At 72.0% G+C, this 46,667-nt stretch carries 38 protein-coding genes, 1 tRNA gene and 1 pseudogene; 11 read left to right on the top strand and 29 right to left on the bottom strand.

Annotation, left to right across the window (positions count from 1 at the left end; translation table 11 throughout):
* On the bottom strand, positions 1-847 hold an 847-nt coding region (locus ACSNOG_RS11975), incomplete at its 3' end, for a DUF2510 domain-containing protein (protein ID WP_436752586.1).
* A 340-nt stretch (positions 848-1,187) separates the two neighbouring features.
* Between ACSNOG_RS11975 and ACSNOG_RS11980 the strand changes: the two genes are divergently transcribed.
* Positions 1,188-1,598, top strand: a complete 411-nt coding sequence (locus tag ACSNOG_RS11980) for an SsgA family sporulation/cell division regulator (protein WP_436752587.1) — start codon at positions 1,188-1,190, stop codon at positions 1,596-1,598.
* Positions 1,599-1,689: 91 nt separating this feature from the next.
* Here ACSNOG_RS11980 and ACSNOG_RS11985 read toward each other — a convergent pair whose 3' ends face one another.
* Both ACSNOG_RS11985 and hppD read right to left on the bottom strand, forming a co-directional pair.
* Positions 1,690-3,063 (bottom strand): FAD-binding oxidoreductase, encoded by a 1,374-nt coding sequence (locus tag ACSNOG_RS11985; RefSeq protein ID WP_436752588.1) that lies wholly within the window; start codon positions 3,061-3,063, stop codon positions 1,690-1,692.
* Between the two features lie 54 nt (positions 3,064-3,117).
* Positions 3,118-4,260, bottom strand: a complete 1,143-nt coding sequence (gene hppD, locus ACSNOG_RS11990) for a 4-hydroxyphenylpyruvate dioxygenase (protein ID WP_436752589.1) — start codon at positions 4,258-4,260, stop codon at positions 3,118-3,120.
* A 121-nt stretch (positions 4,261-4,381) separates the two neighbouring features.
* Here hppD and ACSNOG_RS11995 point away from each other — a divergent pair, with 121 nt between their 5' ends.
* From ACSNOG_RS11995 to ACSNOG_RS12015, 5 genes are all read left to right on the top strand, one after another.
* Positions 4,382-4,864, top strand: a complete 483-nt coding sequence (locus ACSNOG_RS11995; RefSeq protein WP_436752590.1) for an Lrp/AsnC family transcriptional regulator — start codon at positions 4,382-4,384, stop codon at positions 4,862-4,864.
* 46 nt (positions 4,865-4,910) lie between these two features.
* Positions 4,911-5,558: an ABC transporter permease gene (locus tag ACSNOG_RS12000; RefSeq protein WP_436752591.1), complete on the top strand. Its 648-nt coding sequence runs from the start codon at positions 4,911-4,913 to the stop codon at positions 5,556-5,558.
* A complete protein-coding gene (locus ACSNOG_RS12005) occupies positions 5,551-6,819 on the top strand; it encodes a betaine/proline/choline family ABC transporter ATP-binding protein (protein WP_436752592.1) in 1,269 nt (422 codons plus the stop codon). Before ACSNOG_RS12000 ends, ACSNOG_RS12005 begins: the two co-directional genes overlap by 8 nt.
* Before the next feature lie 98 nt (positions 6,820-6,917).
* Positions 6,918-7,673 (top strand): ABC transporter permease, encoded by a 756-nt coding sequence (locus ACSNOG_RS12010; RefSeq protein ID WP_436752618.1) that lies wholly within the window; start codon positions 6,918-6,920, stop codon positions 7,671-7,673.
* Position 7,674: 1 nt separating this feature from the next.
* Entirely contained in the window at positions 7,675-8,649 is a 975-nt protein-coding gene (locus ACSNOG_RS12015; protein WP_436752593.1) for a glycine betaine ABC transporter substrate-binding protein, read from the top strand.
* Positions 8,650-8,661: 12 nt separating this feature from the next.
* Here ACSNOG_RS12015 and ACSNOG_RS12020 read toward each other — a convergent pair whose 3' ends face one another.
* The 7 genes from ACSNOG_RS12020 to ACSNOG_RS12050 all read right to left on the bottom strand — a co-directional run bounded on the left by ACSNOG_RS12020 (position 8,662) and on the right by ACSNOG_RS12050 (position 17,059).
* On the bottom strand, positions 8,662-9,471 hold the full coding sequence (locus ACSNOG_RS12020) for a YlbL family protein (protein ID WP_436752594.1): 810 nt from the start codon (positions 9,469-9,471) through the stop codon (positions 8,662-8,664).
* A gap of 92 nt (positions 9,472-9,563) precedes the next feature.
* On the bottom strand, positions 9,564-10,205 hold the full coding sequence (locus tag ACSNOG_RS12025) for an IclR family transcriptional regulator (RefSeq protein ID WP_436752595.1): 642 nt from the start codon (positions 10,203-10,205) through the stop codon (positions 9,564-9,566).
* A gap of 343 nt (positions 10,206-10,548) precedes the next feature.
* Positions 10,549-12,336 carry a DEAD/DEAH box helicase gene (locus ACSNOG_RS12030; protein WP_436752596.1) on the bottom strand — a complete coding sequence of 596 codons (1,788 nt, stop codon included), beginning with the start codon at positions 12,334-12,336 and terminating at the stop codon, positions 10,549-10,551.
* Between the two features lie 69 nt (positions 12,337-12,405).
* Complete coding sequence (locus ACSNOG_RS12035) at positions 12,406-13,872, bottom strand: MFS transporter (RefSeq protein WP_436752597.1); 1,467 nt, start codon at positions 13,870-13,872, stop codon at positions 12,406-12,408.
* Between the two features lie 544 nt (positions 13,873-14,416).
* On the bottom strand, positions 14,417-15,472 hold the full coding sequence (locus ACSNOG_RS12040; protein ID WP_436752598.1) for a YeiH family protein: 1,056 nt from the start codon (positions 15,470-15,472) through the stop codon (positions 14,417-14,419).
* On the bottom strand, positions 15,472-16,041 hold the full coding sequence (locus ACSNOG_RS12045; RefSeq protein ID WP_436752599.1) for a cysteine dioxygenase: 570 nt from the start codon (positions 16,039-16,041) through the stop codon (positions 15,472-15,474). The genes ACSNOG_RS12040 and ACSNOG_RS12045 overlap by 1 nt, the downstream gene beginning before the upstream one ends.
* 112 nt (positions 16,042-16,153) lie before the next feature.
* A complete protein-coding gene (locus ACSNOG_RS12050; RefSeq protein WP_436752600.1) occupies positions 16,154-17,059 on the bottom strand; it encodes a LysR family transcriptional regulator in 906 nt (301 codons plus the stop codon).
* 97 nt (positions 17,060-17,156) lie between these two features.
* On the opposite strand from ACSNOG_RS12050, the gene ACSNOG_RS12055 reads away from it, so the two are divergent.
* Both ACSNOG_RS12055 and ACSNOG_RS12060 read left to right on the top strand, forming a co-directional pair.
* Positions 17,157-18,056 (top strand): alpha/beta fold hydrolase, encoded by a 900-nt coding sequence (locus tag ACSNOG_RS12055; RefSeq protein ID WP_436752601.1) that lies wholly within the window; start codon positions 17,157-17,159, stop codon positions 18,054-18,056.
* Between the two features lie 89 nt (positions 18,057-18,145).
* Positions 18,146-18,217: transfer RNA gene (locus ACSNOG_RS12060), tRNA-Cys, on the top strand.
* 30 nt (positions 18,218-18,247) lie between these two features.
* Here the strand turns inward: ACSNOG_RS12060 and ACSNOG_RS12065 are convergent.
* Positions 18,248-18,709, bottom strand: a complete 462-nt coding sequence (locus ACSNOG_RS12065) for a hypothetical protein (RefSeq protein ID WP_436752602.1) — start codon at positions 18,707-18,709, stop codon at positions 18,248-18,250.
* 106 nt (positions 18,710-18,815) lie between these two features.
* Between ACSNOG_RS12065 and ACSNOG_RS12070 the strand changes: the two genes are divergently transcribed.
* Complete coding sequence (locus ACSNOG_RS12070) at positions 18,816-19,232, top strand: hypothetical protein (protein ID WP_436752603.1); 417 nt, start codon at positions 18,816-18,818, stop codon at positions 19,230-19,232.
* Positions 19,233-19,250: 18 nt separating this feature from the next.
* On the opposite strand, the pseudogene ACSNOG_RS12075 reads toward ACSNOG_RS12070, so the two are convergent.
* Positions 19,251-19,502 (bottom strand): annotated as a pseudogene (locus ACSNOG_RS12075) (UTRA domain-containing protein); the annotation flags it as partial.
* A 404-nt stretch (positions 19,503-19,906) separates the two neighbouring features.
* On the opposite strand from ACSNOG_RS12075, the gene ACSNOG_RS12080 reads away from it, so the two are divergent.
* Positions 19,907-20,248 carry a hypothetical protein gene (locus tag ACSNOG_RS12080; protein ID WP_436752604.1) on the top strand — a complete coding sequence of 114 codons (342 nt, stop codon included), beginning with the start codon at positions 19,907-19,909 and terminating at the stop codon, positions 20,246-20,248.
* A 57-nt stretch (positions 20,249-20,305) separates the two neighbouring features.
* Here ACSNOG_RS12080 and ACSNOG_RS12085 read toward each other — a convergent pair whose 3' ends face one another.
* The 14 genes from ACSNOG_RS12085 to ACSNOG_RS12150 form a co-directional block, all read right to left on the bottom strand.
* Complete coding sequence (locus ACSNOG_RS12085) at positions 20,306-20,776, bottom strand: hypothetical protein (protein WP_436752605.1); 471 nt, start codon at positions 20,774-20,776, stop codon at positions 20,306-20,308.
* Between the two features lie 7 nt (positions 20,777-20,783).
* Positions 20,784-25,088 carry a DUF6531 domain-containing protein gene (locus tag ACSNOG_RS12090; protein ID WP_436752619.1) on the bottom strand — a complete coding sequence of 1,435 codons (4,305 nt, stop codon included), beginning with the start codon at positions 25,086-25,088 and terminating at the stop codon, positions 20,784-20,786.
* A gap of 38 nt (positions 25,089-25,126) precedes the next feature.
* On the bottom strand, positions 25,127-25,504 hold the full coding sequence (locus tag ACSNOG_RS12095) for a WXG100 family type VII secretion target (RefSeq protein WP_436752606.1): 378 nt from the start codon (positions 25,502-25,504) through the stop codon (positions 25,127-25,129).
* Positions 25,505-25,681: 177 nt separating this feature from the next.
* A complete protein-coding gene (gene mycP / locus ACSNOG_RS12100; protein ID WP_436752607.1) occupies positions 25,682-26,860 on the bottom strand; it encodes a type VII secretion-associated serine protease mycosin in 1,179 nt (392 codons plus the stop codon).
* 1,692 nt (positions 26,861-28,552) lie between these two features.
* Positions 28,553-29,050, bottom strand: a complete 498-nt coding sequence (locus ACSNOG_RS12105; RefSeq protein WP_436752608.1) for a hypothetical protein — start codon at positions 29,048-29,050, stop codon at positions 28,553-28,555.
* Between the two features lie 117 nt (positions 29,051-29,167).
* A complete protein-coding gene (locus ACSNOG_RS12110) occupies positions 29,168-31,489 on the bottom strand; it encodes a xanthine dehydrogenase family protein molybdopterin-binding subunit (protein WP_436752620.1) in 2,322 nt (773 codons plus the stop codon).
* Positions 31,490-31,530: 41 nt separating this feature from the next.
* Positions 31,531-33,789 carry a 2Fe-2S iron-sulfur cluster-binding protein gene (locus ACSNOG_RS12115; RefSeq protein WP_436752609.1) on the bottom strand — a complete coding sequence of 753 codons (2,259 nt, stop codon included), beginning with the start codon at positions 33,787-33,789 and terminating at the stop codon, positions 31,531-31,533.
* The gene (locus ACSNOG_RS12120) at positions 33,786-34,682 is read right to left on the bottom strand and encodes an FAD binding domain-containing protein (protein WP_436752610.1); all 897 of its coding nucleotides are present in this window, start codon (positions 34,680-34,682) and stop codon (positions 33,786-33,788) included. The genes ACSNOG_RS12115 and ACSNOG_RS12120 overlap by 4 nt, the downstream gene beginning before the upstream one ends.
* A gap of 297 nt (positions 34,683-34,979) precedes the next feature.
* Complete coding sequence (locus tag ACSNOG_RS12125) at positions 34,980-36,746, bottom strand: beta-N-acetylhexosaminidase (RefSeq protein ID WP_436752611.1); 1,767 nt, start codon at positions 36,744-36,746, stop codon at positions 34,980-34,982.
* 4 nt (positions 36,747-36,750) lie between these two features.
* A complete protein-coding gene (locus tag ACSNOG_RS12130; RefSeq protein ID WP_436752612.1) occupies positions 36,751-37,536 on the bottom strand; it encodes a carbohydrate ABC transporter permease in 786 nt (261 codons plus the stop codon).
* Between the two features lie 197 nt (positions 37,537-37,733).
* On the bottom strand, positions 37,734-38,633 hold the full coding sequence (locus ACSNOG_RS12135; RefSeq protein ID WP_436752613.1) for a carbohydrate ABC transporter permease: 900 nt from the start codon (positions 38,631-38,633) through the stop codon (positions 37,734-37,736).
* A gap of 3 nt (positions 38,634-38,636) precedes the next feature.
* Positions 38,637-39,944 (bottom strand): extracellular solute-binding protein, encoded by a 1,308-nt coding sequence (locus ACSNOG_RS12140; protein ID WP_436752614.1) that lies wholly within the window; start codon positions 39,942-39,944, stop codon positions 38,637-38,639.
* A gap of 297 nt (positions 39,945-40,241) precedes the next feature.
* Positions 40,242-40,538 carry a DUF3039 domain-containing protein gene (locus tag ACSNOG_RS12145; protein ID WP_190020519.1) on the bottom strand — a complete coding sequence of 99 codons (297 nt, stop codon included), beginning with the start codon at positions 40,536-40,538 and terminating at the stop codon, positions 40,242-40,244.
* A 187-nt stretch (positions 40,539-40,725) separates the two neighbouring features.
* Entirely contained in the window at positions 40,726-41,322 is a 597-nt protein-coding gene (locus ACSNOG_RS12150) for a YqgE/AlgH family protein (protein ID WP_436752615.1), read from the bottom strand.
* A 229-nt stretch (positions 41,323-41,551) separates the two neighbouring features.
* Here ACSNOG_RS12150 and murA point away from each other — a divergent pair, with 229 nt between their 5' ends.
* Positions 41,552-42,895: a UDP-N-acetylglucosamine 1-carboxyvinyltransferase gene (murA, locus tag ACSNOG_RS12155; protein WP_436752616.1), complete on the top strand. Its 1,344-nt coding sequence runs from the start codon at positions 41,552-41,554 to the stop codon at positions 42,893-42,895.
* A gap of 241 nt (positions 42,896-43,136) precedes the next feature.
* Here murA and ACSNOG_RS12160 read toward each other — a convergent pair whose 3' ends face one another.
* The 3 genes from ACSNOG_RS12160 to aspA all read right to left on the bottom strand — a co-directional run bounded on the left by ACSNOG_RS12160 (position 43,137) and on the right by aspA (position 46,649).
* On the bottom strand, positions 43,137-43,418 hold the full coding sequence (locus ACSNOG_RS12160) for an HU family DNA-binding protein (protein ID WP_071961969.1): 282 nt from the start codon (positions 43,416-43,418) through the stop codon (positions 43,137-43,139).
* 273 nt (positions 43,419-43,691) lie between these two features.
* Positions 43,692-45,125 carry an NAD-dependent malic enzyme gene (locus ACSNOG_RS12165; protein ID WP_436752617.1) on the bottom strand — a complete coding sequence of 478 codons (1,434 nt, stop codon included), beginning with the start codon at positions 45,123-45,125 and terminating at the stop codon, positions 43,692-43,694.
* Positions 45,126-45,212: 87 nt separating this feature from the next.
* On the bottom strand, positions 45,213-46,649 hold the full coding sequence (gene aspA, locus ACSNOG_RS12170; RefSeq protein ID WP_436752621.1) for an aspartate ammonia-lyase: 1,437 nt from the start codon (positions 46,647-46,649) through the stop codon (positions 45,213-45,215).
* Positions 46,650-46,667: the final 18 nt, after the last annotated feature.

Raw genomic sequence — 46,667 nt, forward strand, 5'->3', positions numbered from 1 at the left:
CACCGGAGCGCGCGGGGGCGGGCAGCGCGGGCGACGGGGCGACGGCCGGCAGCGCCTGGCGCTCCGGTGAGGACTGCGCCGGCTTCGGCGCCGACCGCTGCGCCGCGGGCCGGGACTGCGGACCCGAGGGCGCCTGCTGCGGTTCGGCCCGGGGCCCCGCCTCATCGGCGCGGGCGTCCGGCCAGCCCGGCGAGGCCGGCGCCGGGACGGGCTTGTTCGGCGCGCGCAGCTGCATGGTGCCGCCCGGGCGGACGGCGGGGGCGCTCTCCTCGGGGACGGGGGTCTCCTCGGCGCGGGAGGACTCGGCGCGACGCGATTCCGTGCGGGACGATTCCGCCCGAGGGGATTCCGCGCGGGACGGCTCGGCGCGGGACGGCTCGGCAGGCGTGCGGGACGCGGCGACGCGCGGGTCACGGGCCGCGGGGAGGGCGGCGCCGGATCCGGCCCCGTCCCCCCAGGAGACGCGCCGGTCCTGCTCCCCGCCGAAGCCCTCCTGCCGGGCCGGCTCCGCCCGCCAGGCGGAGGCCGGCTCCCCGGCGCGGGCGTCGCGCAGGGCGGGCTCCTCGTCGAGGAACATGGGGCCCGTCTCGTCCGGCCGCGGCTCCTGGCGGGCGGGATCGGGGCGGCGCGGGGTCGGCGGCACGGGCGCGGCGAGCGCGGGCGCCGCGGGCTGGGCGTAGGCGGCGGGCGGTGCGGGCATCGGCTCGCCCTCGGCAGGCGCGGGCCGGCTCGTGCCGGGCACCCAGGCGGTGCCGCTCCAGTAGCGGATGTAGCCAGGAATGGACGGGTCCGGGTAGAAGCCCTGGACGGGGCTGCTGTCGGCGGATCCTGAGGAAGGGGCGCTCATGGTCTCCGATGTCCCGTATCTGCTCGGCCGTACTGCGGTGTCGGTGCTCGGTGGGGCGGCGACGACAAGCAGTCTGCCGCACACGAGCGACGTGGGGCGCGCTGCTCCCGTACCTCATGACCTCTATGCACAAAAGGCAACCGGGGGCGCAGAACACAGGTCTACCAGACGGCTCTCCACTCTGCGGCCGTCCCGCGGGCGGGACCACTCACACGTGCGACCGGCGCACCGGTTCAGCGAAGTCGCGTAATGGTGTGGGGGTCGATGCGCTCTCAGTCGGTGCGGGTCCGTTCGCGAGGGGCCACGGACCGACAGGAGCACAGCAGAGAGGGCGCACTTCATGCACACCGTGGTGGAAAGAGAGCTGGAGATCGACCTGGTGCTGTCGCCCGAGCGCAGCATCCCCGTGCCGTCGCGGCTGAGCTACCGCACGGCCGACCCGTACGCGGTGCACATCGCCTTCCACGTCACCTCGGAGGCCCCGGTGCACTGGACGTTCGCGCGGGAGCTGCTGGTGGAGGGGGTGTTCCGGCCGTGCGGCAGCGGGGACGTACGGGTGTGGCCGACGCGGACGGACGGGCGCAACGTGGTGTGCATGGCGCTGTCCTCGCCGGACGGGGCGGCGCTGCTGGAGGCCCCGGAGCCGGCGGTGTCGGCGTGGCTGGAGCGGACGCTGCGGGTGGTGGCGCCGGGGTCGGAGCGGGAGCGGCTGGGGCTGGACGCGGCGTTGCGGGACATTCTGGACGCGTGATGCCGGTGCGGCGGTCGCGCTCCGGCGCGCGCCGCGCCGTGCCGTGCCGACGGTCCCGCTGAAGGCCCGGCGCCCTGCCCGGGCGGTCCCGCTAAAGGTCCAGCACCTTGCCCGGGTTGAGGAGGCCGTGGGGGTCGAGGACCGCTTTGATGCCGCGCTGGATCTCCAGGCCCACCGGGCCCAGCTCCCTCGCCAGCCACTCCTTCTTCAGGACGCCCACGCCGTGCTCGCCCGTGATCGTGCCGCCCAGCTCCAGGCCGAGGGCCATGATCGCGTCGAAGGACTCGCGGGCGCGGCGCGCCTCGTCGGCGTCGGCGGGGTCGAAGCAGACGACGGGGTGGGTGTTGCCGTCGCCCGCGTGGGCGCAGACGCCGATGGTCAGCCCGTACTTGCGGGCGATCGCGGCGGTTCCTTCGAGCATGTCGGCGAGGCGGGAGCGCGGCACGCACACGTCGTCGATCATGGTGGCGGGGCGCAGGGTCTCCAGGGCGGTGAGGGCGATCCGGCGGGCCTGCAGGAGCAGCTCGGACTCGGCGGCGTCCTCGGCGGGGACGACCTGGGAGGCTCCGGCGGCCGTGCACAGCTCGGCGACGGCGGCGAGGTCCGCGGCGGGGTCGGGGGTGTCGAAGGCGGCGAGCAGGAGGGCCTCGGTGCTCTCGGGGAGGCCCATGCGCGCCATGGCGTTGACGGCGCGGATCGTGGTGCCGTCCATGAGCTCCAGCAGCGAGGGGGCGTGGCCGCGGGCCATGATCTGCCGGACGGCCTCCCCGGCCGCGGCGACGCCGGGGAACTCGGCGGCCAGCGCGAGCTGTTGGGGCGGGGCCGGGCGCAGGGCCAGGACGGCCCGCACGACGACGCCGAGGCTGCCCTCGGAGCCGACGAACAGGCGGGTGAGGTCGTAGCCCGCGACGCCCTTGGCGGTGCGGCGGCCCGTCGTCAGCAGCCGCCCGTCGGCCAGGACGACGTCGAGGCCGAGGACGTATTCGGCGGTGACGCCGTACTTCACGCAGCACAGGCCGCCGGAGGCGGTGCCGATGTTGCCTCCGATGGTGCACTGCTCCCAGCTGGAGGGGTCGGGCGGGTAGAACAGGCCCGCTTCGGCGACGGCGCGCGAGAGGGCGGCGTTGACGACGCCCGGTTCGACGACGGCGACGCGGTCGACGGGGTCGATCTCCAGGATGCGGTCCATCTTGACGAGGGACAGCACGATGCAGCCGTCGCTCGCGTTGGCCGCGCCGGACAGGCCGGTGCGGGCGCCTTGCGGGACGACGGGGACCCGCAAGGCGGTCGCGGTGCGCATGACGTGCCGGACCTGCTCGACGGTGCGGGGCAGCACGACGACCGCCGGCCGGCCCGCGGCGCAGAAGCTCGCCATGTCGTGGGCGTAGGAGGCGGTGACGTCGGGGTCGGTGAGGATCGCTTCGGCGGGGAGTCCTTCGCGCAGGTGCTCGATCAGATCGGCCATACGATCTCTCTCCCCGCCGCCACGGAATTCAAGCCCGCCCGGCGGCCGGGGCCGTCAGAGGTTGCCCCGCTTCTCCTGCTCCCGCTCGATGGCCTCGAAGAGCGCCTTGAAGTTGCCCTTGCCGAAGCCCATCGAGCCGTGCCGCTCGATCATCTCGAAGAAGACCGTCGGGCGGTCCTGCACCGGCTTGGTGAAGATCTGCAGCAGGTAGCCGTCCTCGTCGCGGTCCGCGAGGATCTTCAGCTCGCGCAGGGTGTCGACCGGCACACGGGTCTCGCCGACCCACTCGCCGAGGGTGTCGTAGTACGAGTCGGGGGTGTCGAGGAACTGCACGCCCGCGGCCCGCATGGCGCGCACGGTGGCGACGATGTCGTTCGTGGCGAGGGCGATGTGCTGGACGCCGGGGCCGTTGTAGAACTCGAGGTACTCGTCGATCTGCGACTTCTTCTTGGCGATGGCCGGCTCGTTGAGCGGGAACTTCACCTTGCGGGTGCCGTCCGCGACGACCTTCGACATGAGCGCGGAGTACTCGGTGGCGATGTCGTCGCCCACGAACTCCTTCATGTTCGTGAAGTGCATGACGTTGTTGTAGAACGCCACCCACTCGTCCATCTTGCCGAGCTCGACGTTGCCGACGCAGTGGTCGATGGCCTGGAAACGGCGGTCGCCGGGCTCGACGAGGGGCTTGGCCGCGACGTAGCCGGGCAGGTACGGGCCGGTGTAGCCGGAGCGCTCGACGAGGGTGTGGCGGGTCTCGCCGTAGGTGGCGATGGCGGCGAGGACGACCTTGCCGTGCTCGTCCTCGACCTCGTACGGGGCCTCCAGGCCGGTGGCGCCGTGCTCGACGGCGTAGGCGTAGGCGGCGCGCGCGTCCGGCACCTCGATGGCGAGGTCGACGACGCCGTCGCCGTGCTCGGCGACGTGGGCGGCCAGCGCGCGGCCGCGGTCGGTCGCGGCCTTGATGACCGTGGTGAGGACGAAGCGGGCGCCGCCCGACTCCAGTACGTAGGAGGCGCTCTCGCGGCTGCCGTTCTCGGGCCCGCGGTAGGCGACGAGCTTCATGCCGAAGGCGGTGGAGTAGTAGTGGGCGGCCTGCTTGGCGTTGCCGACGGCGAAGACCACCGCGTCCATCCCCTTGACCGGGAACGGGTCGGCCTGCCGTGCGGTGTGCGGGGTGTGATCCGTGGTCTGAGTCATGGCCGCAGGGTCCCGCCGATCCACAAGGTGCGCAATAGTTTGCGTATTCACTGGGCATATTGCAGAGCAGATCGTGGGTAACACCGGGCGTTCTGTACATGCTGACCACTGGGAGGACCGCATGGCGATCGATCGTTTGGACGGCCGGCTGATCGAGCTGCTCGCCGAGGAGCCGCGGATCGGCGTGCTGGAGGCCTCGCGCCGGCTGGGCGTGGCGCGCGGCACCGTCCAGGCGCGGCTGGACCGGCTGCAGGCGCAGGGCGTCATCCGCGGCTTCGGCCCGGACGTGGACCCGGCGGCGCTGGGCTATCCGGTGACGGCCTTCGCGACGCTGGAGATCAAGCAGGGGCAGGGCGGCGACGTCCGGGCGCACCTCGCGACCGTCCCCGAGGTGCTGGAGCTGCACACCACGACCGGGCGCGGCGACATGCTCTGCCGCCTGGTCGCACGCTCGAACGCCGACCTCCAGCGTGTGATCGACCGGGTTGTGGGTTTTGATGGCATCGTGCGGGCCTCCACGGCGATCGTCATGGAGAACGCCGTGCCGCTGCGGATCATCCCGCTGGTGCAGCAGGCGTCGCAGGGGGCCCCGCACCTGCCCTGAGGTGAGGAACCTGAGGTGAGGAGCCTGAGGTGAGGAAGGCGAGCGGGTGAGCTTCTGGGAGTACCTGTCCGGCCGCCGCGCCCAGCTGCTGGCGGACGGCTGCCAGCACGCCGGCGCCGTCTTCCAGTGCATGGTCGTCGCCACCGTCGCCGGCGTGCTCATCGGCGTGCTCACCTACCGCAGCGCGTGGGCGGGCGACCTCGCGGTGACCACGACGGCGACCCTGCTCACCATCCCCTCGCTGGCCCTGCTCGGCCTGCTCATCCCGCTCACCGGCCTGGGCGTGGCGCCGACGGTCACGGCGCTCGTCCTCTACGGGCTGCTGCCGATCGTCCGCAACGCGGTGGTGGGGCTGCGGGGCGTGGACCCCTCGCTCGTGGACGCCGCGAAGGGCATCGGGATGTCCCGCGCGGCCCGGCTCCTGCGCATCGAGCTGCCGCTCGCGTGGCCGCCCATCCTCACCGGGATCCGGGTGGCCACGCAGATGCTGATGGGCATCGCCGCGGTCGCCGCGTACGCCTCCGGGCCCGGGCTGGGCAACGAGATCTTCCGCGGCGTCTCCTCGCTGGGCAGCGCCAACGCCCTCAACCAGGTGCTCGCCGGGACGCTCGGGATCATCGTGCTCGCCCTGCTCTTCGACGCGGCGTACGTGCTGCTCGGACTGCTGACGATCCCCCGGGGGATCCGTGCCTGAGGCGGGCGGCGCGGCCGCGCCCGCGGCGCGGACCTCCGGTGCCACCATCCGGCTGGAGAACGTCACCAAGCGCTACCCCGGCAACCCCGCCCCCGCCGTGGACTGCGTGAACATGGACATCAAGGCCGGGGAGCTGGTGGTCTTCGTGGGCCCCTCCGGCTGCGGCAAGACCACCACCATGAAGATGATCAACCGGCTGATCGAGCCGACGTCGGGGCGGATCCGCATCGACGGCGAGGACGTCACCGGCATCGACCCGGTGCGCCTGCGCCGCAAGATCGGTTACGCCATCCAGGCCTCCGGGCTGTTCCCCCACATGACCGTCGCGCAGAACATCGCGCTCGTCCCGCGCATGACCGGCTGGCCGAAGCGGCGGATCGCCGAGCGGGTGGAGGAGATGCTCGACCTGGTGGGGCTCGACCCCGGCGAGTTCCAGGGCCGCTATCCGCGCCAGCTCTCCGGCGGGCAGCAGCAGCGCGTCGGCGTGGCCCGCGCCCTGGCCGCCGATCCGCCGGTGCTGCTGATGGACGAACCCTTCGGCGCGGTCGACCCGATCACCCGCGACCACCTGCAGGACGAGCTGATCCGGCTGCAGCACGAGCTGCACAAGACGATCGTCTTCGTCACCCACGACTTCGACGAGGCCATCAAGCTCGGCGACCGGATCGCGGTGCTCCGCGAGCGCTCGCACATCGCCCAGTTCGACACCCCCGAGGCCATCCTCACCCACCCCGCCGACGACTTCGTCTCCGGCTTCGTGGGGGCGGGCGCGGCGCTCAAACGGCTCAACCTCACGCGCGTGCGGGACGTGGGCGTCGTCGACTTCCCCACCGCCACCGTCGACGACCCCCTCCCGACGATCTTCGAGCGGCTGCGCCGCGGCGCCGCCGGCGAGGTGCTGCTGCTGGACCGGCACCACCGCCCGTACAAATGGCTGCGCCGCGGCGACCTGATGCGCGCCCAGGGCTCCCTCGCCCGCGCCGGCACCCTCGTCCAGGACACCGTCACCCGCGACGCGACGCTGCGGGACGCCCTGGAGGCCGTCCTCATCGACAACGCGGGCCGGGTGGCCGTCACCGGGCGGCGCGGCCGCTACGAGGGCGTCGTCGACATGGAGACCCTCATGAACTCCGTGCACGACATGCTGGAGGAGGACCGGCTCGACGCCGTCGAACACCAGCACCTGCTGGAGGAGCAGCGCGCCCAGCAGGTGCTGGAGGAACAGGAGGGCACGACGGACGCGCCGGAGGAGCTGGCGTGAGGGCGCGGCCCGAGGTCGCGGAGGCGGTCGGCGTACGGCCGGACGCCGCGGACACCGGCGCCCTTACGGGCGGGGACGGCCCGCCGGAGCCTCCCCCGGTGCGAACCGCGCGCCCCGCCCGGCGCGTCACCCGGCGGAAGCTGCTCCTGCGGCCCTGCTTCCTGGTCGTCCTGCTGCTGGCCACCTGGCTGTGGCTGCGCGGGGCCGGGCTGGACTCCGTCGCCCGCAACTCCCTCGCCGACGGCAACGTCTGGCTGCGCCTGCGCCAGCACGTCGCCCTCACCGTCGTCTCCACCTTCTTCGTCCTCGTCATCGCCATTCCGCTGGGCATCCTGCTCACCCGGCGGCGGCTGCGCCCCGCCGCGCCCCCGGTCATCGCCGTCGCCAACGTCGGCCAGGCCACCCCGGCGATCGGGCTGCTGGCCCTGCTGGTGATCTGGCTGGGCATCGGCATGCAGGCCGCGCTCGTCGGCATGGTCGTCTACGCGGTGCTGCCCGTCCTGGCCAACACCATTGCCGGGCTGCGCGCCATCGACCCGACCCTGGTGGAGGCCGCGCGCGGCATCGGCATGTCCGCCACCGGGGTGCTGCGCCGCGTCGAACTGCCGCTGGCCGTACCGCTGATCCTCGCGGGCGTGCGGACCGCGCTCGTCCTCAACGTGGGCACGGCGACGCTCGCCTACTTCGGCGGGGGCGGCGGGCTCGGCGACCTGATCGCCTCGGGCATCACCAACCAGCGGATGCCGGTGCTCGTCCTGGGGTCGGTGCTGACCGTGGCGCTCGCGCTGCTCGTGGACTGGCTGGCGTCCCTGGCCGAGCTGCTGCTGCGGCCGCGCGGCCTGGAGGCGTCCTGAGATGGCGGTCCGTACCGCCGTGCCGGCGCTCGCCCTCGTCCTCCTCGCCGTCCTCACCGGCGGCTGCGGGCTGACCAGCGGCTCCCCCATGGCCGACGGCGTCCGCCCCGGTTCGGTCGGCCGGGGGCTGCCGCTCAAGGGCGCCGACCTGACGGTGACGTCCAAGAGCTTCAGCGAGAACATCGTGCTCGGGCACATCATGGGACTGGCCTTCAAGGCCGCCGGCGCGAACGTGCTGGACCGCACCAACATCCAGGGCTCGATCGGGGCCCGCGAGGCGGTCCGCTCCGGGGGCGCGGACGCGATGTACGAGTACACGGGCACCGCCTGGATCACCTACCTCGGCCACGACCGGCCGGTCCCCGACCCGGCGCGGCAGTGGCGGGCCGTCCGCGACGCCGACGCCCGCAACGGCCTCACCTGGCTCGCCCCCGCGGCCCTGGACAACACCTACGCGCTCGCGATGAACCGGGCCGACGCGCGCAAGTACGGCACCCGCACCCTCTCGGACGTGGCCGCGCTCTCGCGGCGGAACCCGCGGGCGGTGACGCTGTGCGTGGAGAGCGAGTTCGCCGCGCGCGACGACGGGCTGCAGGGCATGGCGAAGGCCTACGGGATGAACGTGCCCGCCTCCCGCGTCCAGAAGATGGACGGCGGCATCATCTACACCCAGGTCGCCGGGGGCGGCTCCTGCACCTTCGGCGAGGTCTTCACCACCGACGGCCGCATCGCGGCGATGGACCTCGTCGTCATGGACGACGACGAGGACTTCTTCCCCAGCTACAACGCCGCGCCGGAGATCAACAGCGCCACGCTGCGCGAACATCCGGCGATCAAGGACGTGCTGGACCCGATCACGGCCAGGCTCGGCGACGACGTGGCGCGGGAGCTCAACGCCCGCGTGGACGTGGAGGGGCAGGACCCGCACGAGGTCGCGAAGGAGTGGCTGCTGAAGGAGGGCTTCATCAGCAGGTAGGGACGGGCTTCATCAGCAGGCAGGGACGTCGTCCTCGTCGCCCGAGCGGAGCGCGCGCAGCGAGGTGACCGCGTCCTGCAGCTTGCGCACCGGGACCAGCCGCAGCCCCTTGGGCAGGTTGGCCTTCGCCGCCGAGCACTCGGCCTTCGGGACGAGGAAGACCGTCGCGCCGTCGCGCCGGGCGGCCTGCGTCTTCAGCGGCACGCCGCCGACCTCGCCGACCGTCCCGTCGGCGTCGATCGTGCCCGTGCCCGCGATCGTCCTCCCGCCGGTGAGGTCGCCGCCGCGGCCGTCGCCGTCGACCTTGTCGATGATCCCGAGGGTGAACAGCAGCCCCGCGCTCGGGCCGCCGACGTCGGCCAGGCTGAGGTCGACCTTCAGCTCGTCCGGCGAGCGGTGCAGATAGCGCAGGGCGGCGTCCGTGGCGGCGTCCTGCGACTTCTTCATCTCCGCCTTGTTGTGTGCGTCGACCTCCGCGTCGGAGTCGCCCACGGGGTAGACGGCGTCGTGCGGCATCACGGCGCGGTCCGTACGGGACCAGCCGCTGATCACATCGCCCAGGTCCACGTCGACGCGCGGGCCCGTCACCACGATCGTCGTCATGCGCAGCTGGCCGGTGGTCCTGCGGGCCTCGGCGCCCTTGACCTCGATGACCTGTCTGCCGTCGTGCGTGCCGAGCACGTCCACCGTCGAGCCGGGCTGCGCGACCGAGAACGGCAGCGGCACGAAGGCCGCCGAGGCGAGCAGGGCGACGACGGGCACGGCACAGACGGCGAGGGTCCGGGCGCGGCGGGACCGGGCGGGCGTGGTCGGAGCGGGCATGCAGCGAATCTAGTTCACGCACGTCCCATCCGTGACATGCGCCCTCGCCGGGCGAGGCGCGGCGAGGGCGGGCGGCACAGGGGCCGGGGGCGTCACCTCAGGGCGTCGGCGACCTCCTTCGCCGCTTCCACCACGCGGGGCCCCACGCGCTCGGGGATCGAGTCGGTGAGCATCACCACCCCCACGCTGCCCTCGATCCCCAGCACGCCGAGCAGCGGGGCCGCCGCGCCGCTCGCGCCGGCCTCCAGCTCGCCGTGCGTGAGGGCGTAGCCCGGGCCGTCGCTCTCGCCGCGGCGGGCGGCGAGTATGGCGCGGCCCGCGGCCCCCCGGTCCAGGGGATGGCGGAAGCCCGCACGGTAGGCCACGTGGTAGTCCGTCCACGTCGGCTCGACGACGGCGACCGCGAGCGCCTCGGTGCCGTCGACGAGCGTGAGGTGGGCGGTGGCCCCGATGTCCTCCGCCAGGGAGCGCAGGGCGGGCAGGGCCGCCTCGCGCACCAGCGGGTGCACCTGGCGGCCGAGCCTGAGCACTCCGAGGCCCACCCGGGCCCGGCCGCCGATGTCGCGGCGGACGAGCGCGTGCTGCTCCAGCGTGGCGAGCAGGCGGTAGACCACGGTGCGGTTGACCCCGAGCCGGGTGGACAGCTCGGTGACGGTCAGGCCGTGGTCGGTGTCGGCGAGCAGTTTGAGGACGCGCAGTCCTCTGTCGAGCGTCTGCGAGGTCTCCGCGGTCACGACGCCCCTCCTCCGATGTATGGCGGCCCTCTCGGGTGGGGTGCGCCGCCGTCCCGTCCGGCAGCGCGCGAGGAGAGGCCGCCGGCGGCTTGTCGCTTCTTGCAGCTCTTCTGTACCGGCTGCGCTCCGCGGCGGCGCTGCCACGGGGCGTGTGCGTGACCGGCACCGTAGCGCCGCCGGTCCGCTCAGCGGAAGAGTCTGCCCGCGATCCGGTCAGGGCAGGGCCGAATTACGGATATCGGGGCCGGCGTCCCATCATGCGGACGCCGGCCCCGATGTCCAGGAGGCGGAGAAAGAGCCCTACGAGGCGAGGAGAGGGCCCTACGAGGCGGGGAAAGGGGCCCTACTTCATGCGCGTGGCCCACTCGCGCACCTTGCGGATGCGCTCGTTGAGCTGGCCGGCCGTCGCCTCGGCGCTCGGCGGGCCGCCGCACACGCGGCGGAGTTCGGTGTGGATGACGCCGTGGGGCTTGCCGCTCTGGTGGACGTAGGCGCCCACCAGGGTGTTCAGCTGCTTGCGCAGCTCCAGGAGCTCCTTGTGGGTGACCACCGGGCGGCGCTCCGCGGGCAGTTCGAGGAGGTCCGCCTCCGCGTCCGGGCGCTTGCGGCTGTGGGCGATCTGGCGCGCCTGCCGCTTCTGCAGCAGCAGCTGCACCTGCTCGGGCTCCAGGAGGCCGGGGATGCCGAGGTAGTCCTGCTCCTCCTCGCTGCCCGCGTGCGCCTGCATGCCGAACTCGGCGTTGTTGTAGAGCACCCGGTCGAAGACCGCGTCGGACTCCAGTGCCTCGAAGGAGAGTTGGTCGTCGCTGCCGGTGTCCTCGTCCTGCTGGCGCTCCGCCTCGGCGAGCTCCTTCTCGGACTCGGCGTACGGGTCCTCCTCGCCCTCCTTCTTGGGCTTGTCGAGGACGTGGTCGCGCTCGACCTCCATCTCGTTGGCGAAGGTCAGCAGGTTGGGCACGGTCGGCAGGAAGACGGACGCGGTCTCGCCGCGCCGGCGCGAGCGCACGAAGCGGCCGACGGCCTGCGCGAAGAACAGCGGTGTGGAGATCGTGGTGGCGTAGACGCCCACGGCGAGGCGGGGCACGTCCACGCCCTCGGACACCATGCGGACGGCGACCATCCAGCGGTCGTCGCCGTGCGAGAAGTCGTCGATGCGCTGGGAGGCGCCGCTGTCGTCGGACAGCACGAGGGTGGCGCCCTCGCCGGTGATCTCGCGGATCAGCTTGGCGTAGGCGCGGGCGGACTCCTGGTCGGAGGCGATCACGAGGGCGCCCGCGTCCGGGATGGACTTGCGCACCTCGGTCAGGCGGCGGTCGGCGGCCCGCAGCACGTTCGGCATCCACTCGCCGCGCGGGTCGAGCGCCGTGCGCCACGCCTGGGAGACGGCGTCCTTGGTCATCGGCTCGCCGAGGCGCGCCTCGATCTCGTCGCCCGCCTTGGTGCGCCAGCGCATGTTGCCGCTGTAGGAGAGGAAGATCACCGGGCGGACGACGCCGTCGGCGAGGGCGTTGCCATATCCGTACGTGTAGTCGGCGGCGGAGCGGCGGATGCCGTCGTTGCCCTCCTCGTACGTGACGAACGGAATGGGGTTGGTGTCGGAGCGGAAGGGCGTGCCGGTCAGGGCGAGCCGGCGCGTGGCGGGCTCGAAGGCCTCCTGGCACGCCTCGCCCCAGGACTTGGAGTCGCCCGCGTGGTGGATCTCGTCGAGGATGACGAGGGTCTTGCGCTGCTCGCTGCGGTTGCGGTGCAGCATGGGGCGCACGCCCACGCCGGCGTAGGTCACGGCGACGCCGTGGTACTCGCGGCCGAGGGGGCCCGCGCTGTACTCCGGATCGAGCTTGATGCCTATCCGGGCAGCCGCTTCCGCCCACTGCTTCTTCAGGTGCTCGGTCGGGGCGACGACGGTCACCTGCTGGACGACGTGGTGGTGCAGCAGCCAGGAGGCGAGGGTGAGGGCGAAGGTCGTCTTTCCGGCGCCGGGGGTGGCGACGGCGAGGAAGTCGCGGGGCTGCTCCTGGATGTACTTCTCCATCGCGCCCTGCTGCCAGGCGCGGAGCTTGTTCGCGGTACCCCAGGGCGCCCGGCCGGGGAAGGCAGGGGAAAGGTGGTGGTTGGTGGTGGTGGTAGTCACGGTCTCCGTCGGCTGGTCGGCGGTCGGCAACCGCGTCAGCCTACCTGCGCCACGGTTCACGCTCCGGGGTTACGCCCCGGGGTCACCCGAGGGTGGGACCGACGTCACACGGCGGCCGGGAGCGTCGCGCGGGGCGAGCCGGGTGGTGACGTAGGCGCCCACCAGCGCGAACGCCGAGGCGGCCGCGAAGACCGCCGCGAAGGCGTGCGCGGGGGCCGCCGCGCCGGCCGTCGCCGCGGTCGCCGAGCCGCCGCCGAAGGAGACGAAGAGCACTCCGGCCAGGCCGACCAGGACGATGCTGCCGAGTGCGTCCGCCGTCTGCAGCGAGGCCGCGTTGGTGCCCTCCTCCCCCGGCCGGGACAGCTTCAGCAGCAGCACCGCGCCGCTGGAGATCGTCAGCCCCATGCCGTAGCCGCCGATCACCCAGGACGCGCCCGCCACCCACACCGGCACGCCGTGCACCAGCACCGCCGACATCAGGGCGACGGCGAGCGCCACCAGCACCATGCCGAGGCCCATCAGCCGCTCGCGGTACGGCTCGGCCCGGCGGCGGCTCTGGGTGTACGAACCGAGCGCCCACGTCAGGCCGCCGCCGGTGAGCGAGAGCCCGGCGAGCGTCGCGGACAGGCCGCGCTCGGTGACGAGCATCAGCGGGATGAACGTCTCGGCCGCCAGGAACGAGCCCTGCGCGATGCCGCGCAGCAGCACGACCGCGGGCAGCCCGCGGGCCGCGCGGAAGGTGCCGCGCGGCAGCAGGCGCCGTACGCACGGCACCAGCAGGGCGAGCCCGGCAGCGGCCGGCACGGCGGCCAGTGGCCGGAGGTCCTGTCCCGCGTACTGCAGCAGCCCCGCGCCGGCCGCGACCGCCAGCGCCAGCAGGATGCGGCGGCGGTCCGGCGTCCCCGGCGCGACCGCCGGCGGCAGGGCGCGCAGCGCCGGGAGCATCACGGCCAGGGGCAGCAGGATCAGCACGGGGATCGCCAGGAACACCCAGCGCCAGCCGATCTGCTCCGTGACCGTGCCGGCCACCAGCGGCCCGACGATCACCGGCACCACCCAGGCCGCGGAGAACGAGGCCATGACGGAGGCGCGCAGCCGCTCCGGATAGGCGCGGCCGACCACCACGTACAGCGCGACGATCACCAGGCCGCCGCCGATGCCCTGCACCCCGCGCCCGGCCACGAACATCCACATGCTCTGCGCCGTGCCGGCGATCACCAGGCCGGTGCCGAAGGCCGCGATGCCCGTGAAGAGGGGGGTGAGCGGCCCGGAGCGGTCGCACCACTCCCCCGACAGGGTCATCGCGAACAGGCTCGCCGTGAAGAAGGCGGAGAAGGCGAAGGCGTAGAGCCCGATGCCGTCGAGGGCGCGGGCGGCGACCGGCATCGCGGTGTTGACCGCGCTCGACTCGAAGGCGATGAGCGAGACGACGGAGATGATCCCGAGGGTCAGCGCACGGTGGCTGCGACCCAGGATGCCCTCGCCCCGGTCGCCGGCGGCGGTGGCCCGAGGGGCCACGGATTCGGCTGCGGTCATATTGAATGAGCGTACGGACGGAGTCCGCTTCCGGCGCCTGCCGGGGGAACGAGATCGCGTCGGACTTGCGTCGTAGGCGGGGGCCCCGCCGGGGGGCTCCCGGCCCCTGGGGGCGAAGCCCGAGGCGGGCTCGGAGCGGCGGCCCCGGGGAGGCCCTGCCTCTCTTGGCCCGAGGCGCGGGAATGCCCGCCGCCCTTCTCGGGCCGAAGCCCGCAAATACCCTCCGCCGCGACGGCGCGCAGCCCCCGCGGCGAGGGTCCGGCGGAATCCGCACGGACCGCCACCACGGCGAAGCCACAGCCGCGGCGAAGCCGTCACCGCACGCGGCGCGGACCCGTACCCCGCTCCTTGGGCCGAGGCCCGAAAACGCCCCCTGCCCCCTCCCCTGGGCCGAGGCCCGGACATACCCCCGCCGCGACGGCGCGCAACCCCCACGCCGAGGGTCCGGCGGAATCCGTACCGGCCGCCACCGAGGCGAAGCCACAGCCGCACGCGCAGCGGCCTCGTACACCCCTGCCCGTCGGGCAAAGCACACGACCCCGCATCAGGTCGTGAGCAGCACACCCCCGTACGACGCCCCCGCGATCACGACCCACGAGCACAGCCCGAGCGCCGCGACGCGCCCGCCCGTGCGGACCAGCGACGGCAGGTGGACGGCGCTGCCGAGGCCGAAGAGGGCCGCGGCGAGGAGCAGCTCCTGGGCGTGCGCGGCGAGGTCCAGGCCGGTGGCCGGCACCCAGCCGGTGGTGCGGACGACGACCATGGCGAGGAAGCCGAGGACGAACAGGGGCACGAGCGGGGGCCGCTTGCCCGAGGCCTTCACCGGGCCGCGGCGCCGCCTGCGCACGGACACGGCCACCGCGGCGACGAGCGGCGCGAGCAGCGCCACCCGCATCAGTTTGACCAGCACGGCGTCGGTCAGCGCCGCGGGCCCGGCGGTCTGCGCCGTGGCCACGACCTGGCCGACGTCGTGGACGCCCGCGCCGACCCAGCGGCCGAACTGCGCGTCGTCCAGCCCGAGGGGGTGGTGCAGGAGCGGCAGGACGGCGATGGCGAGGGTGCCGCACAGGGTCACCAGGGCGACGGAGGTGGCCACGTCCTCCTCGTCGCTGCCGGAGACCTCGCTGACCGCGCCGATCGCCGAGGCGCCGCAGATCGAGTAGCCGGTGGCGATGAGCAGGGGTTGGTCGCCGCGGAGCCCCAGCCGGCGCCCGAGCCAGAGCGTGCCGGCGAAGGTGGCCGCCACCACGGCGATCACCATGGCGACGGTGGCCCAGCCGAGGCCGAGCACGTCGTCCAGGCCGAGCTTGAGCCCGAGCAGGACGACGCCGATCCGCATGAGCCGCTTGCCGGCCAGGGTGAGGCCGGGCCGGGCGGCGCCGCGCACCCAGGTCCGTACGCCGGGTGCGTGGGCGGCGGCGATGCCGAGGACGACGGCGGCGGTGAGCATGGGGACGGCGGGCACGAGCAGGTGCACGACCCAGGCGACGGCCACTCCGGCGGCGGCCGTGGCGAGGCCGGGGAGCGCGCCGGGCGCGGTACGGGGCGGCGCGCCGGCGGCCGGGCTGTTCGTGCGCGTGCGTGCGGTGGTGAGTGCCATCAGTTTTCGTCGGCCGGGAGGTCGTAGACGCGCCGCACGCTGGAGCCCAGGCGGGAGATGTCGGCGCCGTAGATGTGGAGGGAGATCGCCTTGGTCGTACAGGCGTTGCGGACGCGGTGGATGTCGCCGGGCGGCGCGAAGCCGCACACGTCCCCCTGGTGGTTGACGACGTCCTCGGTCGCGACGAGGCGGGCGGTCGTGCCGTCGGGCACGAGCCGGTAGCGGCGCTCGCTCTCGGTGCCCTCGTGGACGCCGGTGACGCACCAGGAGACGTGGTCGTGGACGGACGTCTGCTGGCCGGGCATCCACACGAGGGCGACGACGGAGAAGCTGCCGTCGTGCTCGGCGTGCAGGATGTGCTGCCGGTAGTGGTCGGGGTCGCCCTCGCGCTGTTCGGCGGTGAGCAGGTCGTCGGCGCCGAGGTGGGCGGCGAGCCGCTCGCCGACGATGTAGGCCGTCGTGTCGGGCGGCAGGCCACGGCCTACGGCTTCCCGGACCTCGTCGACGAGCCGGGCGAGGCGCGCGGTCGTCGGGACTGCGGTCGTCGGAGCTGCGGTGGGAGTGGTCATGAGTGCAGGGTCGAGGCGGGCGGAGGGACGGGTCCAACGACAGTTCTTTGGCCGGAGCCCAAAGAACGCTTATGAGTTGGGCGCGCCAAGGGTGCGGATGCTGTGACTCCGGTCAGCAGCCGACGCGCCGGGCCGCCACCGCCTTGAGCTCGTCCAGGACGAGCGCGGTGGCCGGAATCCGCAGGTGGTCGCGCAGCGCGTACGCCGAGACCTGGCGGCGCGAGGCCGGATCGAGCGCCCGCCCCGTGATCCGGTCGTGGCGCATGAAGGACAGCACCAGCCCCGGCATCATCGCGATGCCGAGGCCCTCGGCGACCAGCGACTGCACGACGAGGTTGTCGTCGGTGGTGAAGGCGATGTCGGGGGCGAAGCCGACCTCGGCGCACTCGTGGAGGAAGTTGGTGCGGCAGCGCAGGCAGCCGGCGATCCAGCGCTCTTCGGAGAGGTCGGCGAGCTGGACGGCGCGGCGGCGCGCGAGGGGGTGCCCTATGGGCATGAGGACCGTCAGCTGGTCCTCCATGAGCGGTATCTCCACCAGTTCCTCGGGGACCTGTTCGTGCAGGCCGGGATAGGTGAAGGCGAGGGTGATGTCGCACTCGCCGCGCACGAGGCGGCGGATCGAGTCGGGCGGCTCGCCCTCGAGGAGCTCGACCCGGATGCCGGGGTGGTCGGCGGCGAGCCGGGCCAGCGCCTCCGGTATCAGCGTGGCGCTCGCGCTGGGGAAGGCGCAGACCCTGACCCGTCCGGCGCGCAGCCGGGTCAGCGAACTCATCTGCTGCTGCGCGGCCGTGAGGCTGTCGAGGATGGTCTCGGCGTGCCGGGCGAGCGCCTCGCCGGCCTCGGTCAGGCGCATGCGGCGGCCGACGCGGGTGAACAGCGGGGTGCCGACGGAGCGCTCCAGCGCCTTCATCTGCTGGGTGATCGCGGGCTGGGTGTAGCCGAGCACGCGGGCGGCCGCGGAGTACGAACCGGCCGTGACCACCGCGTGGAACGTCTTGATGTGCCGCGAGTCGAACACGCCGGAATCATAAGCGGAATTTGGGATAGAGGGGTGAGTGGCGAGGGGTAGCTTCTGGATCAGCGGAATGAGCGAACAGATGGGGCAAGCTGGACTTATGCCGCAATACACATCTTACGACGGAGTGGAACTCAGCTACCGGGTCCTGGAGGGCCCGCAGCCGGGGGCGCCGCTGCTGTGCCTGGCGGGCGGCCCCGGCAGGGACGCCGCCTACCTCGGCGACCTCGGCGGACTGGACGCCCACCGCACCCTCGTCATCCCCGACAGCCGCGGCACGGGCGCCTCGCCGCCCTCCCCCGACCCCGACGGCTACGCCTTCCCGGCCCTCGCCGAGGACCTCGAATCCCTGCGCGCGCACCTGGGCCTGGAGGCCTTCGCCCTCCTCGCCCACGACGCGGCGTGCGCGACGGCCCAGGCGTACGCGGCCCTCTACGGCCACCGCCTCACCCGGCTGGTCCTCGTCACCCCCGGCTCCCGCCTCCAGGGGCGGCTGCCGGACGACGCGGTGGAGATCTTCGAGTCACGGGCGGAGGAGGACTGGTGGCCGGACGCGTACGTGGCCGTCCACACCCTCCCGACGACCGCCGACATGAACGAGATCCGCAACCTGCTCACGCGTGCGGCCCCCATGGGCTACGGCCGCTGGGAAGCCCCCCAGCGCGCCCACGCGGCCACCGAACCGGACCAGCTCGGCCCCGTCCCCCGCGCCGGCTTCTGGCAGGGCGTCGACGACCCGGCCCGCACCGCCCTCCTGGACCGCCTCCCCGGCCTGAAATGCCCGGTCCTCGTCATCACCGGCGACCGCGACGCCCTGGCCGGCCTGCGCGCGGGCGAACTGGTGGCCGGCTCCTTCCGCACGGCCTCGGTCCGGACCCTCCACGGCGTGGGCCACTACCCCTGGGTGGACGAACCGGACCTCTTCCGCCCGGTCGTGGAATCCTTCCTGACGAGGGGCCACGACCCGGAGGCGCACGAGGGCGACGGCGGGGCCGCGTGAACACGGCATGGCGGTCACATTGCAGGACCGCCGCCACCGTTGATGCCCCGGGCAGCCGTCCCCTACGTTGAACTCGCTGAGCACAACTTGGCCGTGTGCCCGAGTGGTTGAGGGACTCGCCTGCAAAGCGAGTTACGCCGGTTCGATTCCGGTCACGGCCTCTGACGCCCGGCGTTCTGCTGCCGCCGCCGCTAACCGGCGGAGCAGAGCCCGTCATCCGGGCAGAACATCACCCAGGTGAAGTTGTAGCCGGACTGCACGGTGACGGGATTCGGCACGGGACCGAAGTTGACGTACGACCCCGGGTCGGCCGTGGCGGTGAAGGTGACCGTCGTTCCGACCTCGAAGCTCGCGGTACAAGCACCGGTCGGATCCGGCTGCGGCTCACCACTCCCGTACGGGTCCCACGCCTCCTGGTGACAATTGATCCCGGCGGGCTGACTGGTGATGGTGCCCCCGCCCCAGCCGTCGCTGACCCACGCGGACAACTGAGCGGTGGGCTGAACCTGGACCTGAACCCGAACCGGTTGAACGGTGGACTGAGCCTGAACCGGACCGACGGAAACGATCGCGGCGGCCGTGACGAATGCGGTGACGACTCCGGAAGTGCGGGTGGCGCGCCAGGCGCCCTTTCTGTTCTTCCTCACACTCATGGAAGACTCCTAGGATCGAGCCGTTCGGATCGAGCCGTTTCGCCCCCTACGACCAGCCTATTTGCCCCCGCGGGGACCTGCGAACGGGGAAAGACAGGAACTGCCGATGAAGAACGGCCACCGTGGCTTGCTGGGCCTGACGACGTTCCTCGTGGCCGGCCAGACGCTGATGATCGGGCTGTACAGCTTCTTGTTCGCCCCGATGTACTTCCAGGGGGTGGACCCCGAGGACGAGGAATCCGCAGGCGGCGCCCCCGAGACCGCCCTCGCATGGACGGCGGCCGCCATGGCCGTAGGGCTCGCCGCCGTAGCGGCGAACACCTGGAGCGTCCGCCGCATGACCCGCGCCGTCCGGGACCGCTCCTCCGCGGCGCGCAGTCTGACGACGGCAATTGCGGTGCAGGTGATGGTGGTTGCGGGCGCCGTAAGACTCGCCTGGCTCCCGGCCGTCGCGGCGTCCCTGGCCGTGCTGCTGCCGCTCCTGCTCTGCCGGACCCTCGACCGCAGAACGTTCGGCGCCTGAACGCTTACTGAGCAGCCTTCACGACCCGAACGACACGTCGTAGACGATCTCGCACAGGGCGGTCGGCACGACAATGTCCGCCGTCTCGACGGCCCGGCCGTCGGCGCTGTAGTACGTACGCTGGATCCGCGTCACCAGCGCACCCTTCCGAATGCCGAGGAGGCTGACCTCCTCGGCATCCGCATACCCGGGCTCGGGCCGCTCCGCGGCGCGGGCGACCTTGATCCCGACCTCGGCCATGCGCCGCATTGGTAGACGGTGAGCATGGGGGTAGAGGTGCAGCTTCGAGCTAGCCCGTAAACCTTGCACGCCCTGCGCGCACGGCGGTGGAGGAACACGTTGTGCCTTCGTTTTCAGGACCGCATCGACGCCATCGCCGCACGCCTGGCCGCAGCCGGATACGTCCCGCGGGTCATCGGCCAAGGGAGCCGTGCACACATCGAGACGGAGGTACGAGAGGAACCGAAGGGGCGTCAGGAGCGAGAGGGGACACCGTCAGCCGGGCCGACCGCACACCGCCCCTCATGGCATCAGAACCTGATCCACGCCTAGGGGACGAGCCTGGTCCGCCTGTACCTGCTGACCGAGGGAGAACAGGCCCGCCTACGACTCCAGCCGCGCTGGCAACCCCTCACGACCGAGCGGCACCGACGACCGATGGCGGAGGCCGGTCGATGATCGCGAGCTCCGCCACGCACACCTTCACGTCCGTCAAAGTCACCAGCGACACCATGGAGCCGGGAGACGTCATCGCGATCGGCAACGTGCCGTTCAGGGTGCTGGACGTGACGAAGGTAGGCCGCATGAAGGCCGTGCGCTTCCAGTCCGGCGAACTGATCTACCTCCACCCGGCGATCCGAACTCTCCGCCGTACGAGCCATCCCAACCCAGAACACGCCCCAAAACCACCCGCACTAAAGGCTGCAAACAGCCCGGCCGGGGCGACCTGGCCGAGCACAGCCACCAAGGATGACCTGAAACGCTCAAGGCCTGAGCCTCACCTTCAGCAGAGCTGAGTGCCCTCACACCCCTACCGCCTTTCTTTGCGGTTGCCTCCGCGCACACGACCAGGCTCAGTAGTAATTAGCGTCAGCGACCAAAACCGACTCGAAGTAAAGAGGGAGACCGTCCTCAGGGTCGCACTCAACCTCGTGAGCCGCCTCACGGGTGAATGCGAGCGTCAAGCCTCCAACCGTCGGATACTCCGGTTCAGACACATCAATTTCGTACCCTTGCGCCGCCAGCCGACGCAGAACTTCTCGCGCCGGCGTACGGAAGACATCCAGTTCCCCCAGAAGCACCCGGACATCCGCATCACCTGCCGAGCGCCACACCTCGACTGCAGTAACGGACTCACCGCCTTCGAGATGCACTACTACCTGGAAGTCCTGGTTCACCGCAATCACTTTCACGCTCGAAGTGTGCGCAAATGGACCGGAGACCTTCACCTCTCCCCAAGTGGCAGCCATATGACGCGCCTCGCCCAGCGACATCCCGATCTGCACCGGAGCAACACCGTGAGGCGGCGCCAGCCGAATATCCATCACTTCCTCATTTCAGCAGGTTGTAGTCGATCGTCCAGCCGTTATCGCGAAGCAGCGCCTGCAATCCCGCATTTTCCTTGAGTGTAGCCACCATATCCGCTATATGTTGGTCATACTTATTTCCGAAGCGTGCCCTGATGTCGTCAATGTCCATCTTCATGGCCTCATCGAACCGCCCCTGGTCGATAAGGTTACGTTGAGCCTTCTGCCAGGCGCGCGCCTCACGGCTACTTCCCGTGCTGCCGACTTCCCTGTGGTCCGGTTTATCCATCCGAATGGCTGGGCCCATGTGTTCAGTGAGAGTCTTGAGGTGCTTGTAGGCAGACTTGGCAGGGATGTGGTTGATCTCGTTATGGTCTCGCGCGGGCTGAAGCCGTCCGTACCAGCCACCTCGATCGGTACAAGGAGCAAGGCCAAGCGGGTCTGACTCGGTGTACGGCTGTAGGACGTAGGCGTGCGGGTCCGGAGAGGGGCCAAGGCCGAGAGGGTCTGCAGACGCGAAGCGGGCCCATTCCGGATCGTAGTAGCGGAAGTAGTTGTAGTGCAGGCCCGTTTCTTCGTCCGCGTACTGGCCCGGGAAGCGGAGGGGGCAGTCCAGGCCCCCTTCTGTCGCGGGGGCCGGGAGGTGGGTGCCCCAAAGGGTCGTTCGGTGTTGCCAGGACAGTTCTCCGGACGGGGTGATCAGCTCCAGTGGGGTGCCGATCGCGTCCGTGATGACGGCGTGGAAGCGGGTGCCGACTTCGCGGTCCGGCTTGTCCGCGAATTCCTCTATCAGGGACTTGCCCGCTGAGCGGACCAGGCGCGTGTGGTCCGTCTGTGTCAGGGGGCGGTGCGTGCCGGGGGCGTAGTCCCAGGTTGTCACTCGGCCGTCGGCGGTGGACTGCTCTGCCAGGCGCGTGCCGTCCCAGGAGAAGAGCGTTTCCTCGGTCGGCTCTCCGCCGTCGGCCGGGACGCGCCGCTTCGATATTCGGCGGCCCAGTGGGTCGTACGCGTACCGCCAGCGCTCGCCCTCCGGCGTCACCGCCTCCCGGAGGCGGTCTTCCGCGTCCCAGGTGTATGTCCACGTGTGCGTTTGGCCGTTGAGGAGCTTGCGGGCCTTGCGGGTGAGGCGGCCCTGGGCGTCGTGTTCGTACGTCGTACGGCCCGCGCGGCGGATCAGGGTGCCTTCGACGTCGCGCTCGCCCGGGGCGCCGTGTGCCGGAGCCTCGGCGAGCGTGACATTGCCCGCCGCGTCGTACGCGTACCGCTCCGTCCAGCCGTACGCGTTGACCGCCGTGACGCGCCCCGTCGCCGTGAGGTCGAAGCGTCGTGTCCCGGAGGTGAGTTCGCGGATCTCGGTGAGGTAGCCGTCGGGGCGGTAGGCGTATGCGCGGTGCTGGAGAAGGCGCTCCGCGCCGCGGACCGCCTGCGTGGTGAGGCGGTCTGCCGTGTCCCATTGCTGGGTGAGCACCGCGCCTTCGCCCAGACGGCGTTCCGTTTCGCGGCCGGCCGCGTCGTAGGTGAACGTCAGCCCGCCCGCGTCGCCGCGAAGCGCCGTCGGGCGGCCCGCCGCGTCGTACGTCCATTCCGAGGTGAGCCCGGACGGGGTGGCGCGGCGCGTCCGGCGGCCCAGCGCGTCGTACGCGTACGTGACCGTTCTGCCGCTCACCGTCTCCGACAGCACGCGGCCGAGCGCGTCCCGCTCGTAGACGATCTCCGCGTCCACGTTCACCGCACGAGCTAGGTGCCCTGCCGCGTCGTAGGTGAAGGTCGACACCGCCTCGGTGTCGTCCGCGTGCTGTTCCGTCGCGCGGCCCAGCAGGTCGCGGGTGAAGCGGAGGGTTTCGCCGGCGCCGTTCGTACGGGCGGCCAGGCCGCCTGCCGCATCGTGCGCGTACGTCAGGGTCCGGCCGTTGAAGTCCGTCTCGGAGGTGATGCGGCCCGCCGCGTCGTAGGCGTACGTCCACGTCAGACCTTGCGGGTTCGTCACGCCCGTCAGCCGTAGTTCCGTGTCGTACGTGAAGGCGTACGTCGCGCCGTCGGGGTCCGTGCGGGTGGCGGGGAGGTCGAAGTGGCCAGGGGTGTGGCGGGTGGTGTTGCCTGCGGGGTCGGTGTGGGTGAGGAGGTTGCCTTCGCCGTCCCAGGTCCACGCCTCGACGGTGCCGTCCGGGTACTCGCGGCGGCCGGGCCGGCCCTCCGGCGTCCACGCCGTACGCGTGATACGCCCCAGCGGGTCCGTGACCTCGGCGACGCGCCCGAAGGAATCCCGGCGGGCCGCCGTGCGGTAGCCGAGCGGGTCCGTGAGGGTCACGGGTAGCCCGGCCGCGTCACAGGTGACGTGAGAGGTGTGACCGAGGGCGTCGGTCACGGCGGACAGATGGCCGAGTTCGTCGTAGCTGTAGCGCGTCTCCGCGCCCAGCGGGTCCGTGGTCGCGAGGAGGTTGCCGCGCGCGTCGTAGGCGTGGCGCCACGTCGCGCCGCCCGGTTCCGTGAGCTCCGTCGGCCTGCACAGGCCGTCGTAAGTCGCCGAGGCCGCCGAACCGTCCGGCAGGGTGACCCGGGAGAGGTTTCCCGCGTCGTCGTACGCGTAGCGGGTGGCGCGGCCCAGCGGGTCCGTCACCGACAGGCGGCTCGTGGCCGTGGCGTCCCAGGTGGTGACGGTCGTGTGGCCGAGTGCGTCCGTCTCCTGCGTGACCAGGGCGTCCGCGTTGTAGCGGTAGGTGCGTTCGTGGCCCAGGGAGTCCGTGACCGTCGTCGTACGGGTCGCGGCATCGTACGACAGCGAGCCGGAGAGGAAGCCGCCGGTGCCGTCGGTACGGATCACGCGGCCTCGGGCGTCGTACGTGTACCCGTACGTCGTGTCGTTGCGGTCGGTCCAGGAGGTTATTCGGCCTTCGGCGTCGTAAGTGAAACGCAGGGGCTTGCCGCTGGAGTTGGTGACCTCCGTCAGGTTGCCCGCGTCGTCGTAGCCGTAGCGGATCAGGGTCGTGCCGCGGCCGGGGGCGTGGGCCGGCTCGTACGGGGACGGGGGCTCGTCGAGGAGGCGCAGCCCCGTGACACGTGCACCCGCCGACCCGACGACGGCCGTCTCCACTGCCACGTAGTAACCGCCCGAGTGACGGATCGCGGTGGGCGTGCCGGTGGCGGTGCGCTCGATGTCGATGCGGGCGCCGTTGCGGTCCTCCACGGACAGCAGCGGCAGCTGGAGGAGCGCCGGCTCCTCGGTCGGGGCCACGCCTCCGAAGGTGCGGGTGGTCCCTGACTGCGGGTCGGTGATGGTCATCAGGCCGCCGGGTGCGCCGTCCCAGGTCAGGGGGCGGCGCGGGCCCTTGAGCGGCAGGACCGGCTCGCCGGGCAGCGGCACCGGGTAGACCAGGCGCATGCCGTCGGCCGCCGCGTAGACGACGCCGTCCGCATCGATCTGGACGCGCTCGTCGAAGGTGGATGCCCAGGTCGGGCCGAACCAGGCGCCCTCCCGGTACGAGGAGATGTGGGTGCGTTCGACGAGGAGGGGCAGAGCGCCGGGGAGGGCGACATCCGTGGCCGGCAGGAGCATCGCGCCGGTGGCGACGTCGATGGGGTCCAGGGCGCACTCGATGTTGACCGGGAGGCGGGCGGCCTGGGCGAGTTCGATGTCGAGGGGGCGGATGCCGCTGAAGAGGTTGCGGTAGCTGCCCGCGGTGCCGGCGTTCTTCGCGATGCTGCCGAAGCCGCCGAACATGCCGCCGTAGAGCATGCCGTCATTGGCGGCCGTGCCGGCTTCGGTCAGGTTGATGCCCTCCTGCCGGCCCTGCGCGATCTTGATGGGCTGGGCGACCGCCAGGTTGACCGTGACCGACTCCAGGCCGCCGAACGCCGCGGCGGCCAGCGTCACGCCCGCAACCTCGGCCACCGTCGTGGACACGACGATGCCGAGGGCGGCGCCGGCTTCGACGATCGCCGTCGCGGCAGTGGCGGCGGGACCGGCGAGGGCGCCGCCGGTCGCCACGGCGATCGTGACGGCGGCGCCCAGGACGACGAGATCCTCGATGATCTTGTCCCAGAGGTCGTCCATCGCCTTGTCGATGGCGTGGGCAAGTTTCTCCAGCCCGTCGGCCATCTTCTTCGCCGAGTCGGCGAGGTCGTGCAGCCAGCCGTCCTCCGAGCCCTTGGCATAGCGGTGCCAGAACACCTCGAAGGCCTCGATCGCCTCACCCTTGTTGTTGTGGATGAGGGAGGTGGCCTGGTTGTTGACGGGCGTGCGGATCGTCTCGACCTTGCCGGCGAAGGTCCGCCAGGCCTTGGCCGCCTTGCGGAGCTTGTCCGCGTCGCCATCGGGCCAGTACAGGCCCATGTAGTCGACCAGGAAGTTCTGGACCTTGTGCTTGACGCTCACTTGCCGCTGCCGCCGCCCTTGGCGCCCTTCTTCGAGAACATCGCAGCGATCAGCTTGTCGTTCTCGATGTGGCCGTCGGACATGTCGACCATCGCCTCGTGAATGCTCGCGAGGCCGGCGACGAGGATCTTGGTCGAGTTCTCGATCTGAGTGCGCTTGGGCTGGTACGAGTCGCCGAAGGCCTTCCCCTGGTCGTCCGCGCCCCAGGGCGAGCCGAGGGCGTCGAGCGTCGCCGTCAGCTCCGACAGTGCTTCGCCGAGCTTGCCGCTCTGCTCACTGAAGGTGGGCGCCGCGGACTTCAAGTCCGCGGTCTTGATGTCCAGGATCTTGCCGTCGCCGGCGCCACCGCCACCGCCACTCGGGCTGCCGCCCATTGCCGCCTCCCCCACCCACCGAGGTACGGCGCCTGTCGTTCACGGGACACCTGTCGCCCCGTCACCTGGCCTTTGGTGGCGCCGAGTCCACATAATCGCACGCAGGTTCCGTGGATGCGCTTTCGACACCCTGCCGTGGGCGCGCGCCTGCCGACGCCGTTCCGGAGCGGGCCGGCTTCAGACCGCGGGGCCGCCTCGGGTGGTGGCGGCGGCATTGCGGCGACGGGCGAGAAGGGCCGGCGTGGCGACGGCCGCCCCGACGAGGACCGCCGCGCCGGCGCCGACGGCGATCCACTTGGTCGGGCTGCCCTCCTGCTTTGCCGAGGCTTCCGTGCCGGAATGCTTCGACATGCTGTCGGCGGTGTCCTGGCCGTCACCGCCCTTGACGCCCGGCGAAGACGCCGGGCCCGGCAGCGGGTTCACATCGGCGGGGCCGGGGTCGCCCGGGTCCTTCAGGGCGATACGGGGACGAACGGCGCCGTAGCCGACGTAGTCGTTACGCTTTTCAGCCGTTCCGGTGCCGCCGGCGGTGTTGATGAGGACGCGGGTTACCTGGTTGGCGGTCCAGGTGGGGTGGACGGACCAGATTAGGGCGGCGGAGGCGGAGGCGAGGGCGGTGGCTCCGCTTGTGCCATTGCCTTTGCAGACTCCGGTGCCGCCTGGGCAGGCCGAAATCACGTCTACTCCAGGCGCGGACAGGTCCACCTGCGCACCATGCTGCGACCAATCCGCAGTGGAGCCCTCTTGATTGAGCCCGGCCACGCCAATGACGCCTGGGTAGGCAGCTGGATACTCCGCCGCATTACTCTTGTCACCGGAGTTACCAACCGCAGCAAAGATCAATTTTCCTCTGCTCAGGGCATAGGCGATGGCCTTCTCTGCCTCGTTGCTCCGACGGGGGCTACCTAGCGAGATATTGATGACCTTTGCATCAGACTCCGCAGCGTAGTGGAGCGCGTCGACCATCGCCCTATCCTGGTCTAGCAAATCCTTCTTCGATTCCAGACGAACGGGAAGGACTTTCACACCAGGAGCAAGACCGTAGGCTCCCGTGGAGCTACCCTTTCTTCCCGTCCCGGCAATGAGGGCTGCCATGCTGCTGCCATGGCCATCGGTGTCGGTTCGCGCGTCGCCCGGCTGCTTTGAGAAGTTCTTCCCTTCAAGTACTTGCCCCTGCAGGTCGGGGAGGCCTTCATCAACACCGCTGTCGATTACCGCCACCGTCACCCCGGCGCCGGTGCTCTCCTCCCACATTTCTTCCGCATGCATGGCGTCGAGATGCCACTGGCGGGAGCGAATGGTATCGGCTTGAGCTGGCGAGGCCGATACCACGACGAGCGAGGCGAAAACAGCCACGGCCGCTCTCTCACATGCCCTGTGTACGGCACGGGCACTGCGCATGAACTTATCCCCTACTCAATGACCGGCGGCATCACTGGCTTGCTGCCCTGATTCCAGGTTTCCTCGTCCTCGACCAGATAGTCGGGGCGTCGACCTCCGGCCCGCCGTTCCGAAGGGGCACCACCAACACCAGCCGGGGGCATCAATCCGCCCAGCATGCTGGGCTTGGATGACGAATTACTTCGACTCTCGCCAGCGAGACCGCCTCGGACCAGGCCGGTGCCCCCAGGGGTAAAGGCCGTACTACCGCCTCTGCCCGGGATCTGCTCCGGCCGACCCCCAGCAACTCCGCCGGGCTCCGTCGCCCTGGCTCGACCAGCGCCACGGCTCGGGCTGCCCGTCGCAGGCCCAGGCGCCCCGCCGAAGCTCGCGCCCGGGACCATGGGAGCCCGCGCTTGGCCCTGCCGCTGAGGTGACTCCGCACCGAAGGCCGAGACCCGCCCAGGGGGCTGACTCGGCCCGGACGTCCCCCGCGGCGTGGGGCGACCGCCAACAACCCCGTCGCGCGGCATGTTCGGCAACCGGGTCTCTGGACGACGGCTGGTGCCAGTTCCGGACCCCGGCAACGGGACTCTGAGTACTGACCGTCCATCTCGCTCAGGGAACGACCCGCCTGGACGGGCACCCGACTCAGGGCGCCGATCAGGACCCGACCAACCAGGCACAGGAACGTGCGGCATGGGAACCTGTGGCCTCCCGGCATCCGGCGGAGCGACCGGAGGCCGGTCCGGCTGCGGAACGGGCACGCGGGGTGGCGCATCGACACCCCCCGAGAGGTCCAGCTCCGGCCGTCGAACGAGCCGTTCCGCAGGCCTAGGCAGTGGCGAGCCACCGCCAGCGCTACCGGCGGAGACACCGCCCGCGTAGCCTGCTGGCAAAGCCGCCCGAGCCGCTTCATCAGACGACGGTCCGTCGGAACCTCTGCCGGGCAGGTCTACATGCTCAAGGTCGCCCAATCCGGGGTCCTTGCGACCTGGCATAACTTTGTCCGGCATAGGCCGAAAGTTGGGCCTATCCGCCCGCAAAAGCTGCGTCCCCGTCTGGTCGTACGACTCCGCCAGCGCCTTCATCAGCGCAGCCGCCGCCTTGTGGTTCTCCCTCAGCCGCTCCTGGGCGTCGTACGCCTGCTTATGCGTGGGGCTGTCCAGGGGGCTGTCGGGTTTGAGGCCCTGCATCCACGGTGGGGGGACCTCCTTCAGGGGGACGGTCTGCTTTTTCAGCCACGCGTCGACCGTGGCCTTGTCCTCGGGTGAGTACTTCGGCATTCGCCTCGCGCCGCCGAGGTCCGTGGACGCGTAGCCCATCCACTCGTTGACCTTCTTGACGTAGTCGCCGAGCCGGATGGTCTCGTTGGCCATGGAGTAGCCCCACTTGCGGAAGGCCTCGCCGGCTTCGCCCGACCAGACGACGCCTTCCATGTGCTTCTTGAGGTCGTCTCCGAGTTTCTTGATGGCCTGGGCCGCGCCGTTGAGCTGGCGGCTGATGGCGGTGACCCGGTGCTGGTCCGCGTGCTCGACCATCGCCTGCAGCTTCTCGTGCGGAATCTCGTAGAAGTCCTGGGCAGGGGTGCATACGGGCGGTTGCCGGGGGTCCTTGGCGCTTCTGGTCGGGGTCGGGTCAGCCATGGGATGTGCGTCCTTACCTCGTCTAGAAGGTGGAGGAGTGTGCGTTCGAGCCGCCGCCCTGCCGCAGACTCGTGCGCTCGCCCGTCCGCGACGTGTGCGGCTGCGGCTGCAGTTCCCGGGCCGGCTCCGCGAAGGGATCCAGCTTCGGGTCGTACTGCCGCTGCACCCGTTCGTGGATCGCCCAGAGTTTGTCGCGTTCTTCGGCATCCGTGTTGGTGTAGCCGCCGTGGGCTTCCAGGATGGCGGCGGAGAGGACCGTGATCTGGTCGTTGAGGAGTTGGGCGAGGGTGACCAGGTCCGTGTGGACGTCGCGGTAGACGCTGTAGAGGGCTTCTGCAGCGTGGAAGTTCTCGCCCAAGTGGGCCTGGGTCAGCCCGGTTTCGGCTACCTTGCCCGGCGCGCCGTCGGACTCGTCGAGCGTTCTCAGGAGCTCGTCCACCCGGCCCTTGAATTTTTTGAGGGAGGACAGTTCGGCGGCCAGGCCGCCCTGCGGTCCCGTCCCCGGACCCTGCTCGGTCACGTGCGCCCCTCCACTGGCTTCCCCACCGTCAACCACCCGCCGTCACATGTAACTTCACGCTACACAGTAACGGCGGGCAGTGACACGCCGGCACGGGTGGGGGCGGCTCGAAGGGCCTCAGGCGGTCGTTGCCACCGCCGCCTGGGGGCGGATCGGGAGGCGGTTGACCGGGCGGCCCGTGGCCGCGCGTACCGCCGATGCCACCGCCGCCGGCGACGTCACCACCGGCACCGCGCTGATCGCCTTGGCCCCGAAAGGAGCAACGACGTCGCGCTCCTCGACCAGCTTCACGATGTGGACGTCCGGGGTGTCCAGTGATGTCGGCAGGGCGTAGCCCGTGAAGTCCGGGCGGCGGACCATTCCGCCCGCCGTGCGGAGGTTTTCCGTCAGGGCCGCCCCGATGCCCTGGGTGATGCCCGCTTCGATGCGGGCCTTCGCCTGTGCGGGGTTCAGGACGCGGCCCACGTCCTGGGCCACCGCCATTTCGACCACGCGGACGGAGCCCAGTTCCACGTCCACGTCCACCACCGCGCGCACCGCGCAGAAGGCCATGCCGACGAACGCGTCGCCCTGGCCCGATTCGTCCAGCGGCTCGGTGGGGTGGGGGCGGCACTGGGCCGTGGCCCACAGTTCCTTGCCCTCCAGGGCTTCGGCGACCGTCGTGCTGAGGACGCCGTCGTACGACGTGATCTTGCCGTCGGCGATCGTCAGCAGCTCCGCGGACATGCCGAACTGCGCGGCGAGCGGCTGCAGCAGCTGCGTCCGCACCATCCGCGCCGCCCGCTCGACCGCGCCGCCCGACACCCACGTGTGGCGGCTGTGCGCGCCGGGCCCGGACGGGGGCTGGTCGGTGTCGACGGGGGCGATGTAGACCTCTTCGATGCCCAGGACCTCCTGGACGATCTGGCGCGCCAGGGTGGAGAAGCCCTGGCCGGTCTCCACGGCCGCGCAGATGACCGTGGCCGTCGGGCCGGTCACCTTGACCGTCGCCGTCGAGACCTCGTCCGCGCCCTCCGCGCCGAGCATGTGCACCATGCCCAGCCCGTAGCCGACGCCGCGCCGCACCGCGCCGGCCTCGCCCGCGCCGTCGGGGCCGCCGGGGAGCATCCACTCCTCCTCGGGGTCGTCCGAGGGGAGGGCGGGCAGCGGATAGTCACGGACGGCGCGCAGGAGCTCGGCGACGGGGGCCGGGCAGGTGACCGTCTGGCCGGTGGGCAGCAGGTCGCCCGTCGCCAGCACGTTGCGCAGGCGCAGCTCCGCCGGGTCCAGGCCCAGGCGCGCCGCGAGCTTGTCCATCTGGCCCTCGTACGCGGCGCACACCTGCATGGCGCCCTCGCCGCGCATGTGGCCGGACGGCGGGTTGTTCGTCCGGACCGCCCAGCCTTCGACGAAGGCGTGCGGGATGACGTACGGGCCGCAGGCGAAGGCCACGGCGGCGGCCAGGGCGTCGGACGAGGTGTCGGCGTAGGCGCCCGCGTCCAGCAGGATCTGCGCCTCGACCTTCACCAGCTTGCCGTCGGCGTCCGCGTGGTGGCGGTAGCGCAGGAGCGTGGGGTGGCGGTGCGGGTGGCCCAGGAAGGACTCCTCGCGGGTCGCGACGAGCTTGACGGGGTGGCCGGTGCGCAGCGCGAGCAGGCCGAGCGGCAGCTGCATGCCGGGGTCCTCGCGGTCGCCCATCGCCCCGGGCACGCCGGTGACGACGACCTTCACGCGCTCGGGCTCCAGGCCGAAGCAGGCGGCGGCCAGGTCGCGGTCGGCGTGCGGGTCGGTGGACGCGGTGTAGATCTCGACGCCGCCGTCGGGGCGGGGCACGGCCAGGCCGGCCTCGGCGCCGATGGGCGCCGGGTCCTGGCGGCCGATCCGGTAGAGGCCCTCGACGATCACCTCGCCGACCACCTCCGGGTCGCCGAAGCGCAGCGGGATGTGGCGGATCAGATTGCCGTCGGGGTGCAGCGGCTCGGCGGAGAAGGCCTGCTCGGGGTCGGTGACGGGCTCCAGCACCTCGTACTCGACGGCGATGGCCGCCGCGGCGAGGCGCGCGGTGTCGGGGTGGTCGGCGGCGACGGCGGCGATCGGCTCGCCGTGGTGGCGCACGAGGTCGGACGCGAAGACCGGGCGGTCGGCGACCTTACGGCCGTGGGCGGCGTCGCCGGGCACGTCCGCGTGCGTCACGACGGCGCGGACGCCCGGCATCCGGGCGGCCTCACTGGTGTCGATCGACAGGATGCGGGCGTGCGGGTGCGGGGAACGCAGGAGCGCGGCCCACAGCAGGCCCTCGGCCCACAGGTCGGCCGCGTACGGGTAGATGCCCTGCGTCTTGGCCTCCGCGTCGGCCGGGCGGAGGGACGCGCCGATGCCGTACTGCGGTTCGGCGTGACCGGGCGCGACGAGCAGCGGGACGGACGTGGCCGAGGTGGAGCCTTCGCCCGCGCCCACCATTCCCGCCATTCCGCCCGGTCCACCCATTCCGCCGCTTCCCGTCATGCCGTCGTCGCCTTTCCGCTGCCCCCGCCGTGCGGGCCCGCCTGGTGCGGGATACGGGCCTGGTCCGCATCCGGCTGCCCCTCGTACGCCTGGCCCTCGTAGGCCTGCCCCTCGTAGGCCTGACCCTGGGCCTGCCCCTGGCCTTGCGCGTCCTGAAGCTCCTGCTCCTGGGCGGCTGCCGCCTCGCGCTCGCCGACGACCTGACGGACCGCGTCCAGCACGCCCCGGTAGCCCGAGCAGCGGCAGAGGTTGCCGCAGATGGCCTGGCGCGTCTCCCTCTCGGTCGGGGCGTGGTTGCCCTCGAGGAGGTCGTGCATGGTCATCGCCATGCCGGGCACGCAGAACCCGCACTGCACGGCGCCGCACTCGGCCAGCGCCCGCTGCACGTCGGACGGCCTGCCGTCCACGGCCAGGCCCTCGACCGTACGGACCTCCGCGCCCGCGGTGGTGGCCGCCGGCACGAGGCAGGACGCCACGAGCCGCCCGTCGACCTGCACCGAGCAGGCCCCGCACTCGCCCTGCGAGCAGCCGTCCTTGGCCCCGGCGAGACCGAGGCGCTCGCGCAGGACGTAGAGCAGCGACTCGCCGATCCACGCGTCGGTCACGGGCCGGTCGGTGCCGTTCACGCGCAGGACGTAGGACGTGCAGGGGTGCTCGTTGTGCGGGACGCCCGTGCCGAGCGGGTCGGAGAGACCTAGGGGGTCGGTCGCGGCGAGGGCATCGGAGCTGCCGAGCGTGTCGGAGCCACCGAGCGTGTCGTGCGCCGGGACGCCCGGGGACGGGATGCCGTGGTCCGGCATGTCCTGCATGTTCTGCATGTCCGGCACGCCCGGCACGCCCGGCACGCCGTGTTCCGGGGCGGCCTCGGTGCCGCCGGCCGGCTCGTCCTGCCGGTGCTCGGGGGCTTCGGAGGGCGCCGCCTCGGGCGCTACGTGATCTGCCGCCACGTCGGGCGCCACGTGATCGGACGCCACGTGATCAGGCGCCCCGGCATCCGGCGCTACGGCATCGGTCGCATCCGACGGGCCGCCCTGCTGCGGTACGAAGTGCTCGGGCAGCGTGGGCCGGCCGTGCTGCTCGGCCGGGCCCGCATGGCCGAACGACTCGGCGTGCACCGCCTGCTGCGGCGGAACGGTCGGCTGCAGGTGCTGCCCGGGATGCTGTCCCGGCTCCGGCTCCTGTTCCGGCTCCGGCGCGGACTGCGGCTCCTCGGGGCCGGCAGCGTCATCTGCGGCGGACGGCTCGCGCTCAAGCACGTGGTCGTGGTCGTGCTCGTACGCCGTCCCGCCCGCGCCCGGATTATCGCCCGTACCGGTGACGTCGCTGACGTACGCCGGCACGGTGAACGTGCTCGTCGCGTCCACGCCCGGAGCGGCCGGAGGCTCGCCGGGCAGGTGGGAAGCGGAATGCTCCGCGGCCGCACCGGGGAAGCCGTCCAGCGCGTACTCGCCGGACGCGTCTGCCGTAACCGGCGCGTCCTCGGGCAGAACCGGAACCGACCACTGGCCGGTGTCGACGCCCGGCACGGGCGTACCGGCGGCCGGGGTGGCCGCGGCCAGCGACTGGCGCCAGGAGTCGTCCACGGGCTGCGCCGACCAGGGAGCCGACGGCGTCACCGGCGCCGCGGGCGCCTCCGGCGCGGCGCCGCGGACGAGGTACTCGCCGGACTCGTCGACGGGGTCGTCGCCCGCGGCCGGCACGGACCACTGGCCCGTCGAACCGGCACCGGGCGCCGGCCACTCCGCCGTGGCGTGAGGGTCGGCATCGTGCAGGCCGCCACTGTGAAGGTCACCGCCGTGAACGTCACCGCCGTGGACATCACCACCGTGAACGCCTTGGACGCCCTCGCCGTACGTCTCACCGTAGGCGGCGTCATGCACACCGGAATGAGCGTCATGCACACCGGAGTGAGCGTCATGCGCACCGGCGTGGGCCTCGGGCCCCGGCTGGTAGCCCCCCTGCTGGCCCCCGGCCTCCCCGTGCCCGTACGTCCCCCACTGCCCCTGCGCCCCCGCGGCGGCCGCCGCCGCGGGCGCCTGCTGCCAGGAGTCGGCGGAGGGCGGGGTGTAGCCGCCCGAGCCGGCCGCTGCCAGCGGGTCCCACGTGCCGGTGCCGGACGTGGCGGCTCCCGGGTGCGCGAGGAGCTCGGGGGGCAGTTGCAGGAACGTCGTGCCCTCGTCGTACTCCCCGCCGCGCGGGATCGGCTCCCAGCCGACCGGGCCGGCGGCGTGGGCCTGTCGCTGTTCGTCACTCACGCGAGTGCCCTCCCCAGTGCTCGGCGGGCCAGAGTCGCCACCGTACGACGCAAGTGCAGCGCGGCGGGCGGCAGGGTGCCCGGCTCCCCGCCGTCGAGAGCGGGCGCGGGGTCCGGGATGCAGGCCGCGGCGACGTAGTCGCCGAAGGCGGCGCACGCCTCGGGGGCGAGCGTGCGCTCGCCGTCCCAGTCGATGAGCGAGGCGACCCACTGCTCGGCGTCGAGCGGGCGCAGCGGCATGGGTGCGACGGCGCCCACCGCGCAGCGCACGCCCCGCCGGGCGGGGTCGAGGACGACGGCGACGGACGCGGTGGCGCGGCCCGGGCCGGTGCGTCCGGTGGCCTTGAGGAAGGTCTGCGGGGCGTGCAGCAGGGGCACGCGGACGTAGCCGATGAGCTCGCCGGGGGCGAGCATGTCGTAGCCCGTCAGGAGGTGGCCGACGGGGATCTCGCGGCGGCTGCCGCCGGGGCCGGCGATGACGAGGGTGGCCTCGAGGGCGGCGAGGACGGGCAGGGCGTCACCGGTCGGCGCGGCGGAGGCGATGTTGCCGCCGAGGGTGCCGGCGTTGCGGATCTGGGGCGGGCCCGCGGCGCGGGCGGCGGCCGCGAGCGCCGGGATGAGGGCCGCGAAGTCGGGGCGGCCCATCCGGGCGTGGGTGAGGCCGGCACCGAGCAGGGCGTGGCCGTCCTGGTACTGCCAGCCGCGGATCTCGCTGATGCGGCCGAGGCCGACGAGGCCGGCGGGCCGCAGCAGGCCGGAGTTGACGGCGGCCATCAGATCGGTGCCACCCGCGACGGGCACGGCCGCGGGCATGGCGGCCAGCGCCGCCACGGCCTCGTCGAGCGAGCCCGGCAGCGTCACCGTGTGCGCTGCCTGCGGTGCGTGCGTGGTCAACCCAGCTGCCCCTTCCCCGGTGGTCCCGGCTGTCCGGCCTGATCCCGCCGTACGATCCCGCCGTACGGTACGTCCTCACGGCCCGGACGTGGCAACTCTGGCACATCTTCGGACTCCGCCGTCGCGAGGGTCCACGAACCGCCGATCCGTCCCCGGCAATGCGAATGGTCCGATTTTCGGGAGTGTCCCCGCTCTGTACGGATTGCCATTTTAGGGGGCCTTTTTACGACTTACGGCAGTGTGTGAAGGACCACCGTGCCAGCCGTCCGGCGCAGCGGCGCGCAGCTTGGCCGTGGCTCACACGATCGGGGGCGCGCCCTCGATCGGGCGTCCGAGGAGGCCGGGGCGGCGCTGCCAGGGCCGGGGGCCGCCGGGCGGCCGGTAGCCCACGCCCAGGGCGTCGAGGCGGGCGTAATGGGCGGTCATGCGGCGTTCGAAGGCCGGGTAGTCGCGCTCGGCCGGCGCGGGCAGTTCCGACCAGACGGCCTCGGCGAAGGCGGCCAGGCGCGGGAAGGCCTGGTAGTCGACGCGCTGCTGGTCCTCCGTCACCTCGCTCCAGAGGTTGGCCTGGGCGCCGAGGACGCGGGCGGCCTCGGCGCCGGTGAGGCCGGGCGGCACGGGATCGAAGCGGTAGACGTCCTCCAGGGTGCGGACGTAGCCGATCGGTACGGGCTCGTCGGTACCCGGTGCCTGCCGGTGGTCGAGGTAGACCTGCTGCTCGGGGCACATGACGACGTCGTGCCCGGCACGCGCCGCGGCGACGCCCCCCGCGTACCCCCGCCACGAGGAGACGGCGGCCCCCTCCGCCAGGCCCCCTTCGAGGATCTCGTCCCAGCCGATCAGGCGCCGGCCGCGCTCGGCCAGCCAGCGGTCGAAGTGCCGGACGAACCAGCTCTGCAGCTCGTCCTCGCCGGCCAGGCCCAGCTCCCGGATCCTGGCCTGCGCGGCCGGGGACGCCTTCCACTGGTCCTTGGGGCACTCGTCGCCGCCGATGTGCACGAAGGGCGCGGGAAAGAGGTCGAGGACCTCGGTCAGCACGCCCTCGTAGAAGGCGAGAACGGCGTCGGAGGGGGCCAGCACGTTCGGGCTGACGCCCCACGTGTCCCACACCGTCAGGGCGGCGGTGTCCACGACGTCGGTGTTGCCGAGCTCCGGGTACGCGGCGATGGCGGCCTGCGAGTGCCCGGGGACGTCGATCTCGGGGACGACGGTGATGTGCCGCTCGGCGGCGTACGCGACGATCTCGCGGATGTCGTCCTGCGTGTAGTAGCCGCCGTGCGGGCGCTCGTCCCACAGCGGCGAGGCGCGGTGCCCGAGCTTGGTGCGGGCCCGCCACGCGCCGGTCTCCGTCAGGCGGGGATAGCGCTCGATCTGTACGCGCCAGCCCTGGTCGTCCGTCAGGTGCAGGTGCAGGACGTTGAGCTTGTGCGCGGCGAGGAGGTCGAGGTACCGCAGGACGCCGTCCTTGGGGAGGAAGTGCCGGGCCACGTCCAGGAGGACGCCGCGCCAGCGGAACCGCGGGGCGTCCCGCACGGCGACCGCGGGCACGGGCCACTCCCGCTTCCCGGTGACCGGCGCCCGCCGGAACGCCTCCGGGCCGAGCAGCTGACGGAGGGTCTGCGCGCCCCAGAAGACCCCGGCCGCGGTGCCGGCCCGGATGCGGATGCCGTCGCCGGTGCTGACGAGCTGATAACCCTCCGGGCCGAGCTCCTGCTCCGGCCCGGTGTCGATGCGCAAGCTGATGCAGTTGCCACTGCCACTGCCGAAGGCGCTGCCGTCCGCAAGCGGGAGCCCGGTCGCGGCACCGACGGTGGCGCGGAGCCAGCGCGCCACGCCCTCGGTGCCCGGCCCCGCGTCGAGGCACGTGTCCCGGTCGACCACGGCGGAGGGACCGCTGCCCGGATCGGCCGGCACCACCGGAACGACCGGTGCGGCCTCTCGCGGCGCGGGAATCAGACCCCCGGGGATCAGACCCCCGGGGATCAGGTCTGCGGGGACCGGGCCCGCGGGGACCGGCTCCGCGGGAAACGCGGACGGACCGGAACGTGCACCGGAATCGCTCATGGCATCAATCCTTCACCGCTCCGCCGAGGCCCGACACGAGCCTCCGCTGTACGAGTACGAAGAAGACGAGTACCGGAACGGTCATGACGGTCGACGCCGCCATGATGCCGCCCCAGTCGTTGCCCTCGTCCTTGAAGAAGACGAGGAGCGCCATCGGCAGGGTGGAGTTCTCGGTGGCGCTGACGATGAAGGACTTCGCGAAGAGGAAGTCGTTCCACGTCGAGATGAAGGAGAAGACGCTCGTCGCGACGAGACCGGGGAAGACCAGCGGGAAGAGGATCTGCCACAGGAAGCGGGAGCGGCTCGCGCCGTCGAGGTACGCGGCCTCCTCCAGCGCTTCGGGAACCGCCCGGACGAATCCGCGCAGCATCCAGATCGCGAAGGGCAGCGAGAAGGCGATGTGGGGCAGGATCAGCGCGCCGAGGGTGTTGAGGCCGATGCCGGGAACCGTCTGCCCCGCGTCGCGCAGGAGGAAGAACAGCGGAATGGTGAGGGCCTCGACCGGCACCATCTGGGCGACGAGGAACATGACGAGCAGCGTCGTCCTGAACCGGAAGCGGAAGCGGGTGACGGCGGTCGCGGCGAGGAAGGCCACGGCCGCGGAGACCACGACGACGGTGCCCGCGACGAGCAGGCTGTTGAGGAAGTAGCGCGCGAAGTCCTGCTGGCCGAAGACGCGCCGGAACGCGTCCAGGGAGGGCTCCGAGGTCCAGGGGCGGGGCCGCTCCGACTGCACTTCGCCGGCGGGCTTCACCGCGGACAGGACCATCCAGTAGAGCGGGAAGGCCACTACGGCGGCGGTCAGCAGGGCGGCGGCCTCGGCGGCCGGGCGCCACGGCCGGCGGACGCGAAGGAAGCGTACGGAGCCCGCACCCCGGAAGCTCGTACCCCGGGGGGCCCTGCCCCGGAGGGTCCTCCCCCGAAGGGGCCTGCCCCGGAGGCTCATATCCCGGCGGCTCGTATCCCGGCGGCTCGTATCCCGGCGGCTCATATCTCCTCCCCCTGGCGCCTGAGCAGCCGCAGGTAGCCGAGCGTGACCGCGAGCAGGATCAGCAGCATGACGACCCCGATGGCCGAGCCGAGGCTGTACTGGGAGGACGCGAACGCCTTCTGGTAGGCGTAGACGTTCAGGGTCAGGTTCTGTCCGGCGATCCCGCCGCCGTTGGTCATCACGTAGATCTGGGTGAAGATCTTGAAGTCCCAGATGACCGACTGGATGGTGACGACGACGAGGATCGGCCGGAGCATCGGCGCCATGACCCCGCGCCAGATGCGCCACTGCGAGGCGCCGTCCAGGGCGGCCGCTTCCAGGACCTCGCGGGGGATGGCCCGGATGCCGGCGTAGACGGTCACCATGACGAAGGGGAACGAGCACCAGACGACTTCGAGGAGGACGAGCGCGAAGGCGCTGTAGCGGTCGTAGGTCCACGAGTAGCCGTCGAAGCCGCTCATGCCGAGCCGGGTGAGCAATTTGTCCACAGGCCCGAAGTCGGGGTCGAAGAGGAAGAGCCAGACCGTCGAGCCGGTGACGGCGGGCGTGGCCCACGCGCCGAGCGCGGCGGCCATCAGGGCGAACCGCGGCAGGGCGCGCACGCGCGTGAGGAGGACGGCGAGCGCGCAGCCGACGGCGAGGGTGGAGAGCACGCACGCGGCCGCGAAGAGGACGGTGGAGAGCAGCACCTCCCGGAACTGTGCGTCGCCGAAGAGGGCCGCGTAGTTGCCGAAGCCCCGGAAGGAGGTGGGCTCGCCGCCGCTGACCTGGGCTTGGGTGTACTCCAGGAAGGAGATGAGCCCGAGCTGGTAGACGGGGTAGACGAGCAGTCCGCCGACGAGGAGAAGGGCGGGGGCGAGGTAGAGCCACGGTGTGTACCGGCTGTGGGTGCGCATCGTTCAGCCCGCCGCCCTGAACGCGGCGTTCATCTTCTTCGCCGCGGCCGCCGCCGCGGCGTCCACGCTCCTGCGGCCGCTCACGATCTCCTGGAGCATCGTCGGCAGGACCTGCCCGGCGTCGATGGCGGCCCACGCGGGGGTCACGGGCACGAAGGCGGCGCCCGCCGTGAGCGTCTTCACGAAGGGTTCGACGAAGGGCTGTCTTCGGGCCGCTTCCCTGCGCACGTCCGTGTAGGTGGGCAGGAAGCCCATGGCGTCGAAGAGCTCGGCCTGGGTGCGCTTGCCGGTGAGGGACCGCATCAGGGCGACGGCGAGCGTACGGCGCGAACTGCCCTTGAGGACGCCGAGATTGTTCCCGCCCGCGAACGCGGGGGCGATGCTGCCTTCTCCGGCCCCCGGCAGCGGCACGACCGCGTACTTGCCCCGGACCTCGCCGTTCTCGACGGCCCGGTGGCTGAAGTCGCCGCCGATGGCCATGGCCGCCTTGCCCGAGGCGAACGCCTCGACGGTGGCGTTCCCGCCCATCTGTGCGCACTTGGCGGGCGGGCAGTTGTGGTCGCCGAACAGGCCGGTGTACGCCTCGATGCCCTTCTTGGCCGCCTCGTGGTCGATCGCGGCGGTGTACTTCCTGCCCTTCTGCCGGGCGAGGGCACCGCCGTTGGCCCACAGGAAGGGCAGGGCTCCGTACGTGTAGGCGCCGCCGACCACCAGCCCGTACATCCCCGGCCGCTCCCGGTGGACACGGCGCGCGGTCTCCGCGAGCTCCGCCTGGGTGCGCGGCGGCCGGAGGCCGAGCTCGCGGAAGACGTCGGTGCGGTAGTAAAGGGCCCGCACGCCGACGAACAGCGGGGCGCCGTAGACCTTGCCGTCCACGGTCACCGAGCGGCGGGCGGTGGGGTCGGTGTCCTTCGCCTCCGGCCAGGCGCCGAAGTCGGCGGTGATGTCCGCCAGTCCGCCGTCGCGCACGTAGCCGGCGGTGTCGGTGTTGCCGTACTCGATGACGTCCGGGGCGTTGGCGGGGTCGTTGAAGGCGGCCTTGATGCGCTGGGCGCGCGTCTCGACGGGGATGTAGGTGACGTCGACGGAGACGCCGCGGTGTTCCCGGGCGAAGGCGGTGACGGCCTTGTCGACGACGGCGGCCTTGGGCGCGTTGTCGACCTCCCGGAAGAGCCAGACGCGCAGCCGTCCCGTGCTGTCGTCGCCGCCGGCGCCGCCGACGGAGGTCGAGGGGGCGCAGGCGCTCAGGGCGACGGCGGCCGCGGCCAGGGCGGCCGCCCAGCCGGATAAACGGCGGCCTAAGGGCGTCATGGGGGTCCCCTCCCGCGTGGCGTTGCAACATACGCAATGGGCGTTTCGCTCAGCACAACTGGCAGGAGAGTAAAGGCGTGCCATGACCCCGACAAGAGGTCTCCACCACACCGTGATCCGCAAAAGCACCCTGCGCAACGCGGGCGCCGCCGCACGCCGCCCGGGCACGCTCGCACCCGCACGCCGCACGTTCGCCCGCGCCGGCGCCCGCCCGCACACGCACGCGGCCCCCGGGACGCGCCTCAGCGCGTCCCGGGGGCCGGGAAGGATGGTGTGCCGGCGGCGGGGAGCCGGGCCTTACTTCTTGTCGCCGCCCTTGCCGCCCTTGCCGTCCTTGTCCCCGCCGGCACCCATGCCGTCGAAGATCTCCTTGCACATCGGACAGACCGGGTACTTCTTCGGGTCGCGTCCCGGGACCCAGACCTTGCCGCACAGGGCGACGACCGGGGAACCGGAGAGCGCGCTCTCCATGATCTTGTCCTTCTGGACGTAATGGGCGTAGCGCTCGTGGTCGCCGTCGCCGTGCGACACCTGCGGCGTCGGCTCTACGAGGGTGCCGGTCCCTGCCCCGCGCTCGGGCTCAAGAGTGCTCATGGTCTCCAAGGGTACTGGGGGACACCGCCGGGGACCGATCCACGGTCCGGTCGTTTCCCGCCCGCGTCGCGACCGGTCGCGCCCCCGCCGGACGGCAGCTGTACGGGGAGCCCGGCGCGACGACACGCCCGGGCCGTGCCCGGGGCCGCGGCCGGGGTTGCGCCCGGGCCGGCGGCGAGCCGCGGCGTCAGTTCAGGCTCGGGTCGTCCGGGTAGGTGGCCACCATCGCCAGCTCGTTGCGCTGCCGGCGCAGCACCGCGCGCCACAGCTGCGACGGGTCGGGCGAGGAGACATCGCCCGGCTCGGACTCCACCACGTACCACGCGCCCTCGACCAGCTCCTCCTCCAGCTGGCCGGGGCCCCAGCCGGCATAGCCGGCGAAGATCCGCAGCGAGCCGAGGGCGGCCGCGAGCAGCTCCGGCGGGGCCTCCAGGTCCACGAGGCCGATCGCGCCGTGGACGCGGCGCCAGCCGAGCGGGCCGTCGCCGACGACGGCGGAGGCACCCGTCTTGCCGTGCCCCTCGCCCGGGACCACGGCCACGCCCAGCGCCGAGTCGAGCGAGACGGGCCCGCCCTGGAAGACCACGCCCGGCTCCCCGGCGAGCGCGGCCCAGGACTCCAGGATGTCGCCCACCCCGACGGGGGTCGGCCGGTTCAGGACCACTCCGAGGGAACCCTCCTCGTCGTGGTCGAGCAGCAGCACCACCGCGCGGTCGAAATTCGGGTCAGCGAGCGCCGGTGTCGCGACAAGCAGTCGTCCTGTGAGCGAGGACACCTCGGACATGGGCACATGATCCCGCATTTCGGGCCCGCGCGGGGGGCGGACGCCCACTCCGGCAAGAAAGGGGCGGCCCCCGGCGCCCCGCCGATAACCGGTAGCGACCATTCCATTAACGGAGCGTGTTGTTGCAAAGCCATGACGTGCCCGGAGCCCCCTCGGGCATGCAGGGCGGCCCCCTCGTCGCATTACCCTTTCTTCTTGCCCCCTGCCCAACTCCAGGAACGCGAGATCCATGACCGGCCCTGACGATGTCCTGCTTGTCCACGGCGGTACCCCGCTCGAGGGCGAGATCCGTGTCCGCGGCGCGAAGAACCTCGTGCCGAAGGCCATGGTCGCCGCGCTGCTCGGGCACGGCCCCAGCCGTCTGCGCAACGTCCCCGACATCCGCGACGTGCGCGTCGTGCGCGGACTGCTGCAGCTGCACGGTGTGACCGTCCGCCCCGGCGACGAGCCCGGCGAGCTGGTCCTCGACCCCACGTACGTGGAGAGCGCCAACGTCGCGGACATCGACGCGCACGCCGGCTCCTCGCGCATCCCGATCCTGCTGTGCGGCCCGCTGCTGCACCGGCTCGGCCACGCCTTCATCCCCGGCCTGGGCGGCTGCGACATCGGCGGCCGGCCGATCGACTTCCACTTCGAGGTGCTGCGCCAGTTCGGCGCGACCATCGAGAAGCGCGAGGGCGGCCAGTACCTGGAGGCCCCGCAGCGGCTGCGCGGCTGCAAGATCCGCCTGCCCTACCCCTCGGTCGGCGCGACCGAGCAGGTGCTGCTGACCGCCGTCCTGGCGGAGGGCGTCACGGAGCTGTCCAACGCGGCCGTGGAGCCCGAGATCGAGGACCTCATCTGCGTGCTGCAGAAGATGGGCGCGATCATCGCCATGGACACCGACCGGACCATCCGGATCACCGGTGTCGACAAGCTCGGCGGCTACAACCACCGCGCGCTCTCCGACCGCCTCGAGGCGGCCTCCTGGGCGTCCGCGGCGCTGGCCACCGGGGGCAACATCTACGTGCGCGGCGCCCAGCAGCGCTCGATGATGACCTTCCTCAACACCTACCGCAAGGTCGGCGGCGCCTTCGAGATCGACGACGAGGGCATCCGCTTCTGGCACCCGGGCGGCTCGCTCAACGCCATCGCCCTGGAGACGGACGTCCACCCCGGCTTCCAGACCGACTGGCAGCAGCCGCTGGTCGTGGCCCTGACGCAGGCCTCGGGCCTGTCCATCGTCCACGAGACGGTGTACGAGTCGCGCCTCGGCTTCACCTCCGCGCTCAACCAGATGGGTGCTCACATCCAGCTGTACCGCGAGTGCCTGGGCGGTTCCGCCTGCCGCTTCGGCCAGCGCAACTTCCTGCACTCGGCGGTCGTCTCCGGCCCCACCAAGCTGCAGGGCTCCGACATGGTCGTCCCCGACCTGCGCGGCGGCTTCTCGTACCTGATCGCGGCCCTGGCCGCGGAGGGCACCTCGCGCGTCCACGGCATCGACCTGATCAACCGCGGCTACGAGAACTTCATGCAGAAGCTGAAGGATCTGGGCGCGAACGTGGAGATGCCCGGCGGCGACCCCGTCGCCTAAAGCGCACCGCACCGCCACCGGCGGCACCGACGCCTGAGCGGCGCCGTTCTGACGGGCCGTAAGCGCCTGTACGAGCCATCCAAGGCCCGTACAGGCGCTTTCGCGCATCCGGGTGGCATCCAGGTGGCCGTACGCCGCCCGCGGGCCCTGCAGGGCCCGTAGAGGCCCGGGAAAGCCCGAAGGGCGGTCACCCCGGCCCGGGGTGACCGCCCTTCCAGCGCTGAGCGCAGCGCTGAAGGCCTTACTTGCCCTTGGCGGCTTCCTTGAGCTTGGAGCCCGCGGAGACCTTCACGCTGTAACCGGCAGCGATCTGGATCGGCTCACCCGTCTGCGGGTTGCGAGCGGTCCGAGCGGCACGGTGGGTGCGCTCGAAGGTCAGGAAGCCGGGGATGGTGACCTTCTCGTCGCCCTTGGCGACGATCTCGCCGACGGTCTCGGCGAGCGCGGCCAGAACGGCGTCGGCGTCCTTGCGGGTCACCTCGGCGCGGTCGGCCAGCGCGGCCACCAGCTCACTGCGGTTCATGTTGTACTCCCGTGTTCTTCTTGCCAATGAGGCGTGAGATCGAAGCCGATGCTGCCAGGGCCCTCGGACAGTCCCCGGACCCGGGTCCGTTGCCAGACCCTCGCGCCCGGTTACGCATCCTGCCCCCACCAGTGGCGGGAAAGCCAATCCGGCACCCTGGAGAGTCACACGGAAAGCGGCACAGCCTCGGATACAGCCGCATTTCTGCGGCCTGATTTCTGCCCGACACCTTAGGGGCAGGTCGCGGGCCCGGTGGCCCGCGACGCGCCGTCATCAGGCGGTCGTGGTGCCCGTCACAGCCGCCCCGGCGGCCTTCGCGGCCTCGCGGACGGCGCCCGCGACCGCCCCGGCGACCTTGTCGTTGAAGACGCTGGGGATGATGTAGTTCGCGTTGAGTTCGTCTTCGGCGACGACGTCGGCGAGGGCGCGGGCGGCGGCGAGCATCATGTCGGTGTTGACCGTGCGGGACTGGGCGTCGAGGAGGCCGCGGAAGACTCCGGGGAAGACCAGGACGTTGTTGATCTGGTTGGGGAAGTCGGAGCGGCCGGTGGCGACGACGGCGGCGGTCTGGCGGGCGATGCCGGGCTCGACCTCGGGGTCGGGGTTGGCGAGCGCGAAGACGATCGCGTTCTGGGCCATCGCGGCGACGTCGTCGCCGTTGAGGACGTTGGGGGCGGAGACGCCGATGAAGACGTCCGCGCCGCGCACGGCCTCCTTCAGGGTGCCGGTGATGCCTTCGGGGTTGGTGTTGTCCGCGATCCAGCGCAGCGCGGTCTGCGGGCCGGCGTCGACGAGGTCGGGGCGGTGGGCGTGGACGACGCCGTGGATGTCGGCGACGACGGCGTGCTTGACGCCGGCGGCGATCAGCAGCTTCAGGATGGCGGTGCCGGCGGCGCCCGCGCCGGACATGACGACGCGGACGTCGCCGATGTGTTTGCCGACCACGCGCAGGGCGTTGGTCAGGGCGGCCAGGACGACGATGGCGGTGCCGTGCTGGTCGTCGTGGAAGACGGGGATGTCCAGGGCCTCGCGCAGGCGGGCTTCGATTTCGAAGCAGCGGGGGGCGGAGATGTCTTCGAGGTTGATGCCGGCGAAGCCGGGGGCGATGGCCTTGACGATCTCGACGATGGCGTCGGAGTCCTGGGTGTCGAGGCAGATGGGCCAGGCGTCGATGCCGGCGAAGCGCTTGAAGAGGGCGGCTTTGCCTTCCATGACGGGCAGGGCGGCTTTGGGGCCGATGTTGCCCAGGCCCAGGACGGCGGAGCCGTCGGTGACCACCGCGACGCTGTTGCGTTTGATGGTCAGGCGGCGGGCGTCTTCGGGGTTTTCGGCGATGGCCATGCATACGCGGGCGACGCCGGGGGTGTAGACCATGGAGAGGTCGTCGCGGTTGCGGATGGGGTGTTTGGAGGCCATCTCGATTTTGCCGCCGAGGTGCATCAGGAAGGTCCGGTCGGAGACCTTGCCCAGGACGACGCCTTCGATGCCGCGGAGCTTTTCGACGATCTCGTCGGCGTGCTCGGTGGAGGTCGTCGCCATGGTGACGTCGATCCGCAGCTTCTCGTGACCGGAAGCGGTCACGTCCAGGCCGGTCACCGACCCGCCGGAGGACTCCACGGCCGTGGTGAGCTGGCTGACCGCGGTCCCGCCGGCGGGAACCTCCAGCCGGACCGTCATCGAGTACGAGACGCTAGGCGCCGTTGCCATGGGGGTGCTTCTTCTTTCTGGAGCCGAGGGGTGAGACGTGCTGATTGCGGGGGTGGTGCCGTGAGCCGGGGCGGGGTGGCCCCGGTGTCAGGCCTCGACGGGCGCCGCGGCCCGGGTGTGCGGGCGGGCGAGGTTGTCGGGGTGGAGGATCTCCCGGAGCCGCTCCTGGGTGAGCAGGCCCTTGGACAGGACGAGGTCGTGCACCGACGCGCCCGTGGTCAGGGCCTCCTGGGCGACGGCGGTGGCCTGCTCGTACCCGATGTGCGGGTTGAGCGCGGTGGCCAGGCCGATGGACTGGCCGACGAGGCGGGCCAGGTGCTCGCGGTTGGCGGTGATGCCGGTGACGCAGCGCTCGGCCAGCGTCAGGCAGCCGGCCCGGAGGTGGGTGAGGCTCTTGAGGAGGCTGTGGGCGATGACCGGCTCGAAGGCGTTGAGCTGGAGCTGGCCGGCCTCGGCGGCGAAGGTGACCGTCACGTCGTTGCCGATCACCTCGAAGGCGATCTGGTTGACGACCTCCGGGATCACCGGGTTCACCTTGCCGGGCATGATGCTCGAACCCGCCTGGACCGGCGGCAGGTTGATCTCCGCGAGGCCTGCGCGCGGGCCGCAGGACAGCAGGCGCAGGTCGTTGCAGGTCTTGGAGAGCTTGACGGCGATCCGCTTGAGCACGCCGGAGAGCTGGACGAACGCGCCCATGTCCTGGGTGGCCTCGACGAGGTCGCCGGCGACCTGGAGCGGGAAGCCGGTGATTCCGCTCAGGTGGCGGCAGGCGAGTTCGGCGTAGCGCGGGTGGGCGTTGAGACCGGTGCCGATGGCGGTGCCGCCGAGGTTGATCTCGCGGAGCAGCGCGCACGCCTCCGCCAGGCGGGCCCGGTCCTCGCCGAGCATGACGGCGTAGGCGGCGAACTCCTGACCCAGCGTCATGGGAACGGCGTCCTGCAGCTGGGTGCGGCCCATCTTCAGGACGTCCGCGAACTCCTCCGCCTTGGCGGCGAACGCCTGGCGGAGCACGTCCATGGCCTCCAGGAGGCGCTCGGCGGCGAGCTGCAGGGAGAGGTTGACCGCGGTCGGGTAGACGTCGTTGGTGCTCTGCCCGGCGTTGACGTCCTCCAGCGGGTGCAGGTGCTTGTAGTCGCCCTTGTCGTGGCCGAGGAGTTCGAGCGCGCGGTTGGCGATGACCTCGTTGGCGTTCATGTTGGTGGACGTGCCGGCGCCCCCCTGGATGACGTCGACGACGAAGTGGTCGTGCCACTGCCCGGCGCGGATCTCCTCGCAGGCCCGGACGATCGCGTCCACCTTGCGGTCGTCGAGCAGGTCCAGGTCGCGGTTGGCGAGGGCGGCAGCCTGCTTGACGGAGGCGAGGGCGGTGACGAGGTCGGGGTAGGCGGAGATGGGGGTGCCCGTGATGGGGAAGTTCTCCACGGCGCGCAGCGTGTGGATGCCGTAGTACGCGGCGGTGGGGACGTCGCGCTCGCCGAGGAGGTCGTGTTCGCTGCGGGAGGGGCCGGGGACGGAGGCCGACATGGGGGGATCCGATCGGGG

This window comes from Streptomyces sp. URMC 124, from assembly GCF_051386455.1.
GTDB lineage: Bacteria > Actinomycetota > Actinomycetes > Streptomycetales > Streptomycetaceae > Streptomyces.

Coding starts and splice junctions, on each gene's coding strand:
- hppD (WP_436752589.1), bottom strand. CDS start 4,260: ATGACTCAGACCACGGATCACACCCCGCACACCGCACGGCAGGCCGAC.
- ACSNOG_RS12070 (WP_436752603.1), top strand. CDS start 18,816: ATGAAGAACGGCCACCGTGGCTTGCTGGGCCTGACGACGTTCCTCGTG.
- ACSNOG_RS12035 (WP_436752597.1), bottom strand. CDS start 13,872: ATGACCGCAGCCGAATCCGTGGCCCCTCGGGCCACCGCCGCCGGCGAC.
- ACSNOG_RS12015 (WP_436752593.1), top strand. CDS start 7,675: ATGGCGGTCCGTACCGCCGTGCCGGCGCTCGCCCTCGTCCTCCTCGCC.
- ACSNOG_RS12160 (WP_071961969.1), bottom strand. CDS start 43,418: ATGAACCGCAGTGAGCTGGTGGCCGCGCTGGCCGACCGCGCCGAGGTG.
- ACSNOG_RS12065 (WP_436752602.1), bottom strand. CDS start 18,709: ATGAGTGTGAGGAAGAACAGAAAGGGCGCCTGGCGCGCCACCCGCACT.
- ACSNOG_RS12085 (WP_436752605.1), bottom strand. CDS start 20,776: ATGGATATTCGGCTGGCGCCGCCTCACGGTGTTGCTCCGGTGCAGATC.
- ACSNOG_RS12055 (WP_436752601.1), top strand. CDS start 17,157: ATGCCGCAATACACATCTTACGACGGAGTGGAACTCAGCTACCGGGTC.
- ACSNOG_RS12090 (WP_436752619.1), bottom strand. CDS start 25,088: ATGGGCCTGTACTGGCCCGATGGCGACGCGGACAAGCTCCGCAAGGCG.
- ACSNOG_RS11980 (WP_436752587.1), top strand. CDS start 1,188: ATGCACACCGTGGTGGAAAGAGAGCTGGAGATCGACCTGGTGCTGTCG.
- ACSNOG_RS12145 (WP_190020519.1), bottom strand. CDS start 40,538: ATGAGCACTCTTGAGCCCGAGCGCGGGGCAGGGACCGGCACCCTCGTA.
- ACSNOG_RS12165 (WP_436752617.1), bottom strand. CDS start 45,125: ATGGCAACGGCGCCTAGCGTCTCGTACTCGATGACGGTCCGGCTGGAG.
- ACSNOG_RS12080 (WP_436752604.1), top strand. CDS start 19,907: ATGATCGCGAGCTCCGCCACGCACACCTTCACGTCCGTCAAAGTCACC.
- ACSNOG_RS12150 (WP_436752615.1), bottom strand. CDS start 41,322: ATGTCCGAGGTGTCCTCGCTCACAGGACGACTGCTTGTCGCGACACCG.
- ACSNOG_RS11985 (WP_436752588.1), bottom strand. CDS start 3,063: ATGGCCGATCTGATCGAGCACCTGCGCGAAGGACTCCCCGCCGAAGCG.
- ACSNOG_RS11995 (WP_436752590.1), top strand. CDS start 4,382: ATGGCGATCGATCGTTTGGACGGCCGGCTGATCGAGCTGCTCGCCGAG.
- ACSNOG_RS12125 (WP_436752611.1), bottom strand. CDS start 36,746: ATGAGCGATTCCGGTGCACGTTCCGGTCCGTCCGCGTTTCCCGCGGAG.
- ACSNOG_RS12110 (WP_436752620.1), bottom strand. CDS start 31,489: ATGGTGGGCGCGGGCGAAGGCTCCACCTCGGCCACGTCCGTCCCGCTG.
- ACSNOG_RS12040 (WP_436752598.1), bottom strand. CDS start 15,472: ATGGCACTCACCACCGCACGCACGCGCACGAACAGCCCGGCCGCCGGC.
- ACSNOG_RS12020 (WP_436752594.1), bottom strand. CDS start 9,471: ATGCCCGCTCCGACCACGCCCGCCCGGTCCCGCCGCGCCCGGACCCTC.
- ACSNOG_RS12045 (WP_436752599.1), bottom strand. CDS start 16,041: ATGACCACTCCCACCGCAGCTCCGACGACCGCAGTCCCGACGACCGCG.
- murA (WP_436752616.1), top strand. CDS start 41,552: ATGACCGGCCCTGACGATGTCCTGCTTGTCCACGGCGGTACCCCGCTC.
- aspA (WP_436752621.1), bottom strand. CDS start 46,649: ATGTCGGCCTCCGTCCCCGGCCCCTCCCGCAGCGAACACGACCTCCTC.
- ACSNOG_RS12095 (WP_436752606.1), bottom strand. CDS start 25,504: ATGGGCGGCAGCCCGAGTGGCGGTGGCGGTGGCGCCGGCGACGGCAAG.
- ACSNOG_RS12135 (WP_436752613.1), bottom strand. CDS start 38,633: ATGCGCACCCACAGCCGGTACACACCGTGGCTCTACCTCGCCCCCGCC.
- ACSNOG_RS12140 (WP_436752614.1), bottom strand. CDS start 39,944: ATGACGCCCTTAGGCCGCCGTTTATCCGGCTGGGCGGCCGCCCTGGCC.